Annotated in this window: 50 protein-coding genes, 1 tRNA gene and 7 pseudogenes (1 of these 58 cut by a window edge); 29 read left to right on the forward strand and 29 right to left on the reverse strand. The window is 62.7% G+C overall.

What is annotated here, in order from left to right:
* Nucleotides 1-144 precede the first annotated feature (144 nt).
* Genes V1273_RS14290 through V1273_RS14300 form a run of 3 tightly spaced genes read left to right on the forward strand, consistent with a single transcriptional unit; the run spans nt 145 to nt 2,713 of the window.
* Nucleotides 145-423, forward strand: coding sequence for a rhodanese-like domain-containing protein (locus V1273_RS14290; protein ID WP_051379298.1), 279 nt, complete (start codon nt 145-147; stop codon nt 421-423).
* A 7-nt stretch (nt 424-430) separates the two neighbouring features.
* Entirely contained in the window at nt 431-1,603 is a 1,173-nt protein-coding gene (locus V1273_RS14295) for an aminotransferase (protein WP_334410013.1), read from the forward strand.
* Nucleotides 1,604-1,648: 45 nt separating this feature from the next.
* Nucleotides 1,649-2,713, forward strand: coding sequence for a polyamine ABC transporter substrate-binding protein (locus V1273_RS14300; RefSeq protein WP_334369255.1), 1,065 nt, complete (start codon nt 1,649-1,651; stop codon nt 2,711-2,713).
* A 482-nt stretch (nt 2,714-3,195) separates the two neighbouring features.
* Here V1273_RS14300 and V1273_RS14305 read toward each other — a convergent pair whose 3' ends face one another.
* The 6 genes from V1273_RS14305 to V1273_RS14330 form a co-directional block, all read right to left on the reverse strand.
* Nucleotides 3,196-4,131 (reverse strand): lipid A biosynthesis lauroyl acyltransferase, encoded by a 936-nt coding sequence (locus V1273_RS14305; protein WP_334368250.1) that lies wholly within the window; start codon nt 4,129-4,131, stop codon nt 3,196-3,198.
* 19 nt (nt 4,132-4,150) lie between these two features.
* Entirely contained in the window at nt 4,151-5,428 is a 1,278-nt protein-coding gene (locus V1273_RS14310; RefSeq protein ID WP_334368251.1) for a beta-ketoacyl-ACP synthase, read from the reverse strand.
* Nucleotides 5,429-5,516: 88 nt separating this feature from the next.
* The gene (locus tag V1273_RS14315; RefSeq protein ID WP_334368252.1) at nt 5,517-6,716 is read right to left on the reverse strand and encodes a beta-ketoacyl-ACP synthase; all 1,200 of its coding nucleotides are present in this window, start codon (nt 6,714-6,716) and stop codon (nt 5,517-5,519) included.
* Complete coding sequence (locus V1273_RS14320) at nt 6,709-7,182, reverse strand: 3-hydroxyacyl-ACP dehydratase FabZ family protein (protein WP_334368253.1); 474 nt, start codon at nt 7,180-7,182, stop codon at nt 6,709-6,711. Before V1273_RS14320 ends, V1273_RS14315 begins: the two co-directional genes overlap by 8 nt.
* Nucleotides 7,183-7,191: 9 nt before the next feature.
* Nucleotides 7,192-7,485 (reverse strand): acyl carrier protein, encoded by a 294-nt coding sequence (locus V1273_RS14325; RefSeq protein ID WP_028346689.1) that lies wholly within the window; start codon nt 7,483-7,485, stop codon nt 7,192-7,194.
* 204 nt (nt 7,486-7,689) lie between these two features.
* Nucleotides 7,690-9,615 (reverse strand): FAD-binding monooxygenase, encoded by a 1,926-nt coding sequence (locus V1273_RS14330; RefSeq protein WP_334410015.1) that lies wholly within the window; start codon nt 9,613-9,615, stop codon nt 7,690-7,692.
* 195 nt (nt 9,616-9,810) lie between these two features.
* Here V1273_RS14330 and V1273_RS14335 point away from each other — a divergent pair, with 195 nt between their 5' ends.
* From V1273_RS14335 to V1273_RS14345, 3 genes and pseudogenes are all read left to right on the forward strand, one after another.
* Nucleotides 9,811-10,278 (forward strand): MarR family winged helix-turn-helix transcriptional regulator, encoded by a 468-nt coding sequence (locus tag V1273_RS14335; protein ID WP_334368255.1) that lies wholly within the window; start codon nt 9,811-9,813, stop codon nt 10,276-10,278.
* A 236-nt stretch (nt 10,279-10,514) separates the two neighbouring features.
* Nucleotides 10,515-10,610, forward strand: a pseudogene (locus V1273_RS34030) (glyoxalase superfamily protein); the annotation flags it as partial.
* A 63-nt stretch (nt 10,611-10,673) separates the two neighbouring features.
* Nucleotides 10,674-10,817 (forward strand): annotated as a pseudogene (locus tag V1273_RS14345) (ClpX C4-type zinc finger protein); the annotation flags it as partial.
* A gap of 438 nt (nt 10,818-11,255) precedes the next feature.
* Here V1273_RS14345 and V1273_RS14350 read toward each other — a convergent pair.
* The gene (locus tag V1273_RS14350; protein WP_334368256.1) at nt 11,256-11,723 is read right to left on the reverse strand and encodes a MerR family transcriptional regulator; all 468 of its coding nucleotides are present in this window, start codon (nt 11,721-11,723) and stop codon (nt 11,256-11,258) included.
* Between the two features lie 103 nt (nt 11,724-11,826).
* Between V1273_RS14350 and V1273_RS14355 the strand changes: the two genes are divergently transcribed.
* The 3 genes and pseudogenes from V1273_RS14355 (at nt 11,827) to V1273_RS14365 (ending at nt 14,156) form a co-directional block, all read left to right on the forward strand.
* A complete protein-coding gene (locus tag V1273_RS14355) occupies nt 11,827-12,543 on the forward strand; it encodes a hypothetical protein (protein WP_334368257.1) in 717 nt (238 codons plus the stop codon).
* Between the two features lie 60 nt (nt 12,544-12,603).
* Nucleotides 12,604-12,985, forward strand: a pseudogene (locus V1273_RS14360) (YnfA family protein).
* A 193-nt stretch (nt 12,986-13,178) separates the two neighbouring features.
* Nucleotides 13,179-14,156 carry an IS110 family transposase gene (locus tag V1273_RS14365; RefSeq protein WP_334408422.1) on the forward strand — a complete coding sequence of 326 codons (978 nt, stop codon included), beginning with the start codon at nt 13,179-13,181 and terminating at the stop codon, nt 14,154-14,156.
* Between the two features lie 386 nt (nt 14,157-14,542).
* On the opposite strand, the gene V1273_RS14370 is transcribed toward V1273_RS14365, so the two are convergent.
* The 3 genes and pseudogenes from V1273_RS14370 to V1273_RS14380 all read right to left on the reverse strand — a co-directional run bounded on the left by V1273_RS14370 (nt 14,543) and on the right by V1273_RS14380 (nt 17,451).
* Nucleotides 14,543-14,878, reverse strand: coding sequence for a hypothetical protein (locus V1273_RS14370; RefSeq protein ID WP_334368259.1), 336 nt, complete (start codon nt 14,876-14,878; stop codon nt 14,543-14,545).
* 129 nt (nt 14,879-15,007) lie between these two features.
* A pseudogene (locus V1273_RS14375) lies at nt 15,008-15,576 on the reverse strand (peroxidase-related enzyme).
* Nucleotides 15,577-15,687: 111 nt separating this feature from the next.
* Nucleotides 15,688-17,451: an ATP-binding protein gene (locus V1273_RS14380; RefSeq protein WP_334410017.1), complete on the reverse strand. Its 1,764-nt coding sequence runs from the start codon at nt 17,449-17,451 to the stop codon at nt 15,688-15,690.
* A gap of 539 nt (nt 17,452-17,990) precedes the next feature.
* Here V1273_RS14380 and V1273_RS14385 point away from each other — a divergent pair.
* Both V1273_RS14385 and V1273_RS14390 read left to right on the forward strand, forming a co-directional pair.
* Nucleotides 17,991-19,811 (forward strand): annotated as a pseudogene (locus V1273_RS14385) (putative bifunctional diguanylate cyclase/phosphodiesterase); the annotation flags it as partial.
* Between the two features lie 113 nt (nt 19,812-19,924).
* Nucleotides 19,925-21,184 (forward strand): MFS transporter, encoded by a 1,260-nt coding sequence (locus V1273_RS14390; RefSeq protein WP_334382654.1) that lies wholly within the window; start codon nt 19,925-19,927, stop codon nt 21,182-21,184.
* Nucleotides 21,185-21,212: 28 nt separating this feature from the next.
* Here the strand turns inward: V1273_RS14390 and V1273_RS14395 are convergent, their stop codons facing one another.
* Entirely contained in the window at nt 21,213-22,190 is a 978-nt protein-coding gene (locus tag V1273_RS14395; protein WP_334382653.1) for a tripartite tricarboxylate transporter substrate binding protein, read from the reverse strand.
* Nucleotides 22,191-22,281: 91 nt separating this feature from the next.
* Between V1273_RS14395 and V1273_RS14400 the strand changes: the two genes are divergently transcribed.
* The 8 genes and pseudogenes from V1273_RS14400 (at nt 22,282) to V1273_RS14435 (ending at nt 29,650) form a co-directional block, all read left to right on the forward strand.
* Nucleotides 22,282-23,007 (forward strand): TetR/AcrR family transcriptional regulator, encoded by a 726-nt coding sequence (locus V1273_RS14400; RefSeq protein WP_334410018.1) that lies wholly within the window; start codon nt 22,282-22,284, stop codon nt 23,005-23,007.
* Between the two features lie 34 nt (nt 23,008-23,041).
* Nucleotides 23,042-23,911: an amidohydrolase family protein gene (locus V1273_RS14405; protein WP_334410019.1), complete on the forward strand. Its 870-nt coding sequence runs from the start codon at nt 23,042-23,044 to the stop codon at nt 23,909-23,911.
* A 13-nt stretch (nt 23,912-23,924) separates the two neighbouring features.
* Nucleotides 23,925-24,929 carry a Bug family tripartite tricarboxylate transporter substrate binding protein gene (locus V1273_RS14410; protein ID WP_334410021.1) on the forward strand — a complete coding sequence of 335 codons (1,005 nt, stop codon included), beginning with the start codon at nt 23,925-23,927 and terminating at the stop codon, nt 24,927-24,929.
* Nucleotides 24,930-24,984: 55 nt separating this feature from the next.
* Nucleotides 24,985-25,711 (forward strand): annotated as a pseudogene (locus tag V1273_RS14415) (PIG-L deacetylase family protein).
* Nucleotides 25,708-26,400 (forward strand): 4-carboxy-4-hydroxy-2-oxoadipate aldolase/oxaloacetate decarboxylase, encoded by a 693-nt coding sequence (locus V1273_RS14420; protein WP_334368268.1) that lies wholly within the window; start codon nt 25,708-25,710, stop codon nt 26,398-26,400. The pseudogene V1273_RS14415 and the gene V1273_RS14420 overlap by 4 nt, the downstream one beginning before the upstream one ends.
* 7 nt (nt 26,401-26,407) lie before the next feature.
* Nucleotides 26,408-27,253, forward strand: a complete 846-nt coding sequence (locus tag V1273_RS14425) for an ABC transporter substrate-binding protein (protein WP_334369256.1) — start codon at nt 26,408-26,410, stop codon at nt 27,251-27,253.
* Between the two features lie 136 nt (nt 27,254-27,389).
* A complete protein-coding gene (locus tag V1273_RS14430; protein WP_334368269.1) occupies nt 27,390-28,340 on the forward strand; it encodes a catechol 2,3-dioxygenase in 951 nt (316 codons plus the stop codon).
* Between the two features lie 236 nt (nt 28,341-28,576).
* Nucleotides 28,577-29,650: a DUF3616 domain-containing protein gene (locus V1273_RS14435; protein ID WP_334410022.1), complete on the forward strand. Its 1,074-nt coding sequence runs from the start codon at nt 28,577-28,579 to the stop codon at nt 29,648-29,650.
* A 122-nt stretch (nt 29,651-29,772) separates the two neighbouring features.
* Here the strand turns inward: V1273_RS14435 and V1273_RS14440 are convergent, their stop codons facing one another.
* Nucleotides 29,773-30,999, reverse strand: coding sequence for a peptidase S8/S53 subtilisin kexin sedolisin (locus V1273_RS14440; protein ID WP_334410023.1), 1,227 nt, complete (start codon nt 30,997-30,999; stop codon nt 29,773-29,775).
* A 609-nt stretch (nt 31,000-31,608) separates the two neighbouring features.
* On the opposite strand from V1273_RS14440, the gene V1273_RS14445 reads away from it, so the two are divergent.
* From V1273_RS14445 to V1273_RS14465, 5 genes are all read left to right on the forward strand, one after another.
* On the forward strand, nt 31,609-33,213 hold the full coding sequence (locus V1273_RS14445; RefSeq protein WP_334410024.1) for a caspase family protein: 1,605 nt from the start codon (nt 31,609-31,611) through the stop codon (nt 33,211-33,213).
* 63 nt (nt 33,214-33,276) lie between these two features.
* A complete protein-coding gene (locus V1273_RS14450) occupies nt 33,277-33,945 on the forward strand; it encodes a caspase family protein (protein WP_334410025.1) in 669 nt (222 codons plus the stop codon).
* Between the two features lie 334 nt (nt 33,946-34,279).
* Nucleotides 34,280-35,488: a cytochrome P450 gene (locus V1273_RS14455; protein ID WP_334410026.1), complete on the forward strand. Its 1,209-nt coding sequence runs from the start codon at nt 34,280-34,282 to the stop codon at nt 35,486-35,488.
* A 547-nt stretch (nt 35,489-36,035) separates the two neighbouring features.
* The gene (locus V1273_RS14460) at nt 36,036-36,731 is read left to right on the forward strand and encodes a transporter substrate-binding domain-containing protein (protein WP_334410027.1); all 696 of its coding nucleotides are present in this window, start codon (nt 36,036-36,038) and stop codon (nt 36,729-36,731) included.
* Entirely contained in the window at nt 36,728-37,252 is a 525-nt protein-coding gene (locus V1273_RS14465) for a transporter substrate-binding domain-containing protein (protein ID WP_334410028.1), read from the forward strand. The genes V1273_RS14460 and V1273_RS14465 overlap by 4 nt, the downstream gene beginning before the upstream one ends.
* Nucleotides 37,253-37,469: 217 nt before the next feature.
* On the opposite strand, the gene V1273_RS14470 is transcribed toward V1273_RS14465, so the two are convergent.
* The 4 genes from V1273_RS14470 to V1273_RS14485 all read right to left on the reverse strand — a co-directional run bounded on the left by V1273_RS14470 (nt 37,470) and on the right by V1273_RS14485 (nt 42,800).
* Nucleotides 37,470-37,543: transfer RNA gene (locus tag V1273_RS14470), tRNA-Gln, on the reverse strand.
* A gap of 320 nt (nt 37,544-37,863) precedes the next feature.
* Nucleotides 37,864-38,430: an invasion associated locus B family protein gene (locus V1273_RS14475; protein ID WP_442894090.1), complete on the reverse strand. Its 567-nt coding sequence runs from the start codon at nt 38,428-38,430 to the stop codon at nt 37,864-37,866.
* Nucleotides 38,431-38,490: 60 nt separating this feature from the next.
* The gene (locus V1273_RS14480; protein WP_334368281.1) at nt 38,491-41,634 is read right to left on the reverse strand and encodes a multidrug efflux RND transporter permease subunit; all 3,144 of its coding nucleotides are present in this window, start codon (nt 41,632-41,634) and stop codon (nt 38,491-38,493) included.
* Nucleotides 41,631-42,800: an efflux RND transporter periplasmic adaptor subunit gene (locus tag V1273_RS14485; RefSeq protein WP_334410029.1), complete on the reverse strand. Its 1,170-nt coding sequence runs from the start codon at nt 42,798-42,800 to the stop codon at nt 41,631-41,633. The genes V1273_RS14480 and V1273_RS14485 overlap by 4 nt, the downstream gene beginning before the upstream one ends.
* Before the next feature lie 362 nt (nt 42,801-43,162).
* Here V1273_RS14485 and V1273_RS14490 point away from each other — a divergent pair.
* The 4 genes and pseudogenes from V1273_RS14490 to V1273_RS14505 form a co-directional block, all read left to right on the forward strand.
* Nucleotides 43,163-43,464 (forward strand): annotated as a pseudogene (locus V1273_RS14490) (PKHD-type hydroxylase); the annotation flags it as partial.
* A 2-nt stretch (nt 43,465-43,466) separates the two neighbouring features.
* Nucleotides 43,467-44,465: a tonB-system energizer ExbB gene (gene exbB / locus V1273_RS14495; RefSeq protein ID WP_334368283.1), complete on the forward strand. Its 999-nt coding sequence runs from the start codon at nt 43,467-43,469 to the stop codon at nt 44,463-44,465.
* A 3-nt stretch (nt 44,466-44,468) separates the two neighbouring features.
* Nucleotides 44,469-44,936 carry a TonB system transport protein ExbD gene (exbD, locus tag V1273_RS14500; protein ID WP_334382588.1) on the forward strand — a complete coding sequence of 156 codons (468 nt, stop codon included), beginning with the start codon at nt 44,469-44,471 and terminating at the stop codon, nt 44,934-44,936.
* Nucleotides 44,933-45,724, forward strand: a complete 792-nt coding sequence (locus V1273_RS14505) for an energy transducer TonB (RefSeq protein ID WP_334382587.1) — start codon at nt 44,933-44,935, stop codon at nt 45,722-45,724. The genes exbD and V1273_RS14505 overlap by 4 nt, the downstream gene beginning before the upstream one ends.
* A 22-nt stretch (nt 45,725-45,746) precedes the next feature.
* On the opposite strand, the gene V1273_RS14510 is transcribed toward V1273_RS14505, so the two are convergent.
* From V1273_RS14510 to V1273_RS14540, 7 genes are read right to left on the reverse strand one after another with little or no spacing between them, the layout of a single operon-like run.
* Entirely contained in the window at nt 45,747-47,198 is a 1,452-nt protein-coding gene (locus V1273_RS14510; protein WP_334368286.1) for an aldehyde dehydrogenase, read from the reverse strand.
* A gap of 23 nt (nt 47,199-47,221) precedes the next feature.
* Nucleotides 47,222-47,956: an ABC transporter ATP-binding protein gene (locus V1273_RS14515; protein ID WP_334382586.1), complete on the reverse strand. Its 735-nt coding sequence runs from the start codon at nt 47,954-47,956 to the stop codon at nt 47,222-47,224.
* Entirely contained in the window at nt 47,949-48,698 is a 750-nt protein-coding gene (locus tag V1273_RS14520; protein ID WP_334382585.1) for an ABC transporter ATP-binding protein, read from the reverse strand. The genes V1273_RS14515 and V1273_RS14520 overlap by 8 nt, the downstream gene beginning before the upstream one ends.
* Nucleotides 48,695-48,922: a hypothetical protein gene (locus V1273_RS14525; protein ID WP_334410030.1), complete on the reverse strand. Its 228-nt coding sequence runs from the start codon at nt 48,920-48,922 to the stop codon at nt 48,695-48,697. Before V1273_RS14525 ends, V1273_RS14520 begins: the two co-directional genes overlap by 4 nt.
* A gap of 2 nt (nt 48,923-48,924) precedes the next feature.
* Complete coding sequence (locus V1273_RS14530) at nt 48,925-49,641, reverse strand: branched-chain amino acid ABC transporter permease (RefSeq protein ID WP_334410032.1); 717 nt, start codon at nt 49,639-49,641, stop codon at nt 48,925-48,927.
* Nucleotides 49,638-50,507, reverse strand: coding sequence for a branched-chain amino acid ABC transporter permease (locus tag V1273_RS14535; protein WP_334410033.1), 870 nt, complete (start codon nt 50,505-50,507; stop codon nt 49,638-49,640). Before V1273_RS14535 ends, V1273_RS14530 begins: the two co-directional genes overlap by 4 nt.
* Nucleotides 50,508-50,537: 30 nt before the next feature.
* Complete coding sequence (locus V1273_RS14540; RefSeq protein ID WP_442894156.1) at nt 50,538-51,761, reverse strand: amino acid ABC transporter substrate-binding protein; 1,224 nt, start codon at nt 51,759-51,761, stop codon at nt 50,538-50,540.
* Between the two features lie 188 nt (nt 51,762-51,949).
* On the opposite strand from V1273_RS14540, the gene V1273_RS14545 reads away from it, so the two are divergent.
* Entirely contained in the window at nt 51,950-52,861 is a 912-nt protein-coding gene (locus V1273_RS14545) for a helix-turn-helix domain-containing protein (RefSeq protein ID WP_334368292.1), read from the forward strand.
* Between the two features lie 95 nt (nt 52,862-52,956).
* On the opposite strand, the gene V1273_RS14550 is transcribed toward V1273_RS14545, so the two are convergent.
* The 6 genes from V1273_RS14550 to V1273_RS14575 all read right to left on the reverse strand — a co-directional run.
* Nucleotides 52,957-53,394, reverse strand: coding sequence for a hypothetical protein (locus V1273_RS14550; RefSeq protein WP_334368293.1), 438 nt, complete (start codon nt 53,392-53,394; stop codon nt 52,957-52,959).
* Between the two features lie 45 nt (nt 53,395-53,439).
* Nucleotides 53,440-54,120, reverse strand: coding sequence for a site-2 protease family protein (locus tag V1273_RS14555; RefSeq protein WP_334368294.1), 681 nt, complete (start codon nt 54,118-54,120; stop codon nt 53,440-53,442).
* A gap of 110 nt (nt 54,121-54,230) precedes the next feature.
* A complete protein-coding gene (locus V1273_RS14560; RefSeq protein ID WP_334410036.1) occupies nt 54,231-54,620 on the reverse strand; it encodes a GFA family protein in 390 nt (129 codons plus the stop codon).
* Between the two features lie 8 nt (nt 54,621-54,628).
* Nucleotides 54,629-55,375 carry an SDR family NAD(P)-dependent oxidoreductase gene (locus V1273_RS14565; protein WP_334382580.1) on the reverse strand — a complete coding sequence of 249 codons (747 nt, stop codon included), beginning with the start codon at nt 55,373-55,375 and terminating at the stop codon, nt 54,629-54,631.
* A 26-nt stretch (nt 55,376-55,401) separates the two neighbouring features.
* Nucleotides 55,402-56,133: an SDR family oxidoreductase gene (locus V1273_RS14570; protein ID WP_334382579.1), complete on the reverse strand. Its 732-nt coding sequence runs from the start codon at nt 56,131-56,133 to the stop codon at nt 55,402-55,404.
* 145 nt (nt 56,134-56,278) lie between these two features.
* On the reverse strand, nt 56,279-56,535 hold the 3' end of the coding sequence (locus V1273_RS14575) for an IlvD/Edd family dehydratase (protein ID WP_334382578.1). The gene runs 1,564 nt beyond the window's last position; 257 of the gene's 1,821 nt are visible here — the last part of the coding sequence; its start codon lies beyond the right edge, outside the window; it ends in the stop codon at nt 56,279-56,281.

The raw sequence follows: 56,535 nt of genomic DNA on the forward strand, positions 1-56,535 counted from the left end.
GGCGCTTGATTTTCACCGCGTGAGGGGCGACTTTGGCGCCCGCTTGGCCGGGCCCGTCGGAGCCCGCGCGGCAGGTTGTCAGGAGGATATTGCGTGGCGGACCATCAGGTGCACGATTTGACGCCGGAAGACGTTTCCAAGGGGATGGCGGAAGGGCGCTATCTTCTGGTCGATGTCCGCGAGCCCAATGAGGTGGCGGTGGAGGCCTATCCGGATGGGGTGGTCGTTCCGCTCCAGAGCTTCGATCCGGCGGCCATTCCGGAACCGCAGGGAAAGCAGGTGGTTTTCGCCTGCCGCTCGGGCAAGCGCTCGGTGACGGCTTCGCTCGCGGCGCAGGCGGCAGGGCTGCCTTACGACAAGCATTTGGCAGGGGGCATCATCGGCTGGAAGGCTGCGGGATTGCCGACCAAGACCGGCGGCTGATCTGCCAATGACCTCCATGAACAAGGTCTTTGCCGACCTTCCCGTCACCGTCTTCGAGGCGATGTCGCAGGCGGCGCGCGACAACAACGCCATCAATCTCGGCCAGGGCTTTCCCGACGATCCCGGGCCGGAAGACATTCGTCGCGCCGCGGCCGATGCGACCGTGAACGGCTATAACCAGTACCCGTCGATGATGGGCATTCCGGAACTCCGGCAGGCCATCGCGGCTCATTACGGCCGCTGGCACAAGCTCTCGCTTGATCCGATGACGGAAGTGATGGTGACCTCGGGCGGCACCGAGGCGCTGACCGCGTCCATTCTCGCCGTGGTCGAACCCGGCGATGAGGTTGTCGTGTTCCAGCCGGTCTATGACAGCTATTTGCCGATCATCCGCCAGGCCGGCGGCATTCCGCGCCTGTTGCGGCTCGAGCCGCCGGGCTGGCGATTGACGGAAGAGATGCTGGCCAGCGTCTTCAATCCCAAGACCAAGGCGGTGCTGTTCAACAACCCGCTCAATCCGGCGGCTGTCGTCTATCCCCGCGAAGACCTCGAATTGCTGGCGCGGTTCTGCCAGAAGTTCGACACCATCGCGATCTGCGACGAGGTCTGGGAACACGTGATCTTCGACGGCCGCGAGCATATCCCGCTGATCACGATCCCGGGCATGCGCGAGCGCACCATCAAGGTCGGCAGTGCCGGCAAGATTTTTTCGCTGACGGGGTGGAAGGTCGGCTTCGTCTGCGCCGCGCCGCCGCTGTTGCGGGTGGCGGCCAAAGTGCACCAGTTCCTGACCTTCACCACCGCGCCAAACCTGCAGGCTGCGGTGGCCTATGGCCTCGGCAAACCCGATCACTATTTCTACGACATGCGCAAGGAACTGGCGCGGAGCAGGGACCGGTTGACGAAGGGACTGGAGGGCATCGGCTTTCCCGTGCTGAAGTCGCAGGGCACGTATTTTCTCACCGTCGACCTGTCGCCGCTGGGCTTGAATGAGACCGATGTCGAGTTCTGCAGGCGCATTGTGAGCGACTACAAGGTCGCCGCGATCCCGGTGTCGGCTTTCTATGAACAGGATGCGGTGACGTCGGTGGTGCGGTTCTGTTTTTCCAAGAAGGACGAAACGCTGGATACCGCGCTGGAACGCCTGTCGGACGCGGTGCACGGCCGTCGCAAGAGGTAGAGGATGCGCCATCCAATCCGAAGCCCGCTTTGCCTGATCGGCGTGATGACGGTCGCGCTGTCGCTCTCGCCCGCCTGGGCACAGGAGCGCACCGTGAACTTCTACAACTGGTCGAACTACATGGCGCCGGGCGTCTTGGAGGATTTCACCAAGGAAACCGGCATCAAGGTGGTCTACGACACGTTCGATGCCAACGAGACGCTGGAGACGCGCCTCTTGGCGGGAAAGTCGGGCTATGACGTCGTGGTGCCGACCGGATATTTTCTGCAGCGCCAGATCACCGCAAAAGTCTTCCTCAAGCTCGACAAGTCGAAGCTGCCCAATCTCGCCAATGCCTGGCCGGTGGTGACCGGCCAGCTTGCGACCTATGATCCCGGCAACAACTATGCCGCCAACTACATGTGGGGCACCACGGGCATCGGCTACAACGTCAAGGCCGCGCAGAAAATCCTGGGTCCCGACGCCAAGATCGACAGTTGGGATATCGTCTTCAAGCCGGAGAACCTCGCAAAATTCAAAGACTGCGGCATCCATATGCTTGATTCCGCCGACGACATTCTGCCGGCGGCGCTGAGTTATCTCGGCATCGATCCGAACTCCACCAAGCAGGCCGATCTGGAAAAGGCCGCCGATCTCGTCAGCAAGATCAGGCCCAACGTCCGGAAGTTTCACTCTTCCGAATATCTGGGCGCGCTGGCGTCGGGCGAGATCTGCTTCGTGGTGGGCTGGTCGGGCGACATCATGCAGGCGCGCAGCCGCGCGGCGGAAGCCAAGAACGGCGTCGAGATCGGTTACACGATCCCGAAAGAGGGCGCGCAGATGTTCTTCGACAATCTCGCGATCCCTGCGGATGCCAAGAACGTCGCGGAAGCCTACGAGCTGATCAACTATCTCTACCGCCCCGAGGTCGCGGCGAAGAATTCCGACTTCCTGTCTTACGCCAACGGCAATCTCGCGAGCCAGAAGCTGATCGATCCGAAGATTTTGAACGACAGGAATATCTATCCGGACGAGGCGACGCAGAAAAAGCTGTTCGTCATCCGGGCCCGCGAGCCTGCGACGCAGCGGATCATCAACCGGCTGTGGACGCGGGTGAAGACGGGGAGGTGATGCGGCACTCCGGTGCCCCATCCGTCATTGCGAGGAGCAACGCGACGAAGCAATCCATGCATCAGCAAGCGGGAAGATGGATTGCTTCGCGGAGCCTGTCATCGGGCGCGCATTCGCGCGACCGTTGGCTCGCAATGACGTGGAGAGGTCTCCCGCGCACAATACCTCATCCGGCCAACAAACCTCCATTGCCGGAACGCGAAGGAAACTCTATAGCTCGCTTCCGGGAGCATCATATGACCAACATCCTCACCTTCTTCTCAACGCGCACGCTGCTGCAGATCATTGTCGTCCTGGCATCGACGGTTGCGATGAAGGCGTGGAGCCTCGGCCTGTTCGGCGGATAGGCCCCAACCGGGAGGTGAGGGAGCGTTGCTCCCGTCATTGCGAGGAGCGCAGCGACGAAGCAATCCATGCCTCAGCGAGTCGAGAGTGGATTGCTTCGCTCCGCTCGCAATGACGAGGAGAGACGGTTGCGGATTCTACCGCCACCGTCTGTGCAGCCACAGCCACTGGTCCGGATATTCCCGCACCCAGCCTTCGACCACGGATGTCACCGCCTGCATCGTGCCCTGGATGTCGATTTGCCCGGAGGCGTCGCGCACCGGTTTGACCTCTTCGGATAGTTCGGCGCGGAAGCGGTGGTTGGGCAGGCGGATGATGCGCACGCCGTGCACTGGGCATTCGACCTGCCGCAACAGCCGCGCCAGCGTCGGGTTGGCCTTGGTCTTGCGGCCGAAGAACGTCACCTCGACGCCGTTGCCCAGGTACTGATCGACCAGCATCGCGACGTGCTGGCCCCGCTGCAGGGCCTCCGCCAGCTTGAGCGGCGCTTCGCGGCCGGCCGGCACCAGCGTGCCCATCTTGACGGCGCGGATCCGTTCGATGGCGCGGTCGGCGGCCTCGATGTTCGGCCGGCGGAACAGGATGGCGCAATCGAGCCCGTGGGCGACGGCGCCGAGCGCCGGGATTTCCCAATTGCCGAGATGGCTCGCGAAGATGATCGCAGGCCTCCCGTCGTCGCGCAAAGAATCGAAGATTTCCTTGGTCCGCGGGGGGAACTCGATGCGGCTCGGCTTCTCCGGATGGTCGAGGTCGTAATCCCAGATGTGATCGAGATGGGCGAACTCGGCGCCGATGCGACCGAGATTGTCCCAGACGCCGGCCAGGATGGTTTCGATCTGTTCGGCCGATTTCTCCGGGAAGGCGGCCTTGAGATTCTCGCGGCCGATGCGGTCCTCGCGCAGCCTGCGCCCGATGAAGCGGGTGACGCGGCCGAAGAAATCGGCGGTCTTGTCCGGATCGAAATAGCGGGTGGTCCGCAACAGCGCGATCGTCAGCGCGCCGACGGCTATTTCCGCCATGGGCTTGGCGGCGTCGCGCAGGCGCGCCTTGGTGCGTAGGAGCAGGCGTTTCATTTAAGAAATAGCCAGCTCGCTACACCGGTTCGCGCGTCAGGATCAGCGAGGCGTTTTGCCCGCCGAAACCGAACGAGTTCGACATCACGGCGGTGACCTTGGCGTCGCGCGCCTTGTTGCCGACCACGTCGAACAGGATGGCCGGATCCGGAATCTCGTAATTGATGGTCGGCGGAATCCGCTGATGCTCCAGCGTCAGCAGCGAGAACACGGCTTCCACCGCGCCGGCCGCGGAAATCGTATGCCCGACCATCGACTTGTTCGAGGACACCGGAATCTTCGGCAGATGATCGCCGAACACGACCGCGGTCGTGTTGTACTCCATCTTGTCGTTTTCCGGTGTCGCGGTGCCGTGCGCGTTGATGTGGTCGATCTGCTCCGGCTCGAGGCCGGCATCGGCCAGTGTCTTGCGCATGCAGCCGATGATCGGCTTGCCGTCCGGGCTGGAGCGGGTGCGGTGGAACGAGTCGGTCAGCTCGCCGCAGCCGGCCACCACGCCGAGAATTTTGACGCCGCGCGCGATTGCGGACTCGTAGCTCTCCAGCACCATCGCGCCGGCGCCTTCCGCCATCACAAAACCGTCGCGGTTCTTGGAAAACGGCCTGGAGGCGGCCTGCGGCGGATCGTTTTGCGTCGATAGCGCCGACAACAGCGAGAATCGCACCATCGCTTCCGGGTTCACCGAGCCGTCGGTGCCGACGCACAGCGCGGCATCGGCTTCGCCGCGGCGGATCGCCTCGACGCCGAGCTGGATCGCGGTGGCGCCGGAGGCGCAGGCGGTGGAGAGCGAGATCGGCGATCCCTTGGTGCCGAACGTTTCGGCCAGGTGACTCGCTATCGAACCGAACATGAAGCGGCGATGGTAGGCTGTGAACCGGCCGCCGCCGCTGACGCGCAGCATATCCTCGTAGCCGAATTCGGTCCTGCCGACCGCGCGTCCGAGCTCGAGCCGCTGCGGCCATTCGACTTCGACCGGCGCAACTGCCAGAAACAGCGGTCCGGGAAAGTCGGCCTTGGCGCCGATCGCCGCCTGTTCGAGCGCTTCCCCGGTCGCCATCTCGGCGAGACGTTCGCTGAGGCCGGTCGACGAGAACGGATCGACGGTGACGAAATCGACGGTGCCGGCCATGGTCGTTTTCAAGCCGTCGATCGGAAAGCGCGTCACGGTGCGGATGCCGGATTCACCCGCGGTCAACTTTGCCCAATTGTCCTGCTTGCCGGCGCCGAGCGACGTCACTACGCCCATGCCGGTGACGACGACGATCGGCCTGCCGAGTTTATCGCGTGGTGCTGACATGGTTCCCCCGATGTTGCGCCGTAACTGAAAGTGCGCTCGCGCTCACTGCTTGCTCTGGCGGTGCCGAAAGTGGTCTTTCGGCCACGCTCTACTTGATGGCCTCGACCAGGGCCATGCCTTCGCCCTGCCAATGACCGGCCCCCACCACGACAATCTGGTCCGGGCTGCCTGCCTTTTCAACCTCGAGGCCTGTCGGGTCGTTGGGCGGGAATAGCGCGCCACGGGAGATCGAGAGTGCGGCCAGCGCCAGCCCCAGCGGAAACTGCGTCTCCAGCGTGTGACCGAAGATCGTGCCGGTGGCGCGCACCGCAAAGCCGGGATGCTGGCGCAAAAAGGCCTTCTCGTCCGACGTCACCGGCTCGACGCCGGTTGCGCCCGTGATCAGGGTGCCGCTGTCGCCGACGCCGAGCTTCGGCCACAGCGCCTCCAGCGATTTGGTCACCGTGCCCGGCTGCTTGCGCTGCGCAAGGTCGGCAACGACCTTGGTCAGTTTGGCGTAAGGCTTGGCGCCGCGGGCTTCGGCGTGCTCGCGGGCTTCCAGCACCAGGAAACAGCCGGCGGAGCCGAGCGCGAACCCGCCTCTCTCCTCGCGTTGCCACACCGGCGAAAACTTTTCGGTCAGGTTGAAGTCGCCGAATTCATAGAGCACCAAAAGATCGGACCGTTCGCCATTATGGGCCGCGCCGACCAGCGCGATGTCGCTTTGGCCGGCTTCGATCCGCGCCAGCGCAATCCGTGCTGCGTCGATGCTGGCGGCTTCCTCGCCCATGAAGGTGCGCGACGTGCCGCAGACGCCATGGACGATGGCGATGTTGCCGGCGAGCAGGTTGGAGAGCTGGGCCAGGAACAGCGTCGGCCGCAGATCGTTCATCAGCCGTTCGTTGAGGAAACCCGGGCTCGAATTGCCCCTGGCGTCGGCGTTCAGGATTGCCGCGTCGACCGCGATGTCGCGCTCGCCACCGCCGGCGGCGACGATCATGTCCATCCGTCCGAGGATTTCCTTGTTGCCTTTGACGCCCGCTGAATCCAGCGCCAGCCCGGCGGCATAGGTGCCGATGCGCTGCCACGCTTCCATCTGGCGCTGGTCGCCCTTTTTCGGGATCTGCGCGTCGAAGGTAACAGGCGCCAGCGGATGCACGATGTAGGGCGCGAACCGCTTGTCGTCGATGTTGATCCTGCCGGCGTTGAGCGCATCCCAATGCGCGTCCAGCCCCTCGCCGAGCGAGGAGACGATGCCGATGCCGGTGATCCAGACTTCCTTGGCGCCTGCGGATTTTGGCTCAGTCATGCGTGATTGCCTGCAGTGGGAAGCCGATCTTGTTGGCCATCGCGTCCATGTGCACGCGCAAGGCCGGGTCGGGGAAGGGGGCAAGGCCGAAAGTTATTTCAGCGCTGCACTTCAACTCCTTGCCGACGCGGCCCTTGGCCTTGGTGACGGCAAAGCCGGAACCTTCGTGCTCGAGCTTCGCCTCGATCGTCAGCAACGAGCCGGGACTGACGAACCCGCGCATCTTGGCTTCCTTCACGATGGCCAGGAACGGCATGCGCTCGAATTTCAGGACGCCGAGTATCAGCCAGCCGGAGCTCTGCGCCATCGCTTCGGTCAAGAGCACGCCGGGCATGGTCGGAAAGCCCGGAAAGTGTCCCTCGAAGATGGTGTGCGCGGCCGGCACCTGCGCCTCGACCGTGATCCTCTTCTCGTCGAGGTTCAGGTCGACGACGCGGTCGATGAGCTGGAAGTAATCAAGGTCCATGGCGGGCGATTAGGCGCCCGGGGCTGCATTCTTGGCGGCGACCAGCTCGTCGATGCGATCGGCGAGATTTTGCAGCACGAAATACTGCTCGGTCGTGGCCTTGCCGTCGTTGACCTCCTGGGTCCATTTTTCGAGCGGCATCTTGATCCCGAACGCCTTGTCGATGGCAAAGGCGATGTCGAGGAAGTCCAGGCTGTCGATGCCCAGATCGTCGATGGCGTGGCTCTCCGGCTTGATCGTGTCGCGCGGGATGTCGCAGGTCTCCGCGATAATGTTGGCGATCTGATCGAATGTGGAAGACATCATTAAGCCTTTGATATACTGGAGAAAATCCGGAACGGCTTGGAGGAGGCGGGTGCACGGCCCCGGAAGGCCCATTCCCTCGGCCGGAGTCGAGTGCCCGTATATCGGAGCGGGGCGCTGAGTTCAATGGAGGGCGGCGAGGGGATCGCCGACCGATTCATGGGCAGGGACGGCCGGCTTTGGTTCCGTTACCCCATCTACGGTTCAACCGGCCCTTAGCATGAACGCATCGAAATACGCCGCAAGCGCCGCTTGGCCATCGAGCGGGAGTACATGCGCGACGTACTGGTCCGGCCGCACCACGACCATGCAGCCATTATCCCGGTCGATATCACGCATCGTGAAGATGTCGTGGCCGGCCTTGAGATCGGGGCAGAACATTTTTTCATAGTCGACGAGCCCGTAGCGTCCTTTGCGCGGCAGAAGGAGCGGGGGCATCGTCGCGATAGCGAGCTCGGTGTGCGCCTGCTGGAATATGGCGCGGACGTCGATCACGGAATCGATATCGGCGCCCGCGGGCGTGTATCTCCTGACCGGAGATTTGGGGCTCTCGCTCAGGAAATCGCACAGCGAGCGGAGAGGGGCGTTGGTGGCGGCGGGATCACCGGCGCCGGCAAAGATGAAAATCCGGAAGCGGCCGTCTGCCTTGGCGACGTGACCAAGGTGAACCGGCTTGGCGTCCGAAAGGCGGACGACAGGGGCGGAGTGAAAGCGGGTGCCGATCACAAAACCCTTGGCGAGATGCTGATGGTTTGGTTCGGCGGTGATGATGGACGGACGGTAGTGGGTCGCCGTTCCAGCGGTATAGCGGCCGTGCCGGACGAAATAGTCCTGGGTTTTCGCCGGATCCGCGCCCTTGTTGTCGCCCTTGGCGGACGCGAGGATCGTGGCCCATTCGCGGTCGAAGTCGATCAGCTCCTTCGCGACCGCCTGTCGCTCCGCCGAATAGCTGTGCAAGAGATGCGGCGCGCTGCGCTGGCGCAGAACGGAGGCGAGCTTCCATCCGAGATTGAAGGCGTCCTGCATCGAGACGTTCATGCCCTGGCCGGCTTTCGGGCTATGGGTGTGGCAGGCATCGCCGGCGATGAACACGCGGGGCAGGCGCGAGCCGACCTCGTCTTCCGGCACGTCATCGAATTTGTCGGTCAGGCGCTGGCCGATTTCGTAGACCGACCACCACGCGATCTCTTTCACGTCGAGCGTATGGGGATTGAGAATCCGCCGCGCCTTCGCGATCAGATCGTCCGGCGTGATGTTGCGGCTGGCGACCCGCTCGCCGGCGTCGAGATTGGCGAGTTCGACATAGAGCCGGACGAGATAGCCGCCTTCGCGCGGGATCACGATGATGCTGCCGTCACGGGCTGATTGGATGAGCACCTTAAAGCGGATGTCGGGAAAGTCGGTGACGGCAAGGACGTCCATCACGCCCCAGGCATGATTGGCGGAATCGCCGCGCAACTCGCGCCCGATCGATTTTCGCACCATGCTGCGCGCGCCGTCGCAGCCGACGAGATAACGGGCTTTGATGGTTTCGACCTCGCCCTCGTGCCCGGCATCGAGCCGTTCGAGGCGCACGGTCACCGCGTGGTCTTCAAATTGCGCCGACGGCGCGATCTGAAGGTCGAGCAGCCGCCGCGAATAATACGGTTCGAGCTTCGCGGGCGATTTGCGCATGACATCGAGATAGCAATCATGCACGCGCGCCTGGTTCAGGATGAGGTGCGGCATCTCCGACAGCCCGTCCTCGACGTCCTGAACCCGGCCGCTGCGGACGATGTTTTCGGGCTTGCGATCGTCCGGCTTCCAGAACGTCGTTTCGGTGATCCAGCACGCTTCCTTCAGCACGCGCTCGCCGAAACCGAAGGCGTGAAACATTTCCATGGTGCGGCAGGCGACGCCGTCGGCCTGGCCGCGCAAGAGCCGGCTCGGTTTCTGCTCGACGATGCAGGTCTTGATGTCGGCAAACGCTGAAAGCTGCGCCGCCAGCGTCAAACCCGCCGGTCCGCAGCCGACGATCAGGACATCCACTTCCGCCGGAACCGGTCCAGATGTGCCGGACGGCAAAATCCGCTCGACGGGGTCGGCGATTTCGGGGTCGCCCGGCTCGAATCCATTCAGGTGAAACTGCATCAGACCTGCTCCTCCCGTCCTTGGCCGACCGGAGTTGATTTTGACCGATTGGATTACCCTTCATCTATGGCGTCGGTCACTTGACTGCCGGCAGATTCCGCGAGCAAAGCGCACGGACGATATTGATCAGCATGCTGATTATCAGTATGCTTGTCAACTCCAAAACCCGCCTTTGAGTTTACCTTGGAGAATTTGGTGAGAGACAACAATGAGATGCCCGGCCATCTGGCACGCCGCTTCCAGCAGATCGCGGTGGCCGTGTTCCTGGCCGAGGTCGAGGAGGCGGGCTTCGACCTTACGCCAGTTCAGTACGCTGCGTTGGCAGCCATCAGGATGAACCCGGGGATCGATCAGGTGACGTTGGCTGGCCTGATCGCCTATGACCGAACCACCATCACCGGCGTGGTCGACCGCCTGGTGCAGAAGGGCTTGCTGGTGCGTCACCCCAGTAGCCGCGACCGCCGCGCCCGCGAGCTGAAGATTACGGAAGCCGGAAAGCGAACGCTGCGCGCCATCACGCCGGCCGTCGAAGCCGCCCAGCGCCTCATGCTGCGCGGTCTCACTGAAAAGGAGGGCGCCGAGTTGATGCGGCTGTTGCGAAAAGCAATCGCCGCCGGCAACGAGCTGAGTCGCGCGCCGTTGCGGGCGGCGGAGTTGCGGTGAGAAAGTGCGGGCCGATGAAGGACGACAAGGCGCGTTCATCGTCGGGTTGACAATGACCGCGGCCGCGCCAACTATAATGACCGGTTGATACACCTGCCGCCTGCGCCCTCTGGGATGGTGAACGTATCTGATATCTCGGCCCTCGCTATTGGCGAACGGGTCGGCAAGGCAGGCACCGATCTCCTCCGTTCGCCGATACGGGTGCTCTCATGCGCGATTTCCGCGATGCGAAGGCCATGGCGCGTTCCCTGCGCGATGCCTTAAGTGCCAAGGCCGTGCAAACCACGCACAGCGAGTCCTTGGAGCTGATCGCGAAAGCGTTCGGCTACGACAATTGGAATATCCTGTCGGCCAAGATCGAGGAGACCCGGCCGCGCGCCGTCTCGGCGGGCGGCCTGCCGAATCCGGCTTCACAAGACAAACCCCTCTATTGCTCGTTCTGCGGCAAGAGCCAGCACGAGGTGGAAAAGCTGGTCGCCGGGCCCTTCGTGTTCATCTGCGACGAATGCATCGACCTCTGTTCTGACATCGTTGACGAGAGCCTGCTTCGGTTGATCGAAGGGGACGAGGAGGGCGCCCGCGCCATGTCCACCGACAGGCTGCAGCACTACGTCGTACACGCCGGCAATGGAGTGCAGCGCAATCGGCTCGCATTGCAGCGTATCGAGCGCGTGCTCGCGCATCGCGCGAACGCGTCGGGAGATAGTGATGACGTGTCGCTGTCGCCCAGCTTCGCCCAGTTGAAGAACAAGACGCCGGACGAACTGCGGTCTATGCAGGAATATTCGCAAGCTCAACTGAAGCGGTACGAGCAGGCGCTGCGAACAGCGACGGTCATCGTCAACGAGCGGACCCGGCAAACGCCCTCGTAGCGAGCGTAGCCCGGACGGAGCAAAGCGAAATCCGCGGTTGGTTCATTCCGCATATCGCTTCGTTCATCCGGGCTACTGGCTTGCTGACACTTCCTGCATTGCGCTCTACGAACACGCGCTGGTCTTCGAGCGCCGGCCTCCTGAAGTGTTGCGCGTTTGCGTGCGCCCCTTCGACAAATCATCGAGGATCACGCATTCGGGTCCCGCGCCGCCTGCGCAGGATGCATCGCAGTTGGCCACGAAAGCCGCGATGCTGCGCTCCAATGCCTTCAGTTCCGTAAGCTTCGCACGCACGGCGACCAGATGCTCCTGTGCAAGGTCGCGCGCATGGACGCAGGAGCTGGCAGGATCTTGCACCAGTGCCACAAGCGAACGCACCTGATCGATGGAGAACCCGAACTCGCGACAGCGCCGGATGAACGTCAGGCTCTTCACATCGGCGGCGCTGTAGACGCGCTGGTTGCCCGCCTGACGACCCGCTGAACGAAGCAGGCCGATTTCCTCGTAATACCGGATCGTCGGTGCATTCGTGCCAGTCTGCCTAGCGAGGGCGCCGATCTTGAGATCGCCCATCTATCTGATTTTCCGTCGCTTCTTGCTGCTTGAACCTCAAGTTACTTGAGGATGTAGGGTCCCGGCAAGCTCTGATCTGACCACCCGCACAAGGAGATTGCCGATGACGATGGTTGAAGCCCGGCCCATAGCCTGCACGCTTGCGTCCGGCGAGTTTGAAGACCGGCTTGCCTGGATTGCCGCCTTGAACAAGGACGCGCTCCGAAAATACGAGCGTCGCGATCTTGTACTGGAATTGAGCTATGCGCTCGATGCGCGCGAGCGCGTGCATGAGATGGTCCGCAATGAGCGGGCCTGCTGCGCATTCCTTGCCTTTGAGCTTTGCGAGACGGGAAGCGAAATCCGCCTCACGGTCACAGCGCCCGAAATGGACCGCGAGGCCGCAGACACTTTGTTTAAGCAGTTTGTGGCAAGCGCGCCCGCGCCATCGTCATGCGCGTGCGCCACTTCGGCATCCAGCGTGAAGGATGCCAAGGAGCCGCCGGGTTCGAAAGCCGCAGGCGTCACCGCGGTGACGCTTTCGACTGGCGCGGTTGCTTGTGGCGTATGTTGCGTCTTGCCGTTTGCGCTCCCGGCAGCGGTTCTCGCCAGTGCCGGACCTTTGCTGGCGTGGTTTGTCGGCATGCATGTGTGGGTCACCGTCCTTGCCATCCTCTCGGTCGTCGGCGCATGGGGCTGGATCGCGTGGCAGACGCGGCGCGCGGCTCGCAAGCCCGCCACATCAACGCTCGTCATGATGGGGACCGCGACAGCGTTATTGGCAGTCGCAGTGCTATGGCCACTACTTGAAAAGCCGCTTATTCGAATGCTGCGGGTCTGACTCCGCGACGATCTGATCCGCTGCCTTGAGCAGCAGCGGATGCCGTGAGAAGTTCGGCCTATGAAGAGTACTATCGTTTATGTTGGTGCCGCAGTCGCGGAAATCGCTGGGCTGCTTTGCCTTCTGGGGCTGGTTGCGCCTCGGCAAGCCCATCTGGTGGCTGCTTCCAGGCGTATTCTCCCTCATTGTATTTGCCTATCTGTTGACGCTGGTCCAAACGGAGGCGGCGGGACGCGCCTACGCCGCCTATGGCGGTATCTATATTGCCGCGTCCCTTGTCTGGCTCTGGACGGTCGAGAGCGTGCGTCCGAACGGCAATCGCGCCCACGGTGCGAACGATTTGCAAAAGCTCGGGCGCATCGTGTCGCGAGAACGCTACACACACATTCGCTGTCATCGCCCGGCTCGACCGGGCGACCCAGTATCCCAGAGACAGCGATGATTGAATCGATAGGCCGCAGCGTACTGGATTGCATGATGGCGTCGCCATCCTGTTGGATGGGGCGCCGGCGGCCCCTCGAGTACTGGTCAGGTCCTGCAAGACCGTGGGAATCTTAGGACCGCCGGCGTTACGGTCTGACACGCGCACGGTAGAGAGGGCCTGAGCCCGCATTGCAATCCGGCGTGCCGACCAGATGCATATTCTGTCGGAGAACAGCCACATGGACAAGATGGTGATCGGGGTGGACGTTGCCAAGGAGTGGATCGACATTGCGATCGCGGGTGACAGTCGGGTCAAGCGGATCGCGAACAGTGAGCGAGCGATTGACGCTTGGTTTATGCAGATCGGGGCCGGCTCGATCGGCCTGGTCGCGTTCGAGCCGACGGGCGGCTATGAGCGGCTTCTGCGACGGTGTCTCCGCCGCGCGAAGGTCGCCTTCAAGCAGGTGCACCCGAACGAAGTCGTCGCCTATCGCAGGCGGCGTGGCATCAAGGCCAAGACGGACCGCATCGACGCCAAATTGTTGGCCGACTTTGCCGCCGAGGAGCTCGCTCGCCGCGACATCGAGTCGGTTCCAGAGGCCGATGAGGTCTTACGTGAACTCGCATCGCGGCGCCGGCAGTTACAGGCTCTGCTGCATGCCGAGACCTGCCGCTGCGACGTGGCAGACAGCGCCATTGTGCGCAAGAGCCTGCGGGCGGTCATTGCCGCCCTTGAGCGTTCACTCGCTACGGTCGACAAGGCCATCGCCGAACGCATCGCAAGCTCCGCGCATGCCGAGACCAGCCGGCGGCTGCAAACCTTCTGCGGTGTCGGCCCCGCCATCGCGGAAACATTGATCGCGGACCTGCCGGAACTCGGACATCTGTCAGGCAAGAAAATCGCGGCCCTTTGCGGCCTTGCCCCGCACACGCGCGACAGCGGCAAGCAGCACGGGCATGCGTCCATTGGTCATGGCCGCTCCAGCGTGCGCAAAGTGCTCTTCAACGGCGCCCGCAGCGCGATCCAGCACAATCCGGTCATGAAGGCCTTCTACCGACATCTGGTCGATGACAATCATCGCCTGGGCAAGGTCGCGCTCACCGCCGTCATGCGCAAAATGCTGGTGACGCTCAACGCCATGATCCGTGACCGATCAGATTGGAGACACGCAGCCAGGCCTGCGGCATGAGCCTTCGATCATGGCAAGCCAACGCGGCAGCGAGCGCAGCCGGTCAAGGCCGGCATCGCCGCCGCGCAGCGGTCGCCTTGACCGGCGAGCACGATGCCGCACTCTCGCCCATGATCGACCTCTTGACGAACATCACGGTAGATCCCCCGCATGCGCGGGGGATGACGATGGTGTTTTGCGTCACTATCTCCATCTCCGCGTCATTGCGAGCGCAGCGAAGCAATCCATCTATCCCCGAGCCGAAATGTGGATTGCTTCGCTGCGCTCGCAATGACGTGGGTAGGCCGCGGCGTACTGGATACCCCGCCGGAGCCTGTCATCGGGCTCGCCAAGGGCGAGACCCGGTGGCGGGGTATGACGGCCTCTTGAACATTTGAAACAGGAGCTTACCCCTGCGGCGCCACCGAAATCCTTGCGCAGTCGCGGCGGCCCATCAGGACGCAATCCTGGGTCTTGCGGAGATCGGCGATGCTCACCGCAAGCCAGATGCCGATCGCGGTCAGGGCCACGGTGAAGGCGAGTGCTGCGATGTTGGCGAGCATGCGGTGACGGAAGTCGTCGCCCTCGTCGCGCGACCGTTCGTACGCGGTTTGCGGCCCCTTGACTTGACTGGCGGCCTGGCCAGGTTCTTCCCGCCCGCCAGGCGGGTGGGCCGAGGTACGCGGCCGGAACTTGAGCACGACGTGCTCATCGTCCGTGATGATGGGCCGCTGGGTTTTCACTGCGTTCGTCCGACGACAAATCCCGCTACCATTTTAGCACGGCGGCAGCGCGTCCAACATGAAATCTTGCCGACCGCAGGACAGCCATCCATCTCCGCAACGTCTGATGGAACCGTAACGACGCGGGGCTCATTCCTGTTTCGGCAACCGCCCCATCATATAGAACTCGTCGTTCGGGCGCATCGCGGTGACGTTGGCCAGCCGGTTCGACAGCGCGAAGAAGTGTCCCAGATGTCGTCCTCGGAAAAGCCGTGGCCGGCGACTTCGGCAAAATCGGCCTCGGAGACTTCATTGGCCGCCCGGCTCACCTTCATGGCGAAGTCGAGCATGGCGCGCTGCCGCGGCGTGATGTCGGCCTTGCGGTAGTTGACCGCGATCTGGTCGGCGATCACGGGGTTTTTCGCCCGGACGCGCAGGATCGCGCCGTGGGCAATCACGCAGTAATGGCACTGGTTGGCCGCCGACGTCGCCACCACGATCATCTCGCGCTCGGCCTTGGTCAGCCCGCTGTCCTTCTCCATCAACGCGTCGTGATAGGCAAAGAAGGCGCGAAACTCGTCAGGCCGGTAGGCCAGCGTCAGGAACACGTTCGGCACGAAGCCGGACTTCTCTTGCACCGCGAGAATTCGCGTGCGGATATCCTCCGGCAGCTTGTCGATGGCGGGCGGCTGAAATCGTTTGGCGGCGGGCTTGAACATGAAAGGGTTCCGGCTGATGGCCGCGGGATGCGGCGTTGCCGGAACCATATAGCGTTTTCGGGGGAAGTGGACACCGCCCCGCGCGGAGCAATCGCGCAAAACTGGAATGCCTCAGCGCAGCGGCTTTTTCAGCAGCGAGAAGCGGTCGGGATCGAGCCCCATCGAGGGCTGCAGCATCGGCGCTTCGACCGGCGTCATGACGCGGGCGGCAGGACGATCGTTGATCGAGGGATCGTTCGGCACGTCGCGGTGCGAGGTTGCGCCGCGCCAGCGATCCAGCACGGCCGAGACGAAATGCATGTCCTGGCCGGCGGAAACCGACGGCACGGTGGCGATCGTGGCTTCGCTGCGCGGCAACTGATGGACCGGAACCTCCTTGAAGCGCAGCCGCGTCGGCAGTGCCACGCCTTCGCCGAAGGCCAGGACTTCGCGGGTGCCGAGCGAGGGCACGAACGACAACAGGTTGGCGGCGGCGTCCGAGACCGCCGAGCGCAGCAGCGCCTGGTCGCGGTCGTTGGCAAGGCGCATCGCAAACAGCGTGTTGCACTGGGAAATGATGGTGGCGTCGAGTTCGGCCGGGCGCTGGGTGACGAGGCCGAGATAGACGCCGTATTTGCGCCCCTCCTTGGCGATGCGCGACACCGCCTTGCGTGTCGGCCCGAAGCCGATGTTGCGGTCGGCCGAGGCGTAGCGATGCGCCTCTTCGCAGACGAACAGCAGCGGCGAGACGCCGTCGCTCCACAGGCCGAAATCGAACGCCATGCGGCACAGCACCGACACCACGGAATCCACGACTTCGGCGGGGAAGCCGGCGAGCTGCATGATGGTCATCGGCCGGCCATTGGCAGGCAGCCGAAACAGATGGCTGATGACTTCCGCCATCGTGTCGCCGCCGACATTGGCGTTGTCGAACATGAAGGCGTAGCGCGGATCGTTGCGCACGGTCTCGATGCGCGAAATCAGCTTGTGATAGATGATGCGCGAGGAGCGGTTCTCCAGCTTGCCCATCCGCTCGTCGATCAGCGAGATCAGGTCGACAAGGCGATACGGCACTGGCGTATCGACGGTGTAGCCGACCGACTTGGAATCCATGCGCTTGAGCCCGAGCCGGTCGGAGTTCTGATACTGGGTATAGATGCCCTTCGCCATCGGAATGACTTCGGCGAGGACGTCGAGCTCTTCCGGCACGCCCGGGCGGCCGCCGAACAGCACGTCGACGATCTCTTCAAAATTGAACAGCCAGAACGGCAGTTTCAAATTGCGCGGGTTCATTACGACCGCGCGGTCGCCGAAGCAGCGGCCATATTCGTTGTGCACGTCGAGCAGGAAAACCCTCAGGTTCGGCCGCGCCTTCAGAATCTCGTTGAGCAGCAGCGACACGCTGGTCGATTTACCGACGCCGGTGGAGCCGAGGACCGCGAAGTGCTTGGAGAGCATCTCCTCGACGTCGACATAGGCGATCACCGAGCGGTCCTGCTGCAGGGTGCCGACATTGATCTGGTCCGACCCGCTCGGCGCATAGACGGTGCGAAGGTCCTGGGCGGTGACGAGGTCGACGGCGTCGCCGATCGTCGGATAATTGGTGACGCCGCGTTGGAATTTCGGGCGGTCGCCGCCGAAAATTTCGCCGAGCAGGTCGACCGATGCGGTCGCGATGTATTCATCAGAACTTGGCTGATTCTCGCACGACACCTCGGTAATCATGGCGATGATGGTGGTGGATGTCGCACAGCGAATACTGATGAAGCGGCCGACGGTGGCGCGCACTTCGGAAAGGGGCATCTGGCCTGTCGCCAGAAGTCCGACCCGGGCGAGGGAGCCGCGCACGGAAATCACACGTCCGAAGGATGTCACGGTGTTGAACCTGGATCTCATGAATTGGGGTCTGGCGTGCATTATGGGCGGCCCCGACTAGCGAAACGGTTAAACCGGCGTGGTTCCGTATCAGCTAAATCAGCGGCATCTCGGTCAGGATCCGTATTTGCAGCGGAGTCCGATCTCACGCTTCGATTGCGAGTTAGGCTTGGAAAATCAGGGTTTTCTCGCATTTGCTGGGTCGCGCGAGCTCTGCCGCAAATTAATCTCCCGTTTACCATTTCGAAGGAGAGGACCAGCCAAGGGTCACCTCTCGATAACCTGCTAGTGGCGATGGTGATTGGAGCCAGCCCGTGTATCGACGTAACCGATTGCTAACCGCAAGTTGTAACGCGCCTTCCATTTGTCCTTCGTACCAATATCGCTGGGCGGGAAAACTGGATTCCGGCTTGCGTCTGCATGACCGATCGCCAACCGCCCGCGGATTGGCGATTTCGCGCGGAGAAGCATCTCGGGTGAGCATCGAAAGCGACCAGAAATTGCCTGGCGATCCCGCCGATAAGGCCGGGCTATTTACGCTGCTTGCTGTCTGCGCCGTCGTCCTGCTCGCGGCGGCCATACTCGCGCAATTTGCTATCTCGACATGGAGCCTTCGCGAACGCGTCCTGCTGGCGCTCGTCGCCGCTCTGGCCGCAGTCGCCGGACACTTGCTGCGGCGCGACCGATTGACTGATCGGCGGCTGGCGGCCGAGCGGCGCCAGCTCTCGATCGCCGTGAACAACATCCCGCAAGGTCTTGTTCTGTATGATGCATCCGCGCGGATCATCATTTGCAACCAGCCCTATCTCGACATGTTCGGATTGTCGCCCGACGTGGCGAAGCCCGGCTGCACCATGCAGCGGCTGATCGCCCACCGGAAGGAAACCGGATCCTTCGATGGCGACGTCGATGCATTCTGCAACGCGATCATTCAGAAGGTGTCGCTCGGCAAGGCCACGCGCCAACTTACGGAAGCGCCGGGCGGCCGGGCGATCGAGATCATCAACCGGCCGCTGAAGGGCGGCGGGTGGGTGGCTACGATCGAAGACATCACCGAGCGCAAGCGCGCGGAAGAGAAGATCGCGCATCTGGCGCACTACGATGGTCTGACAGACCTGCCGAACCGGATCCTGTTCCGCGAGCGGCTGGAACGTTCGCTCACAGCGATCCGGCCGGGCGAGCAATTGGCGGTGCTCTATATCGACATCGACGAATTCAAGAGCGTCAACGACGCGCTCGGCCATCCGATCGGCGATGAATTGCTCAAAGGCGTCGCCGATCGCCTACGCGGTTGCTTGAGGGAAACCGACGTGGCGGCCCGGCTCGGCGGCGATGAGTTTGCCGTCATTCAAATGCCCATCAAGGATCGCTCGGAAACCACTCGGCTCGTTGATGCAATCCATTCGGCGATCAGGCAGCCCTTTGAATGTATGGGGCACCTGATCACCACCGATGCCAGCATCGGAATAGCGTTTGCTCCCAGCGACGGGGTGGACCTCGACCAGTTGTTGAGGAATGCGGACCTTGCGCTCTACGGCGCCAAGGGCGACGGACGGCGAACCTACCGCTTCTTCGAGATCGGCATGGATCAGCGCGCCAAAACGCGGCGAAGCCTGGAGCTCGAGCTGCGCCAGGCGATCAGCGACGGCAGCCTCGAGACCTATTACCAGCCGGTGGTCAATATCGAGGACGGCAAGATCTCATCCTGCGAGGCGCTGTTGCGGTGGCGGCACCCCGAACGCGGTATGATCTCGCCGGCGGAATTCATCCCGATCGCGGAAGACAGCGGCCTGATTAATCAGCTCGGCCTGTGGGTGCTCAATGCCGCCTGCGCCGAGGCCGCTACCTGGCCCGACCATGTCCGCGTCGCGGTCAACGTCTCGCCGGTGCAGTTCAGGAGCCAATCGCTGGCGCTGAACGTGGCCGCGGCGTTGGCCGCCTGCGGCCTTCCCGCGAGCAGGCTGGAGCTCGAAATCACCGAGGCCGTCCTCATTCGCGACGACGAGGCGGCGCTCGACATGCTGCATCAGTTGCGCAAGCTGGGTGTCCGAATCGCGCTGGACGACTTCGGCACCGGCTACTCCTCGCTCAGCTACCTCCAGCGTTTCCCGTTCGACAAGATCAAGATCGATCGTTCGTTCATCAGGGACATCGCAGGCCCCGGCGCATCCTCGTCCATCGTCCAGGCGGTGGTGAATATCGCAGCCGCCAGCGACATGACGACAACGGCGGAGGGTGTCGAAACCGAACAGCAGAGGAACTTGCTGTACATCCTCGGCTGCACCGAGATGCAGGGCTATCTGTTCAGCCCCGCGATATCGGCCGCCGAGGTGAGGCGGCTGTTGCTCTCGCACCGCGCCAGGGCCATGTCGGCTGCCTAAGACGTCGTCTGCTTGAAACGCGGCTGCTTGAAACGAGGGGCCCGGCTTGCTATCCAGTTCTTCATAACAAGAAACAGGGCAGGGTGGACCGCGATGAATCGCGACAACGCATCTTGAGCGAGCCTGCGCGATCTTCCGCGCTCGCACCATTCCGCGTCAGGAACTATCGCTTTCAATGGCCGGCTGATCTGCTCACCTCGTGGGCGTTCGAGATGGAGACGCTCATTCTCGGCTGGTACGTGCTGGTCGAGACCGGATCGGTTCTGCTGCTTACCCTGTTCGCCTCGCTCGGCTATGTCGGTACGCTGGTAGCGCCGATGTTCGGCGTCGTCGGCGACCGCATCGGTCACCGCGATCTGCTGGCGATGATGCGCGCGACCTACGCGATGCTGGCCGCCGTGCTGATGACGCTGGCGCTGTCCGGCCATCTCGCGCCGATATTTGTTTTTGCCATCGCGGCCGTGATGGGCATTGTTCGTCCGTCGGATCTCGGCGTTCGCGGCGCTTTGGTTGCGACCATCATGCCGCATGGCCAGTTGATTGGGGCAATCAGCATCTCGCGCACCACGATGGATACCGCGCGCATTGCCGGCGCGCTGAGCGGCGCCGGCTTGTTTGCCTCGCTCGGCATGGGTCCGGCCTACGTGGCGATCGTCTGCCTTTACATTACCGCGACCGCGCTGACGCTGTGCATCGTGGCGCCGGCAAAGCCGCAACTCGCGGGCGAGGCGGCCAGCGAGGCGTTGCAGCGCTCGCCGCTGCGCGATCTCAAGGAAGGGGTCGCCTATGTCTGGACCACGCCGCGGATGCAGGCTGCGCTCTGGGTGGCATTTCTGGCCAACCTCACGGCCTATCCGCTCTCCAACGGCCTGCTGCCCTATATCGCCAAGGCGATCTACGGCACCAACCAGACCGGGCTTGGCTATCTGTCGGCGAGTTTTGCGATCGGCTCGCTGGCCGGTTCGATCGTATTGAGCCTGATCCGCGATATCCGGGTGGCGCGGCTGATGATCGGCGCGACCGTCGTCTGGTACGTGACCTTGCTGGTATTTGCGCAGATGCAGACCGTGCCGACCGCGATCGTGTGCCTGGTGGTGGCGGGCTTTTCGCAAAGCCTCGCCATGATCTCGATCGCCGTCATCCTGATGCGGACCGCGAGCGAGAATTTCCGCGGCCGGGTGATGGGCGTGCGCATGATGGTGATCTACGGCCTGCCGATCGGTCTGTTGGCCGCCGGCAGCCTGATCGACGAGATCGGATTTGCGGCGACCGGCACCGTCTACGCGGCGGCCGGTCTCGCGCTGATGCTGGCGATCGTGCTGCACTGGCGCGCCGATCTCTGGCACGTGCATGCGCCGGCGAATGCGCGATGATCTGACCGCGCAAGCCGGCTCGGCGATCTCACTGCACCTTGATATTCGCCTCCTTCAGCACCGGCTCCCACTTCGCGGCTTCGGCGCGCATGAAGGCATCGAAATCCTTGGGCGAATTGCCGACCGGCGTGGCGCCCATCTTTTCCAGCGCGGTCAGAACCACCGGATCCTTCAGGACGGCGGCAAGGTCGGCGTGGATCTTGGCGACCAGGTCAGGCGCCATGCCGGCCGGGCCGAGAAAACCCCACCAAACCGAGGCGTCATAGCCGGGCAGGCCGGCTTCCGCGACCGTTGGAACATCGGGCAATGCCTTCGAGCGCTGGGCTGTCGTCACGGCAAGGGCGCGCACGGCATTGCCTTCGAGCTGGCCGACCACCTCGGGCAGCGGGTTGACGCTCATGGGAATCTCGCCCGCGATCACGGCCGTGAGGGCAGGGGCACCGCCTTTGTAGGGGATCGCCTGGATCTTGACTTTGGCCATGTAGTTGAGGAGCTCACCGGCCAGATGCGCCGAGGTGCCGTTGCCGGACATGCCGTACGACAATGACTCAGGCTTTGCGCGCGCTGTCGACAGCAACTCCTGCAAATTCTTCACTGAGCTGGTTTTGGAAACCACGATTGCCAGCGGCGAATAGGCGATCTCGCTGATGGCGGTGAAGTCCTTGAAGGTGTCGTAGGGCAATTTTGGATAGAAGAACTGGTTCAACGGATGGCCGCTGGCGACCAGAATCAGCGTGTAGCCGTCCGGCGCCGATTGCGTGAGTGCTTGCGAAGCGATGATTCCACCGGCGCCCGGACGATTTTCGATGACGGGCTGCTGCCCCCAGGTCTTCGACAGCGATTGCCCGAGCGTGCGCGCCAGCACGTCGACGGCGCCGCCGGCGGCATAGGGCACCAGGATACGCACGGGCCGGGTCGGGAACGGCTCCGAGTAGGCGTGTGTGGCCGCCAGCGAAAGCGTGGCGGCTGCGAATACGGTGCGCAGGATCTTGCTGAAAACGGGCATGCGGGGCGCCTTCCTGTGGAATAGGATTTTTGTTGACTAGACCTTATTATTTGTACAAACGTACAAAACTCGAGAACGGAAAGCAAATGCCATGACGCGAAACCCCAACATGCGGGAAGCCATCCTGAGCGCGGCCGAGCTGTTGTTCTCGACGCGCGGTTTCAATGCCGTGTCGATCCGCGACATTGCGCTGGAGGCGGGCGCCAATCCCGGCAGCATCACCTACCACTTCAAGAGCAAGGACGGGCTGCTGCTCGAAATCTACAAGCGCCATTGCGGTCCCATGAACAAGCGCCGCATCGAACTGCTGGTGGCGGCAAGGCGCGTGCGCGACATTCAGGACCGGCTGGAAGCGATCGTGCGCGCCTATGTGCAGCCGGCGTTTTCATCGAGCAGCGACCTTGCCGGCGGCGGGGCGCGATTCACGCGGCTGCGCGCGGTGATGTCGGCCGAAGGCAACGCGGTGGTGGGCCGCATCATCGCGGAAATCTTCGACGACACCACCAATGCATTCATTGACGCCATCGCGGAAAGCCTGCCGCATCTGCCGCGCACGACGATCGTCTGGCGGTCGCAGTTCCTGCTCGGCGCGCTGTATTACACCCTCGTCAATCCGGAGCGGGTGACGCGGCTCTCCCGCGGCGAAGCCGATGGCGCCGACATGGCGGAAGCGATCGAGCAGATCGTCTCGGCGACGGTTGCCTCGCTGCAGGCATCCGACGTCGATAAAATCGACGGCGCGTCACGCCGGATCAAGCCAACACAACCGCACGCAGTGGGTGCCGTTCGAAAGCGGAAAGAAAATCCATCCGACTAGGTACCTGCCCGAACCGAGCACTGCAGAAGGCACTATGAACCAGCCCACAATTCCCGGACCCGATCCCGACACGCGAACGCCGAAGTTCAAGCTTCCGCTGCTGGCGTGTGACGCGCATACCCACATCTTCGGCCCCGGCGACAAATATCCTTACGCGCCCGGACGGCCCTATACGCCGCCGGACGCGCCGCTCGAGGATTTCCGGGCGTTGCACAGCAAGCTCGGGATCGGCCGCGCCGTCATCGTCAATGCCAGCGTGCACGGCACCGACAATCGCGTGGCGCTCGATGCCATTGCCGTCAGCAACGGGACCTTTCGCGCCGTCGCCAATATCGACGATACCATCACCGAGCGCGGCCTTCGCGAGCTGCACGAGGGAGGTTTCCGCGGCTGCCGCTTCAACTTCGTCCGTCATCTCGGCGGGGTGCCCGACATGGCGGCGTTCCATCGTATCGTCGCGATGGTCGCGCCGCTCGGCTGGCACATCGACCTGCATTTCGACGCGATCGATTTGCCTGAATATGCCGAGATGCTGGCAAAATTGCCGGTGCGCTACACCATCGATCACATGGGGCGCGTCAAGGTATCCGACGGTCTCGACCAGCTTCCGTTCCGGACGTTGATCGACCTGATGAAGCGTGACGAGAAATGCTGGGTGAAGGTGTGCGGTTGCGAGCGGGTTTCCTCCGGCGGGCCACCATTCCACGATGCGGTGCCGTTCGCGCGCCGCATCGTCGAGACGGCGCCGGAGCGCGTGATCTGGGGAACCGACTGGCCGCATCCCAATGTGAAGGTGATGCCCAACGATGGCGATCTGGTCGATCTCATTCCGCTGTTTGCACCGGAACCGGAACTGCAGCAGAAGATTCTGGTCGACAATCCGGCGCGGCTGTTCGAGTTTTGAAGGAGCGCGTGCGATGGTGAACAAACGAAAGCAGCATGGCTTGAGCCGGCGCCGCGCGTTGTTCGCCGGCATGGCGGCGCTGGCGGCAGCGCTGTTGCTGCCGCAATTCGCCCGCGCGCAAAGTTATCCGAACCGACCGGTGCGGCTGATCCTGCCGTTCGGCGCGGGCGGCGTCGCCGACGTCACGGCGCGGCTTGTTACCGAAAAACTCGGCGAAAAGCTCGGCCAGCGCTTCGTCATCGAGAACATGCCGGGCGCCGGGGGTATCAACGCAGCGCGCGCTGTGCTGTCCGCGCCCGCGGACGGCCATACGCTGGCGCTGTTCAGCAACGGCACCGCGATTTCCGTATCGCTGTTCAAAAACCTGACGTTCAATCCGGTGACCGATTTCGTGCCGGTTTCGAGCATGGGCTATTTCGACTTCATCTTCGTCTCCCAGGCTGGCTCGCCGTATCCGACGCTGGCTGACTTCATCAAGGCAGCGAAGCAAAGGCCCGGCACGCTCAATGTCGGCACCATCAATGTCGGATCGACCCAGAACCTCGCCGCGCAATTGTTCAAATCGACCGCCGGCGTCGATGTTACGATCGTGCCGTTCCGTAGTTCGCCCGAAGTGCTGATCGCGCTGTTGCGTGGCGATATCCAGATGGCGATCGAAAATTACAGCGCGGTGCGATCGCATATTGCCGACAAGGCGGCGATTGCCGTGTCGTCTTCGGGGCCCGTGCGCACCACGTTTCTGCCTGATGTGCCAACGGTGAAGGAAGCCGGCGGCGGGGATTTCGAGGCGCGGTCCTGGAACGCGATCTTTGCGCCGAAGGGCACACCGCCGGAGGTGATCAGGACGCTCAATGCCGCGCTGCGCGAAGTGCTCGAGATGCCCGACTTGAAGAAGCGCGCGCTCGATCTCGGCATCGAGGCCAAGGCCAGCTCGCCCGAGGAAATCCTCGATCGGCTGAAGGTCGATGTCGACAAATGGGCTGACGTGATCGGGCGGGCAGGAATTGCCAAACAGTAGTCATGCTGCCGGCGCGGCCGGCAACGTGCAACAATCGAAGGAGGAAATCCCGATCATGAGCAATGCTGGCAAAACGGGCCTTGTGGTTACCGCGCATCCCGGTGATTTCGTCTGGCGCGCGGGCGGCGCGATCGCGCTGCACGCCAAGAAGGGCTACCGCATCAAGATCGCCTGCCTCTCGTTCGGCGAGCGCGGCGAAAGCCAGTTCGCCTGGAAAGAGCCCGGCGCGACGATGGAGAAGGTGAAGGCCGGAAGGCGCGACGAGGCGCAGCGCGCGGCGGAGATGCTGGGCGCGGAAATCGAGTTCTTCGACGCGGGAGATTATCCGCTGCGGCTCACGGAGGCGCATTTCGACCGTATGGTCGATATCTACCGCGAGCTCAATCCGTCCTTCGTGCTGACCCATGCGCTGGAAGATCCCTATAATTTCGATCATCCGAACGCGGCGCACTTCGCGCAGGAAACCCGCGTGGTCGCGCAGGCGATGGGTCACAAAGCCCGGCGCCAAATACACCTATTCGGCGCCGCCGGTGTTCCTGTTCGAGCCGCATCAGCCGGAGATGTGCAATTTCAAGCCGCAGGTGATCCTCAACATCGACGAGGTCTGGGATATCAAGCGCAAGACGTTCGAAATTCTTGCGGCCCAGAAGCACCTGTGGGCCTATTACGAGCGGGTCGCGCTGCAGCGGGGCGTGCAGGGTGGCCGCAACACCGGCAAGCCAATGACCTATGGCGAGGCCTATCAGCGGCTGTTCCCGATGGCGATGGAGGAACTGGCATGAAGACGGTCGTCGTCCGCAATATCAAGCGCACAGAGCCCGAACTCGTGAAGCGGCTCGGCGCACTCGGCGTCGCCACCGCGCATGAGGCCTATGGCCGTTTCGGGCTGATGAAGCCCTATCTGCGCCCGGTGTGGAGCGGGGCCGAGACGGCAGGCACCGCCGTGACCGTGCTGGCGCAACCCGGCGACAACTGGATGATCCACGTCGCGGTGGAGCAGTGCCGGCCCGGCGATATTCTGGTGGTCGGCTGCACGACCGACAATACCGACGGCATGTTCGGCGATCTGCTGGCGACCTCATTGATGGCGCGCGGCGTAAGAGGCCTCGTCATCGATGCCGGCGTTCGCGACGCCAAATCGCTTCGCGAAATGGGCTTTCCAGTATGGTCGAAGGCGATCTCGGCCAAGGGGACAGTGAAGGCGACGCTCGGTGCGGTCAATGTGCCGGTGGTATGTGCCGGCATCAATGTGAAGCCGGGCGATGTGGTCGTTGCGGATGACGATGGCGTCGTGGTGATCGGACGCAAGGACGCCGCCGATGTCGTCGTCAAGGGCGAGAAGCGCGTCGCCGACGAAGACGGCAAGCGCAAGCAACTCGCCGCGGGCGTGCTCGGGCTTGATATGTACAAGATGCGCGAGCCGCTGGCGAAGGCCGGTCTCATCTATGTCGACGAGTTGGAGGAGGACTGAAGTGGCGATGCGCCTGTGCACCTTGCTCGGCGACCATCCCGGCACGACCTCGCTGAAGAGCGGATCGATCAGATCGGACCTGGTCGAGTTCGATTTCGCGCCGTATTCGCCGACCAACAAAGGCTTCAAGCCGATGGTCCGTGAGGGGGCGTTCGACGTCTCGGAGATGGCGATCGTCACGTATTTGATGGCAAAATCGTTCGGCAAGCCGATGGTGCTGCTGCCCGATGTCGTATTGGCCCGCTTTCAGCATGGGCATGCGCTTTACAATGCGAAGGCGGGAACGCTTACGCCGCGCGATCTCAGCGGCAAGCGGGTCGGCATCCGCTCCTTCACGACGACCACCGGCGCATGGCTGCGCGGCATCCTTGCCAACGACTATGGTGTCGATCTCGATTCGATCGAGTGGGTGACGTTCGAGGAGGCCCATGTCGCCGAATTCGTCGATACGACCAGGCGGGCGCCTGCGGGCAAGCAGATTGTCCAGATGCTGATCGACGGCGAACTCGATGCAGTGCTCGGGGAGAAATCGGATCATCCGGATTTGAAGCCGCTGTTTGCCGATGCCGCTGCTGAAGAGAAGGCTTGGTTTGGGGAGCACGGTGTGGTGCCGATCAACCATATGGTGGTGGTGAGCCGGAGATTGTCGGAGGAACATCCGGATGCTGTGCGGGAGGTGCATCGGCTGCTCGCCGAGTCCGCGACCGCTTCGCCAGCAGCGCCGCGCTTCAGCCGGGACGAGATGCAGCGTTCGCTGCAACTGATTATCGATTACTCCGCGCAGCAAAAACTCATTCCGGGTGCGCTTGCGGTGGAGGAGTTGTTCGACGATGTAACGCGGGCGCTCTGGTAGCCACCCGCACAGCTGTCATCATCCGCGAAAGCGGATGATCCAGTACGCCGCGTCGCTTCGGATTTGTTCGCGACAGCACGGCGTACTGGATACCCCGCCTTCGCGGGGTATGACGAACTCGATCAGGAGAACCGACATGACCCCCGAGCCGATCTTCGATCTCGCCCATCTCGGCCACATGGAATTGCTGACGCCGAAGCCGGACGAGAGCCTGAAATTCTTCGTCGACGTCATGGGCATGACCGTCAGCGGCCAGAAGGGCGATTCGGTCTACCTGCGCGGCTGGGACGATTACGAGCGCTATTCGCTGAAGCTGACGGCCTCGAAAACATCAGGCATGGAGCACATGGCGTTGCGCGCGCGCAGCCCGCAGGCGCTGGAGCGTCGCGTCGCCGCGCTGAGAGGCTCCGGCTTCGACATTGGCTGGATCGATGGCGATATGGGACAGGGGCCGACATTCCGCTGTCGCGACCCCGACGGCCATATCGTCGAGCTCTATTACGAAACCGAATGGTATCAGGCGCCGCCCGAACTCAAGCCGGCGTTAAAGAACCAGGCGCAACGCTTTCCTGCGCGCGGCGTCAATGTCCGCCGGCTCGATCACCTCAATTGCCTGGCCGTCGACATCAAGGCGAACCGGCTCTTCTTCGAAAACTATCTGGGCTTGCGCACCACCGAACAGATCGTGCTGAACGACGGCACGGAAGCCGCGATGTGGATGACGATGTCGAACAAGAGCTACGACTTCGCCTATACCCGCGACCACTACGGCAAGGCCGGCCGCTTCCACCACGTCACTTACGCGCTCGACAGCCGCGAGGAGATTCTTCGCGCTGCCGATATTTTTTTGGAGAACGGCGTCCACATCGAGACCGGTCCGCACAAGCACGCGATCCAGCAGACCTTCTTTCTCTACGTCTACGAGCCCGGCGGCAACCGCGTCGAAGTCGCCAATGCTGGGGCCCGGCTCATTCTCGCGCCCGACTGGAAGCCGATCGTCTGGACCGAAGAGGAGCGCAAGAAGGGGCAGGCCTGGGGGCTGAAGACGATCGAGTCGTTTCACACCCACGGCACGCCGCCGGTGTAGGGGGCGATTGGGCAGGAAAATTTGGCTGAGCCTCGCCGATAGGGTGCGCCGAAGCCGCAACGCCTACGGCAATTTGTCTCTCAAACGGCACGCCCGTCTTCTCGGCCGCGCGATGTATCGAACCGTCACTGGCTGACGCGCCTCAAAGTGCATTTGTCGGTTGCATCTTTGGGTTTGACACGTTTGCGATGCAGGTGCATTGTGGTCGCTTTACAAGTTATTTTGGGAGATGACGCATGATCCAGTCCACTCCTATATTGCGCTTGCTGATCATCGTCGCCCTGTCCATGCTCACGAATTCCTTGGCGACAGCACAAGGTGCGGACCAGATCACGACATATGCAGGCGCCTGCGACGGCTCGGCTGCGGTGGCGCTCGATCAGAACTTTTTTGCCGTAGCGGATGATGACAACAATGTCCTCAATGTCTACCGCATAGGACAGGCCGCCGCCGTTCAGGAACTCAACCTGGATGCGTTCCTGGAAGCCCCGAAGAAAAAGAAACCCGGAGCGGATGGCAATCCGGTTTTCAAGGAAGCCGACATCGAGGGGGCGGCGCGTATTGGTGATCGCATCTACTGGATCGCTTCGCACGGCCGCGATTCCGGCGGCGAGTCCGAACCAGGCCGGTCGCGCTTGTTCGCGGCACGCATCGTGTCGCATGCGGAAGGTCCTCGCCTGGAGCCGATCGGATCCGGCGCCTACAAGAACTTGCGCGAGGACATGTTCAAGGATCCGACCCTGAAGGCTGCGAAACTTTCCAAGAAACTTGCCGAGGCCTATGCACCCGGCAAGGAGGAGGGACCGCCTCCGGAATCGAACACAGGCTTCAACATCGAGGGCCTCGCTGCCACGCCCGACGGCCGCCTCCTGATTGGATTTCGCAATCCGCGTCCCGACAGGAAGGCCTTGGTGATCCCACTCAATAATCCGGCCGACGTGGTGAAGGACGCCGGCAAGACGCCCGTTTTCGGCAATCCTTGGCGGCTCGACAATCTCGAAGGACGCGGCGTCCGCAGCATCGACTGGATCAACAATACCTACGTCATCGTCGCGGGGCCGCACGGCGACGCCGAGGATTCGGATATGAAGGCGCCATTCGCCCTGTTCACCTGGAGCGGTAGGGAAGGCGACACCGAACCGGTCGCGATGAAGGTCAAAATCCCGGCCGATTTCGCACCTGAGGCGGTATTCGCGATTCCCGGCAGTTCAAGCATGATGCTGCTGTCGGACGACGGAACCAAAAAGTGCAAGGCCGCAGGCAAGCCTCAGAAATCCTTCCGGGCATTGACCTTGCCGGTGTCGAAGTGAGGATGCCGGGAAGAATCTTGAAGCATCCGACCGATCGGCCGCATTGGTCCACGACGGGATTCTGAAAGACGTGCGACCTCCACAGGATGAGCACGCTGACCCGGACACACGCGTCTAAAAGGTCAGGGTCCGGTTACCTCCTCACAGTATTCCGTGAAGACCTTGACGTTTTGCATGTATCTCTCGGCGTTCGCGCCAGAGCCGTTGTAGGCCTTGATGGCTTTCCAGAGATTCCCGCCGTGGGCGGTCAGTTTGCTGTCGAGTTCCTGAACGACGCGGCTTAGGCAATTGTCGAAGCTGTACCATTCCTTGTTGGCGAAAAAACCCTCGGCAGTTTTCACATGCTGCAGATCGTATTGAAAGAGGCCGTAACCCTTGTAGACCCACGGCTTGTTGCCCCACCCCTGCAGGCGACGGGTCTTGTTCGCTTCTTCAATCAGCATGTCGGTGAACGCCTGGCCGTATTTGTCGCGGAACGCTCTGGTATTGACCGGGAATGCGCTGCGCGAGGTGCCGGGGTAGTCGCCGCTCGCGTCGAAGACGGCGCGTTCCACAATGGTTTGGGTCGAGTGGTGGCCGATCCACGGAATCCATTTGTATGCGGTTTCCTGGCACGCGATCGCGCAGAGGTGTTTCGGCTTGTAGGCCTTGCCGACGGTTGCGTTCTTGATCTTGTCGCCGAAATTGTCCATCAGCCACCTGGCGCAAATCAGCGCTGACGCCTTCGAGATCGGCAGCAACAGGGCGGTCGCCGCCGACATGACGGCGGTAGAGCGCGTCCGCGGCGCGGCAAGCCGTCTGGTTGGCTCTCCATCTACGACGATCGAGGCGTCCTTGATCCGGGATGAGACCTCGTGCGCGAAGGCCGTGGGTGCATATTCCCTCAGGCTCTCGAGCAGGGCGATTACGCGGCGGCGCGAATCCCAAAAGTCAATGAGGTCCCCGGGGCCGAGTGCGTTCGTCGGATTCAGGCAGCCGATGCTCGACAGGTAAAGATTCGGCGGATGCGCAGGATGAATCAGAATCCCGGTTCTTCTGCCCGTTCCCAACAGCAGGAGGGCCGGCATCGGGGGATCGCCTGCCACTTCCTGGCTCGTCGAGTAGCCGATAGATCTGTAGTGACCGAATTGAGTCCACAGCGGATAGGTTTTTGCCTCGATCCGTTTGCCGTTTCCCGCTGTCCTGTTGTCGCCGGGTCCCGATCTTTCGCAAATGAATCCTGCCAAAGACGGCACCGCAGTGCCGTCAATATAGACTTGATAACTGCCATAGGTTCGCTGCCGCGAGCCGCTCTTGTGCATTCCGAGGCGCTTGAGGTGAAGCTCCCATCCCCTTCCCAAGATCTGCATTCAACGCTCCCACTGAAATCCAAAACCTTCTGAAATTCATGTCTTCCGAAATCCAAGCCCTCGTCAGATAATTTTCCGTCACCTGCAGGCCGTTCGGCGTCGGCCTTGAGCCAATCTAGGATAGAGGCGCTATTTCCTACAACTAGAAAACACGAAGCGGCTTCGCGACCGTTTTCACGGCAACACGGCGGCCGCCGAGCTTCCTCTGCTGCGATGCAAGCGTGCGCGTCGGCAAATCCGTTTGATTTGTGAACATGCGGCTTGACTTGCGTCGCGGGTATGAAAACATGCTTGGATTGCATTCTTGATATTGCCATCCAAAGGTTGTTTCCATGAGCAAGCAGCTCACCATGCTTTGCGTCCATGGCGTAAGCCACTCGGAGATTGATCCGCAGTTTCAGTCCTCCTGGACCAAGGCCATCACCACCGCGGTGCACGCCTGCGACCCGGAATTGGAGCCCAAGATCGACTTTCTCGAATACGACGAACTGTTCGACGAGGCGGAGCTGAAGCTGGAGACCTACGCCGTCGCATTGAGCAAGCTGCTTGCCAGCAGCATCATCCACGGTATAGGCGATCTATTTCGCTCGCCCGCGCGGCATTGCGGACGTGCCGGATATCGTCAAATGGACGGCGGGTATGGTGGCCCAATGGTCCACCGACGCCGAGTTGCGCGGGAAATTGCGCGAGGTGGTGCTCGCGAAGATGGACTCCAGATCCTACGATGTCGTTCTTGCGCACAGCCTCGGCTCGTTGATCTGTTACGACACCTTCGTGCGCAACCCAAAAGAGATAAAAGACAGAGTCTTTGTCAGCTTCGGTTCTCAGATAGGAAATCCGGCGGTGCGGGATGTCTTCGCGGGCCGCATCGAAGCCGTGTCCGGTCGGAAATGGTACCACCTGTTCAATCCCGACGATCGCGTGATGACCTCTCCGCTCAAGATCGCCGCCGACAATTTCGTGCAGGTCATCGAGCAATTCGATATCCCCAACGATGTGCTGAATCACAACGCGACATGGTACCTCAGTCACGCAAATGCGCTTGCAAGCGTATGGCGAGAAATCGTCGGCGCCGAACCATCGCGGGCCTTCGCCGCCGTGTCGCGCGCCGTAGCCAAGACGGCCCGTCCGCCCGATCGTCGCGCGCTTCTGATCGGAATCAACAGTTATCCCAACCCCGAGGACGTCCTCGAGGGATGCGTGAATGACGTATTCCTGATGAGTTCAGTGTTGCAGGAGAGCGGGTTCGATGCGGAGGATATTCGCGTCGTGCTCGACGACCGTGCGACGGCCGCAGGAATCATGGATCGCCTGCATTGGTTACTGGACGGCGTTCGCGGCGAGGACGAGCGCTTGCTGTTCTATTCGGGGCACGGCGCCCAGATCCCCGGATATAACGTGAAGGGCGAGCCGGACCATGTCGACGAATGCCTCGTGCCGCACGACTTTGACTGGTCGCCGTCGCGCGCGATTCTCGACAAGCAGTTCTGCGAAATGTACTCGCAACTTCCCTACGGATGCTACTTCATCGCGATGTTCGATTGCTGCCATTCGGGTGGCCTGACGCGCGATGGCGGTCCGCGTATTCGCGGGCTCACGCCGCCGGATGACATCCGGCATCGTGCGTTGCGATGGGACAAAGACGAGAGGATGTGGGTGCCGCGGGATTTTCCGAAACTGAATCCGAGCCTCGCGGACAAGAAGATCGGCGCGGAGTATCTGGGTCGCAACGGCGCGACGCGAAGGTTGGGGCGGGCGATGACGCTTCGCACCAAGCCTAACGATGAATATGACAGGACGCGCAGGGAGCTTGAGCATTCCGGGCCCTATCTGCCGATTCTGCTCGAGGCCTGCCAGGAGCAGGAGTTTTCCTACGAGTACAGGGATGGCGCGACGTCTTACGGCGCGTACACCTATTGCATGGCGAAGGTGCTGCGCGAACACCGCGATCGAGGCGCCAATCTTTCCTTTCACGAGCTCAATGATCTCGTAACCAAGAAGCTGCATCGGCTGAAGTATAACCAGACGCCGAACCTAGTCGGACAGAAGGATATCCTCAAACACCCGTTGCCGTGGGGTGATCGGGGCAAGGCTGTTGCCGCGACAGGCGCCGGAGCCGAGACAGGAGCAGCACGGACCGGCAAAGCGAAAGCAGGCAAGATGGGGCGCCGGAGCGGGAAAAGGAAAAAGCGCGTAACCGGGTCACGTCGATAGTCGTTCATTCGAGGCGCCGGAGGTGCCAGCTCGGCGATCATCATTTCGCATGGAGGATTGGTTATGACCAAAGGGATTTCGCTACATATCGGGCTGAACTCGGTGGACCCGCAGCACTACGAGGGCTGGAGCGGCCCGCTCAACGCTTGTGAGGCCGACGCCAACGACATGGCAGACCTTGCCGGATCGCAAGGATTTGCCACTGAGAAACTGCTTACCAAGAAGGCGACGCGCAAGGCGGTGCTGGATGGCATCGCTGATGCAGCCAAGAGCCTCAAATCGGGCGATTTTTTCTTTCTGACATATTCCGGACATGGCGGGCAGACGCCGGACCTCAACGCCGACGAGCCGGACGGTCAGGATGAGACGTGGTGCCTGTACGACGGTCAGTTGATCGACGACGAACTCTACTCGGCGTGGGGGGCGTTCGCGTCAGGCGTACGGATATTGCTGCTCTCGGACAGTTGTCACAGCGGCAGCGTCAGCAAGGCCGTGCACTATGCCGCCATGGCGAGGTCGGGACCGCCACCCGTATACCGCGCCATGCCGAACGAAGTAGCGTTGCGCGTTTACCAAAACCACAAGGATTTTTACAATCCAATTCTCGAAAAACGCAATCTGGCGGAGACGCTCGGCGGCGTAAAGGCGTCGGTGCTGTTGATTTCAGGCTGTCAGGACAACCAGCTTTCGCTGGACGGTACGTTCAACGGCCCCTGTTTACCGGAACGTTGAAGATCGTATGGAACGGTGGGACGTTCAGCGGATCGTACCGACGTTTTCACACGGCGATCGGGTCGAAGATGCCGCCTGACCAGACGCCGAAATTATCGCTGGTGGGCAAGAGCAACCCGGAGTTCATCGCGCAGACACCGTTTGACCTGCACGTTGCCAGGAAGACGGCCAGCACACCCAAGAAGAAGCGAAAGAGATAATCGGGACTTCGTATCGGGAATCTTGCAGACGGCTTGCGCGTTCCGATCCCAAGAACGAGCCGCTCTCGACGGAGCCTTGCGCTCGCGGCGCCGCGCACCATGTTGGTGTCAGTGCAACAGCCCAGGATTCGCTGATGGCAGCGCGGTTCGATTTCACCAGCGAAGCGTTTTTTCGCGATCCCGGGGCAGGCGTGGCGTTGCTGCGATCTTCCGCTCCTGTCGTCTTCACGCGGTTCCCGATCATAGGCCGGGTCTGGGTCACCACGACCTACGAGGCGGCAGCGCATGTGCTGAAGGACAGCACCACGTTTACGCTGCGCAAGGAGGGCGGGGCGTTGGTCGGGCTACCCTGGTGGATGCCGAGAATGGTCGGCGCAGTCGCCAACAATATGCTGACGATGGATGAGCCGGACCACACGCGGCTGCGCGACATCGTCGACGAGGCGTTCCGCCGCCGCGCCGTGCTCGATATGGAACCTCACATCCGCGCTATCGCCGATCGCCTCGCCGACGAATTGTTTGCGGCCGGTAGCCCGGCCGACGTCGTGCAGCGTTATGCGCGGATGCTGCCGCTTGCGGTGATTTGTGAGCTGCTCGGCCTGCCGCCGGCGGACCGGCCGAAGTTCATCGCCTGGGCCAATTCGATGGCGCATCTCACCAATGCCTTCGGCTTTCTGCGGCTGATCGGCGGGCTCTTCAAGATGCGCCGCTACCTGCAGGAACGTCTTCAGGCGGCTCGCGAGGAAGGCGGCGAAGGATTGATCGCCGAGTTGCTACGCGTCGAAAAGGAGGGCGGGCGCATCACGCCGGACGAAATGGTCTCCATGATGTTTCTGCTGCTCGGCGCCGGCTCCGAGACGACGACACATCTGATCAGCGGATCGGTTTTCGAACTGCTGAAGGATCCGGCACGCAGCGATTGGCTGGCCGCCGACTGGAGCCGCGCAGGGCTCGCCGTCGAGGAATTCCTGCGCTTCGTCTCGCCGGTGCAATTTTCGAAGCCGCGCTATGTGCGCCATGACGTCGATCTCGAGGGCGTGAAATTGAAGAAGGGTGACCGGGTCATGGCGATGATCGTCGCGGCCAATCTGGACCCGCAGGCGAACGCGCACCCAGAACGCCTCGATCTCGAGCGGCGGCCGAACCGGCATCTCGCGTTCGGGACCGGAATTCATTTCTGCCTCGGCCACCAGCTCGCACGGATCGAAGGAATCTGCGCGCTGCAGGCACTGTTCACACGCTGGCCCGACCTGAAGCTGGCGGTTGACCCGTCACAAATTCATTGGCGGAGACGGCCGGGCATTCGCATGATTGCGGAGTTGCCGGTGGTGGCTGCCGGGTGAGCACTCGGTTGGAGATCCCGTCACTCAGGGGTATGCACGACTTCGCTTACTTCTTGAAGTTTGAGCAAGCCGTTCCAAGCCTTATCGGGAGCCTCTGACATCGTTCCGCAGCCTCCCTTCTCAAGTGTAACGAGATCGCGCAGAACTCGCAGGTAAATGGCGTTTCGTCGTGAAGCCATGGCATCGCTTTCTCATGCTCATGGCCGGAAGGAGGACGGGGAGGATTGGGGTTAGCATCGTGGCAAATTGCCATGATCAAACTCCACGGATTGCTGGACCGCATGCCTGAGGGAAGCGGATGACCTACCCTCAGTAACGAGTCGGTGCGCATGGGCCATCTCCTGAGCGATGGATGGCCTAACGGTAAACACAACAAACAAACTCGGCAATTTCGCTCCATGCCTTAGGGGCGAGCCCCTACGTAGAGTCCCGGAGGTGCCGCCGTGCAGGTTCCGCAATGGGCCAGCTGGTCGGCGCCCCGCCAGCAGACGAAATGCCGCCAAATAGCAATGCTTTCGTCGGTCGATCTCGATAATTGAGGTCCGCTATGAGTTCGTTCGAGGAATCTCCTGCAGTCTCGCACTACGACGCATCTGACCGGCTGGATATCGCTCAAGAATCCGTTAGACGTTTTGAGCAGCGAGATCGGGGCTCGCAAGGCGAACCAGCGATCTCGTCACTTCGACCGGTCCTGCTATGCCTTCTGTTGCTGGCGGCGCTTGCACTCGGCTGCGGCGCGGTTCGAGCCCAAGGCACAATCCCTGACAGAGAGTTGGTAGTGGCGACCAAGGAAGCGCCGCCCTTCGCGATGAAGCAGCCGGACGGGAATTGGAGCGGTATCAGCATCGAACTCTGGAGAAAGATCGCTGCTGGAGCGCATCTACGCTTTCGCCTGGTCGAGACCCAGAACGTGCAGGATCTGCTGGATGAAATCGCGAAGGGCACCCTCGACGCTGGTGTTGCAGCGGTAACTGTGACCGCTGCGCGCGCACGCAGCGTCGATTTTACCCAACCCTTCTACAACACCGGACTCGGGATTGCGGTGCCGATCCATGAAAGTGCCTGGGTGTCGATCGGGAGGGCGCTTCTTTCCTTCGGGTTCTTCCAGGCTGTCACGGTACTGCTTTGTTTTGCGATGGCGGTCGGCTTCCTTATTTGGCTGTTGGAACGGCGGAAAACGGAACATTTCGGCGGGGGAGCCAAGGGGCTCGGCTCCAGCTTTGGTGGTCGACCATTGCCATGACACAGGCAGGCGCCGCCCAGAATGCGCCAGCAACGCTTCCAGGGCGGATCGTCGCAACCGGGTGGATGATCGCTTCCGTTATCGCCATAGCCGTGTTCACCGCAGGCATCACCTCCACGCTCACGCGCCGAGGGCTCGAAGGCGCCGTTCACGGCTTCAACGACCTGCGATCCGTGCGCGTCGGCGCCGTCGCCAACTCTGCTACGACCGACTACCTCACTCGTCAGCAGCTTTCCTTTCGAGCGTTTCCAGACCTTCAAAGCGGCCTATCTGCATTGAGCCGTGGCACGATCGATGCCTTCGTCCATGACAAGCCGCTTCTGACCTGGGTCGCACGGAAAGACTTCTCGGCCTCGGTTCGTGTTGTCGACACCAGCTTCAGCAGCGAGAGCTATGCGATCGTGCTGCCGAAAGGCAGCACATTGCGGCCCATGCTCGATCTCGCCGTGCTCGATCAGATCGAAAGCGATTGGTGGCGACAAACGCTATTCCAAACCCTTGGAAATGCGCGATCTCCCTAAGGTGCCCAGTTGCGACCCGATCGGCTTTCTGTGGTCTCTCAACTTCCGCGGGGCTTTATCCGACCGGAACAGTCGCATGCATGAAGGGCCGTTGAGGCTGCCCAACCGGCGAGATAGGCGAGCGTGGTCCACGAATGTGGTTCACGACCAACTGGACGGTCCATCGCCTGCGGCGAAAAGCCCGTTCGGATCAAATCGTTGGTGGGATTGCCGAGTCTGGCTGGGGAACCTGGATTCGAACCAAGACAAACAGAGTCAGAGTCTGTTGTGCTACCGTTACACCATTCCCCAAGAATTGCTCAATAACATCAATGTCTTACAAGGATGTTCGGGCAATCGGCTGGAGCGGGATTTTGCAAATCGCCGCTCTCGCTGGTGCGTCGTTCTACTCGCTCGGTCCGGGCCTTGGCAAGCGTGGAAGGAGGGGCATTTTCCAACGAATTGCAGGGTGGCGCGGGCGGCGCTTGCCGCGGTTCGAATTCACCGGTCGGTTGCTGAAGGTGACGGTCGACATGCATGCCGACCAAAAGCTGGATGGCGAGGGCGTGGGTGCCGCGGAGATGGCGCGACAGTAGTTGCCGTCATTGCAATGACGAGTGGAACGAGGGGGCCTACTTGATCTTCTCATACGCCGCGGCGAAATCCGTCAGCGGCATCGGAATCGTAATCGTTTCCTTGGCCATATTCTGGAACGAGACCTTCAACTGCTTGCCGGATTGCAACGCGGCCAGCATGTCAGGCGAAATCTGGGTGTTGGCGTAGCAGCCGCGCGCCTCGCAGGTCTGAACCTGCAGGTCGGACGTCATGCCGTCGTCGACCTGAAGCTTGGCTCCGGCCGGCAGGTTGAGCCCGAGCGGCAATTGCACGATGCCGACTGGTGTGCGGGTTTCGGCCGATACGCGGATATTGATCAGCACGATCAACTGACCGGTCTTGGTCAGAACGGCGCTTTGCTCGATCGCGCATTCGAGTGGCGCGCCGCGGTTGGCGCTGCTGCACCGCGCAACCCAGCCGGGAGGCGCGGGCGTATTGGCGCCCTCGGCCGGGCCGGCGGCGGGAGCTGGCGGTGCCTGCGCCGCGGGCGCAGCATTCTTGGTCTTGAGCGCCTGGGCTTGGCCATGGCCGCACATGCCGAATAGCGCCGCGGCAACAACCACTAATTTGATTGGAATTTTCACTGAACCAGCTCCGAAGTGAAACACTACCTCCGGATGTGTCGGTTGCCGGGCAAAGTCAAGTCATTCGGCCGCTTGCTTGACCGGGCCGTGTGCGTCCGGATGCTCATGGTGCGAACCGGTCGAACGGCTCCAGCGGGCAAACGCGTTCGAAAGCCGGTCGAGATAGAGATAGACTACCGGCGTCGTGAACAGCGTCAGCGCCTGGCTGACGAGCAGGCCGCCGACCATGGCATAGCCGAGCGGCTGACGAATTTCCGATCCCGTGCCGGTACCGAGCATCAGCGGTACGCCGCCGAGCATCGCCGCCATGGTCGTCATCATAATGGGGCGGAATCGCAGTAGCGCCGCCTTGCGGATCGCGGCTTCCGGCTCCAGACGCTCGTCGCGTTCGGCCGTGATCGCAAAATCGACCATCATGATGCCGTTCTTCTTCACGATGCCGATGAGAAGCACGATCCCGATCAGGGCAATCAGGCTGAAATCGAATCCGAACAGCATCAGGATGGCGAGCGCACCGACGCCCGCGGACGGCAGCGTGGATAGAATCGTGAGCGGGTGGATGTAGCTTTCGTAGAGAATGCCGAGGATCAGGTACACCACCACGAGCGCTGCGAGAATCAACAGCGGCACCGTGCCGAGCGATTGCTGGAATGCCTGCGCCGTGCCCTGGAAGCTCGAATTGAGCGTCGTCGGCGCGCCGAGTTCGACCATCGCTTGTTGAATTGCGTTGGTCGCCTGGCCCAGTGCCACGCCCTGCGCGAGATTGAAGCTGATCGTGGTTGCCGGGAATTGGCCCTGATGGCTGATCGACAGCGGCCGCACCGGCACGCTGGTCCAGGTGGCAAAGGTCGAAAGTGGCACCTGGTCGCCGGTGATTGGCGATTTCAGGTAGATCTTGTTCAGGGTGTCGAGGCTGCCCTGCAATTCCGGCAGCACTTCGAGCACCACCTTGTAGGTGTTGAGCTGCGTAAAGTACTGCGTCACCTGGCGCTGGCCGAACGCGTCATACAGCGTGTCGTCGATCAGTTGCGGCTGGATGCCGTAACGCGCGGCTGTGTCGCGGTTGATTTTCAGCTCGAGCGTGGTGCCGTTGGTCTGCTGGTCGGTCGCAACATCGCGAAGCTGCGGCAGCGTCTGCATCTTGGCCAGGATTTTGGGCGCCCATTCGTTCAGCTCGGCCAAATTGGCGTCCTGCAGCGTGAATTCGAACTGGGTTCGGGTCGGCCGGCCGCCGAGGCGAACGTCCTGGGCCGCCTGCATATAGAGACGGGCGCCATCGACTTTCTCGAGCTGCGGACGCAGGCGCGCGATGATCTGCTGCGCGGATGCCTTGCGCTCGTCGCGCGGCTTCAGCGTGATGTAGAGATTGCCGTTATTGCCAGCACGTCCGGTGCCGCCGATCGCCATCGCGACCGAGGCCACATCAGGGTCGGCCTGCACGATCCTTCCGAGTTGCTCCTGACGACGCTTCATGTCGGCGAATGAGATGTCCTGGCTGGCTTCCGACGTGGCGGTGATCAGGCCATTGTCCTGCTGCGGGAAGAAGCCCTTCGGGATGATCACGAACAGATAGACCGACAGACCGAGCGTGGCGAAGAAGATCATCAGGGTCGTCAACTTCCAGCGCAGCGCGAGATCGAGGCCGCGCTCGTAGAAGTGCAGCATCGCATCGAAGGCGCGCTCGCTCCGTTGATAGAACCGGCCGTGTCTGACCTCGCCATGCGCGCGCAGGAAGCGCGAGGCCATCATCGGCGTCAGCGTCAGCGACACGATCATCGACACGAAGATGGTCATTGCGAGGACCACCGCGAATTCGCGGAACAGCCGGCCGATGATGCCGCCCATCAGCAGTAGCGGGATCAGCACCGCGATCAGCGAGATGCTGATCGACACGATCGTGAAGCCGATTTCGCTGGCGCCCTTGAAGGCAGCGGCCAGCGGTTTTTCGCCTTGCTCGATGTATCGCGTAATGTTCTCCAGCATCACGATGGCGTCGTCGACCACGAAGCCGACGGCAATGGTGAGCGCCATCAGCGAGAGATTGTCGAGCGAATAGCCGCACACCCACATCAGCGCGCAGGCGCCAAGCAGCGCCAATGGCACCGTCACCGCCGGGATTACCGTCGCCCAGAAATTGCGCAGGAAGATGAATATCACCATCACGACCAGCGCGATCGTGAGCAGCATGGTGAATTGGACGTCCTCGACCGCGGCACGGATCGTCGTGGTGCGATCACTCATCACCTCGACCTTGATAGCCGGTGGGAGCGCAGCGAGTAGCCGGGGCAGCGTCCCCTTGATCTGGTCGACGGTCTCGATGACGTTGGCGCCGGGCTGCTTGAATATCACCAGGAATACGCCGCGCTTGCCGTTGGCCCAAGCCGCCTGCTTGGCGTCCTCCGGGCCGGTGACGGCCTGGCCGATATCGCGGATCCGCAACGGACCGCCATTGCGATAGGCGATGATGACGTCGTTCCAGTCCTTGGAATCCGTTAGCTGATCATTGGCGTAAATGGTGTAAGCACGCCGCTCGCCGTCGATATTGCCCTTGGGGCTGTCAACGGTCGTGATCGCGATCTGGCTGCGCACGTCCTCCAGTGACAGGCCCTTGGCGACGAGTTTCGCCGGGTCGATCTGAATGCGGATCGCCGGCTTCTGCTGGCCTCCGATGATGACCTGGGCGACGCCTGAGATCTGGCTGATCTGCTGCGCGAGCTGGGCGTCCACGGAGTCGCTGACGGTCGTGAGCGGCAGCGTGTCCGAAGTCGCCGCCATGATCAGGATCGGCGAATCCGCCGGGTTGACCTTGCGATAGATCGGGGGCGAGGGGAGGTTTTTCGGCAACTGGCCGCTGGCCGCATTGATCGCGGCCTGCACGTCGTTGGCGGCCGCGTCGATCGAGCGGTTGAGATCGAACTGGATGTTGACTGCGGTCGTACCGAGATAGCTCGTAGACGTCATCTGCGCGACGCCCGGAATCTGCGCGAACTGGCGCTCAAGCGGTTGCGCCACCGACGAGGCCATGGTTTCCGGGCTGCCGCCCGGCAGGTTGGCGGTGACCTGGATGGTCGGGAAGTCGACTTGCGGCAGGGGGGCGACGGGCAACAGCGGGTAGGCGACGAGGCCGACGAACATGATGCCCGCCATCATCAGCGAGGTGCCGATCGGGTAGCGAATGAAGGGCGCGGAGATTCCGCCGCTCATTCCTGGGCAACCTTGGCTTGGGCCGGATCGGAACTGGCGATCGCCGTGGTCACGAGCGAGCCGGGCTGAACCTTGAATTGACCTGCCGTGATCACCTGCTCGCTGAGCGAAAGTCCCTCATCGACTACCGAGCGGCCGTCGATCGAGCGCGTCACCTTGATCTTGCGGAGCTCGGCCTTGTTGTCCTGGTTGACCGCGTAGGCGTAGAGACCGTCGGCGCCATGCTGAACAGCGTCATCCGGAATCACGGTGGCGTCTTTCAGTGTCGCAACGAGCAGCCGCGTCGAAACCGACTGGCCGGGCCACAACGCGTGATCCTTGTTGTCGAATACCGCCTTGAGCCTGATCGTCCCGCTCGAGGTGTCGACCTGGTTGTTGATCAGCGAGAGCGTGCCGGTGGACAGCTCCCGCTTGCCGTCGGTGGAAAGAGCGATCACTTTGGGAGAACCGGTGGCCAGCGCTGCCTTGATATCCGGCAACTGGTCCTCCGGCGCGGTAAAGATCACCGCGATCGGCTCGATCTGGGCAATGGTGACGATGCCGGTCTGGGTTGCGGCGTTGACGATATTGCCGACATCGACCTGGCGCAGCCCGGCGATACCGGAAATCGGTGCCTTGACGGTGGCGTAATCAAGCTGGGTTTGGGCGTTGGAGATCGCTGCCGTGTCGGCCTCAACCTGCGCCGTCAGTTGCGCGACGGTCGAGCGCTGCGTATCGGTCTGTTGCCGGGTCGCGAATTCGCCGAGCCTGGTAGAGCGCTGCAGGTCGAGACTGGCATTGGCAAGATTGGCTGCGTCCTGCGCCTTCTTGGCCTTGGCCTGATCGAGCACGGCCTGGAACGGCCGCGGATCGATCTCGGCCAGGGTATCGCCCTCCTTGACGAACTGGCCTTCCTGAAACGCAATTCGATTGATCTGGCCGTCGACGCGGCTGCGCACTACGACGGTGTTGAAACCTTGCACGGTGCCAAGCCCGGTCAGATAGACCGGAAAATCGGCCTTCTCGACCGGGGCGGTCTTGACGGGGACGGCGGTGCGGGCCGGCGCGCGCTTCCCGTCAGCCTGCGCCGGGTGTTCCTCGCCGTGGAATCGCTGCCAGCCCAAATAGCCCAGCCCGGCAATCGCTGCGACCAACAAGACCCAACGGATGGTGCGTGATCTCGACATGCCGACCTACGTGTTTCGGAAAACAGGCAATGGCACCCAGAACGGTTCCCTGCGGAGACAGATATTGTCTCGGCGCCCTCGGGGCGTACATGCACGAGCGCTTGAGAATCCTAAACAATTGGAAAGGTTGCGGCAGCGCACGCGTGAGGATCGGCGATGGCGACGGCGTGGCTCGCAATCTCATTCATGGCTGTCGAACGGACCGCAAATTAGAATCGTTTTGATCTGGATGGATTCAAGCGACGTCTTGCCCCAACCGCGTTGACCGCAAAATTTTCGCTGGGTACCTACGGCGCAGGATTGTCCGCCGCACGTCGGCTGCCGCGAACTGAATTTCGTCAGCGGCATGTCCTGTCGGACGGGAGGAATATGATGGCGGTGAGCTGGTGGCGGAGAACCCCTGAGGTTCCCACGAAATCAGCTCGCGGCCGGGGAGTTCGTGCGTTATCCTGCGTCTCGTTTGCATCTGGTCACGCCGGTCACACGAGGTATGCGGGGGCGCTTTTTTCTGGCTGCAGAGCATGATACGGGATGGCTACGCCCGCAGCCCGATCTTCGATCTCGATATTCGATCCCGGCCCTGGTGGAGCGGCCTGGGCGAGACGACCCTGAAACGGTCAAATTGACCGGTATCTATCATAACCTTATCCGCTACTGGGCCTAAGTATGAATATGTCTCTTTCTCGCGCGACGACATTGGCTGTGATCTCGGCGCTGGCCATGCTGTCGCTGGCGGCGCCATCCTGGGCCCAGCAGAATGTCGCACCCGCAGCGCCGCCTGCGTCCCCGGTTCAACAGGCGCCCGCGGTTTCGCAAGCCCCAGCGGCGCCGGTCCAGGCAACCCAGCCGGCTCAGCCGACGGCAGCCGCCGCGCCGGTTGCACCAACCGCAAGCTCAGACGCGACCGCCGCGCCGGCCGGGCGAGAAGGCACCTCGTTGAAGGCAACGACGGTTGCGCCGCGCGAATTGTCGCCGTGGTCCATGTACAAGGATGCCGACGTTGTGGTGAAGGCCGTGATGATCGGTCTCGCCTTTGCCTCGCTCGTGACCTGGACCGTCTTCATCGCGAAGATGTTCGAATTGGCGGTCGTTCAGCGCAAGCTGCGCAGGGCGCTCGCCAAGATCGCCGACGCGAGGTCGCTGGCGGAAGCGCAATTCGCGCTGGGCGCCAAGGGCAGCGTACTGTCGTCCTTCCTTGCGGCAGCGATGCGCGAGGCGCGGCTATCGGCGGGCATCTCGAGCGACGCCGGCATCAAGGAGCGCGCCGCGTCGAGCTTTTCGGAAATCGTGCGCGCCGAGGCGCGTCGGATCCGGCTCGGCATGGGGCTGTTGGCGACCATCGGCGCGACGTCGCCCTTTGTCGGCCTGTTCGGTACGGTCTGGGGCATCATGAACAGTTTTATCGGCATTTCGAAATCGCAGACCACGAACCTCGCCGTGGTGGCGCCCGGCATCGCCGAAGCGCTGCTTGCGACCGCGATCGGTCTCGTCGCTGCGATCCCGGCCGTCATCATCTACAATCACTTTTCGCGGGTGACCAAGGGCTACATGGAACTGGTCAGCCGAGCATCGGGCGCCGCGGGACGGCTGCTGTCGCGCGATCTCGACCGCACGCACATCAGCTCGCACGGTAGTTCGCATTCGCGCGCGGCGGCGGCGGAGTAGGCGATGGGCGCGTCAATTGCAGAACACGACCTCGATGACGACAGCGATTTCGCGGAATCGCACGAGATCAACGTCACGCCGTTCATCGACGTCATTCTCGTCCTCCTGATCATCTTCATGGTCGCAGCCCCCTTGTCGACCGTCGACCTGCCGGTCGATTTGCCGACGTCGACCGCAACCCCGCAGAAGAAGCCGGACAAGCCGACTTATGTGAGCATCAAGCCGGACCTCTCGGTTGCGATCGGTGAGAACATGGTCAAGCGCGTCGACCTGGTGCGCTCGCTCGATGCGATGCCGGACAGCAGCAAGGAGCGCCACGTCTTCCTGCGCGCTGACCGCGCCGTGCCCTATGGCGAATTGATGGACGTGCTCGAAATCCTGCGCGCCGGCGGCTATTCCAAAATCAAGCTGGTGGCGCTCGAAGGCGTTCCCGAAGCAGCGGCGGCGCAAGCGGCGCCGGCAAAGCCTTGACCGGCCTCGACGAGCAAAAGCCTTCGCGGCGGCTCTGGATTTCTGCCGCGGTGATTGCGCTCGCGCTCCACATTGGCGGCGCGGCGCTGGCGATCGCGCATTTGCAGACCGAAGAAGCCGATGACGCCCTCGGCGCGTCGGCAATCGAGATCGGGCTCGAAATGGCCTCCGTTCACCGCGAGGTGACCGATCTGCCGCCGGGTCCGGATACCGATGCTTCCGCGGCGTCGCCGCAGCTCGCCGAGCAGAAGGCCGAGGTCAAGGAAACCGAGCTGCCGCAGGACAAGCCGACGGAGCCTGAAGAGGCCGACCGGGTGGTGACGGAGAACGAGTCGAAGAAGCCGAAAGAGGACGATCCGAAGATCGCGGCGGTGCAGACGCAGGCGTCGACCGAGTCGGTTGCCTCCGAGGCGACCGCGACGCCGAGTTCAGAGGACATTCCGGAAGGGCAGCGTTCCATCGCACCGGTGATCGGCACCGGCGAGAGCGCACGACGCGTGCGCGCGACCTGGCAAAAGGAGCTGGTCGCGCATCTCGACAAGCACAAGCGCTACCCGAAGGAACGGCAGCAAAAGTCCGCCGAGATCCAGATTCGCTTCACGCTCGACCGCATGGGCCGCGTGCTCTCGACCGATATCGAGAAGGGGTCAGGCGATCCGGCCTTCGACGAGGCGGCGCTGGCAATGGTGCGCCGCTCGGATCCGGTGCCGATGCCGCCACCCATCATTGCCGACGAGGGCCTGACGTTCACGCTGCCGGTGATCTTCCGCGTCAAGAACAAGAGCTGACGTCTCGCATTCCTGCCATGCGTTAGATCGGATAGTGCTGCGGTCCGGTCTCGATCGTGATCCAGCGCAATTCGGTGAATTCGGCGATGCCGGCCTTGCCGCCGAAGCGGCCATAGCCCGACGCCTTGACGCCGCCGAATGGCATCTGCGCCTCGTCGTGAACGGTGGGCCCGTTGACGTGGCAGATGCCGGAATCGATGCGCTTGGCGACCTCGAACGCGCGCGCGATGTCGCGTCCGAATACCGCTGCCGATAGCCCGTATTCGGTGTCATTGGCGACGCGAACGGCTTCGTCCGCGCCGTTGACGCGCACGACGCAGACCACCGGGCCGAATGACTCCTCGCCGTAGATCCGCATCGACGAGTTGACGCCGTCGATCACGGTTGCCGACATCAGCGTGCCCTCGCTGCGCCCGCCTGCGACCACCTTGGCGCCTTTGCTGACGGCGTCGTTGATCAGGGCCTGAATGCGGGCCGCGGCATCGGTGCCGATCAGCGATCCCAGCGGCGCGTTCCCCTTGCGCGGATCGCCGGCGACGAGCGATCCGGCCTTCGCCGCGAGCTTCGTTACGAAGGCGTCGGCAATCTTCTCGTCGACGACGAGGCGCTCGGTCGACATGCAAATCTGGCCCTGGTTCATGAAGGCGCCGAACGCTGCGGCGGCTACGGCGGCGTCGATGTCGGCATCGTCGAGCACGATCATCGGCGCCTTGCCGCCGAGTTCGAGCAGGGCAGGCTTGAGGTACTTTGCCGCCACCTGCGCGATGATGCGGCCGACGCGCGTCGAGCCGGTAAAATTGACGCGCCGCACGGCTGGATGGCCGATCAGCATTTCGATCAGGGCAGGGGCATCTTCCGGCGCGTTGGTGATGACGTTGAGGACGCCCGGCGGCAGTCCGGCATCGCGCAGGCATTCGGCGATCAGCCGGTGGGTGCCCGGGCAGATTTCGGAGGCCTTCAGCACCACGGTGTTGCCGCAAGCGAGCGGCAGCGCGATGGCGCGAACGCCGAGAATAACCGGCGCGTTCCACGGCGCCATGCTCAACACCACGCCGGCGGGCTGGCGCACGGCCATCGCGATACAGCCCGGCTTGTCGGAGGGGATGACTTCGCCCGAAATCTGCGTGGTGATGGCCGCCGCTTCGCGCAGCATGCCGGCGGCCAAGTGAACATTGAAGCCGGCCCAGCCGGCTGTCGCGCCGGTCTCCGCCGCCATCAACTCGATGAACTGGGGTGCCTTCGATGCCAGAAGATCGGCAGCCTTCAACAGGATCGCGCGTCTCGCGTTCGGACCGGTAGCGGACCATGCGGGGAAAGCGGCGGCCGCAGTGTCGGCCGCGCGCTTCGCATCCGCGATCTGGGCTGCCGCGGCGCGGCTTGCGAGATCGCCGGTGACCGGGTTGAGGCGATCGAACGTCGCGCCGTTCGATGCCGGGACATCCTTGCTCTCGAGCAGCAGCGAAATTTCATACATGGCTTTCTCTCCTCACGCGTGCGTTACGATGATGATGCGGTGGCCGGCGGTACGCCGCCGAGATAGGCGCGCTGGACGGCGGGATCGGCTTTCAACTGGTCGGCAGTGCCGTGTCCAACGATGACGCCGTTCTCGAGCACATAACCGCGATCGGCGATCCGCAGGCTCTCCTGCGCGTTCTGTTCGACGAGCAAAAGCCCGACACCGGCCTCGCGCACCCGCAGCAAGGTGGCGAACAACTCCTGCACCATCGCGGGCGAGAGCCCGAGCGACGGCTCGTCCAGCAGCAGGATATCCGGATTGGACATCAGCGCGCGGCCGATGGCGAGCATCTGCTGTTCGCCGCCGCTCATGGTGCGCGCGATCTGGGCGGCGCGTTCGCGCAGGCGCGGAAACAGCGCAAGCACTTGCTCGCGCCGCGCCGCTTCGCCCTCGCGGGCGCGCTTCGGGTTGGCGCCGAGCAGAAGATTTTCCTTCACCGTGAGGTCGCCAAAGATGCCGCGGCCTTCCGGCACCAGCGCCAGCCCGCTTTCGACGATGTCGTGGGCGGCAAGCGCGGAGATGTCGCGGCCGCCGAGGCTCACCTGCTTGCCGGGAAGCGTACGCACGACGCCCGCGATGGCTTTCAGGAGCGAAGTCTTGCCGGCGCCATTGGCGCCCAGGATCGTTACGATCTCACGGTGGCCGACGCTGAGGGCGACGCCGTCGAGCGCCCGATGCAGGCCATAAGCGAGGCTGAGATTTTTGACCTCAAGCATCGGCGGCTACCCCGCCAAGATAGGCCTTCACAACGGCCGCATCGCTCAGCACGTCCACGGTGGCGCCTTCGGCGATCTTGCGTCCGCTGCTCATGACGATGCAGCGGTCGCACAGGGCGCGAACCGCGCTCATCACATGCTCGACCAGCACAATGGTGATTCCGTCAGCCCGCAATGATCGGATCAGGTCGATGCCGATCGCAAGCTCGGATGGATTAAGGCCGGCGAGCCACTCGTCGAGCAGCAATAGCCGCGGCTTTGCCGCGAGGGCGCGTGCGAGTTCCAGGCGCTTGCGGTCGATATAGGTGAGGTCCGCCGCGGGCCGCCGGTCGTGCCCGGCAAGACCGACGCGATCAAGCAGCGCGTCGATCCGCAGTTCTGCCTCGGAGGTGGGCAGATGCGGTCTCGGGAACGCCAATCCTGCCTTGATGTTCTCGCGGCAATCCATGCCGTCGAGCACGCGGACGAGCTGGAATGTCCGCGCCAATCCGAGCCGCGCGATCCGGTACGACGCAAGGCCCGCGATGTTCTGGCCCATCAGGCGGATGGTGCCGGCATCGGGGCGCAGCACGCCCGAGATCAGATTGAGCGCCGTGGTCTTGCCCGACCCGTTGGGGCCGAGCAGGCCCATGATTTCGCCTTGGGCGACCGTAAAGTCGAGATCGTTGACCGCGACGAGCCCGCCGAACGCGCGCCGCAACCCACTGATCGTCAGCACGGGTGTTCCGCTGCCCTGGCTCATGCGGTCGCCCGTTGCCTGGCTTTGCCGCCCGCCGTCGTCGACAGCTTCTCGAACAATCCCGCGACGCCCCTCGGCAGCATGTAGACGATCAGCAGGAAGATGCAGCCGAGGATGATGGTGAACGTGTTCGGAAAGCGCGCACTCAGCAGTTCGAACAGTAGCGTCAGCGGCACGGCGCCGAGTACCGGCCCCCACAGCCGGTGCGCGCCGCCGAGCAGCGCCATGATCACAGCACCTGAAACGAGATCATCGAATTGAAGGCGATCGACGGCTCGATATAGGTCCAGCGCGGCGCCATGATCGCGCCGACCAGTGTCATGACCGTGGCGCTGATCGTGAACAGGGCGACCTTGGCAAAAGTAGTATTGATCCCGCAATGTTCTGCGACGGTCTCGTCTTCGCCGATCACCCGCAGCGCAAAGCCGAGGCGCGAGCGCGCGATCAGCCAGCCCAGCAGGAATACCGCGGCGGTCAGCGCCAGCAATTGCCAGTAAATGTCGGCTTGGGTGATATTGACGAAGACATAGCGCCCGAGCACGCGCGACTTGTTGACCTCGAACCAGACCACGAGTTGGCGGATCAGTTCGGTCAGTCCAAAGGTGAAGATGACGAAGTAGACGCCACTCAAGCGCAGCGTCGAGAGCCCGACGATGCCAGCCACAATGGCGCCGAGCGCCGCTGCGGTCAGCAGCACGAGCGGCCATGGCAAGATCTCGCCGAGCACGGCAACGGTATAGGCGCCGACACCAAAGAAGGCGGTCGTTGCCAATGAGACGTAGCGGGTGGGCCCAGAGAACATGCCCCACGCCGTCGCCAGCACGGTGTATTGCAAAAGGCTGATGGCGAGCGCGAGGTAGTAGGCGTTGCCGAGGCGCGGAACGAGCGCCAGCAGCGCAAGCGCTGCGAGCGCTGTGGCACCGAAGCCGGCGATACGCGCGCTCATCGTGTCGCCCTGCCAAACAGACCGGCCGGCTTCACCAGCAGCACGGCGAGAAACAGCGCGAAATTGACTGCAAGCGTGAGCCCGGGATCGATATAGGAGGCAACCAGCGCCTCGCTGAGACCAAGCGCCAGGCCTGCGACCAGGCAGCCCAGCATGTTGCCGACGCCGCCCATCACGACCACGATCAAGGCCTTCATCGTGAAGACGACGCCGGATGACGCGCTGAAGGTAAGAAAGGTGCTGACCAGCACGCCGGCGGCGGCGACCAGCGCGCCACCCAATGCAAATGTCAGGGCGGAGGCCTGCGGCACATTGATGGCGACAAGCTGGGCGGCGAAAGGATCGACGGCTACGGCGCGTACCGCCGTGCCGGCGCGTGTCCGCGTCAGCGCGGCATACAGCGCCAGACCGAGCAGGATGGTGATGCCGAGCGCGGCGAGGCGGTTGGCTGCGACCGTCTCACCGAGAAACTGCACCGGGAAGGCCAGGAACGAATAGCTGTAGTAGGCGCCGCCGAACAGGGCGAGCATCAAGCCCTGAATGACGAAGGTGAGGCCAAAGGTTGCGAGAATGCTGTCGACCTCGAGCGCGTCTCGGTTGGGCGCGCGTCGCACCAACGGCGTCAGCAGCAATTTGTAGATTGCAAAGTTCAGCACGAAGGCGAGGGGAACGACCAGCGCCAGTCCGACAAACGGACTGATCGCCCAGCCCGTGAACAGCCAGTGCGATGCAAAGGCGGCGGCGATCAGGAACTCGCCGTAGGAGAGGTTCATGATGCGCGCAACGCCGTACTGGAGCGTGAGCCCCATGGCGATGAGCGCATACATGCCGCCCAGCATCAGGCCGGTCAGAATGGCGTTGGTCATTGGCGTGCTGGCCGCGTCTCTATCTTGACGTTACGGCGCCACCCACGCCGGCTTCGGAACGATCGCGGCGCGCGCGCCTTCGTTCTTCGCCGGTGCGATGCCATAGAACTCGCCGCCCTGCCACTGGCCGACCCACCAGTAACGGGTCGGCATGTTGTTCTCGAGCTTGACCTTGCCGATCACGGTGTCGAACGTGCCGGTCTGCAGATCCTTGATCACGGCGGCGCGGTCGATCTTGCCGACGCGCTCGATCGCCTGCTGCAGCATCTGCAGGCTGGCATAAGTGACTGCACTCGCCCAGCGGTCCGGCTCCGCCCCGTTGGCGGCGGCGGCCTTGTGGCGGGCGAGATAGTCCTTGATCGCCGGACTGTCGCCGCTCCAGCCGCCGATGCCCATCACGCCTTCGGTGTTCTTGCCGAATTTTTGCTTGTAGAGCGGGAAGGCGGTGCCGACGCCGGTATAGAAGACCTTCGGATTGAGGCCTGCGATGCGCGATTGCTCGGTCAGCGCCAACGTATCCGGAGGATAGCTGAAGGCAATGAAGACATCCGGGTTGAGCGCCTTGATCTCGTTCACGATCGGCGCCAGATCCTGCGTGCCGATCGGATAGCTCTTGTCGTAAGCGAGCTTGAACTTCGCGTTGGTGAGTGCCGGCCGCGCCGCCGACGACAGATCGATCCCGAAGCCGTCGGCAATGCTGACCATTGCCACGGTGTCACCGATCCTCTTTTCGTCGCGCAACTTGTTCAGCAATTCGACCAGCGATCTTGCGGCGTCCGCGCTGGTGCCGAGCAGCCAGAAACTGTTGGGCCAGCGCTTGGCGAGTTCGGGGGCGCGGTCGGTCACGGCTGTGGCGGCGAGGTGCGGATAGCCTTCGCGATTGAGCGTCGGACCAACCGCCAGATTGAGGCCGGTGCCCCATGGCGGCAGGATGAAATCGACCTTGTCCTGGTTGATCAGCCTCTCGAGCGCGCGCACCGCCTCTTCGGCGTTGGAGCGGTCGTCATATTGCACGACCTCGATCGGGACCCGCTTGTCGCCGAGCTTGATGCCGCCGGCGGCATTCACCTCCTTCACCCACAATTCGTAGTTGGGGATGGTGGTGACCGCAGCGCCTCCGGTGTTAGGGCCGGTGCGCGAAATCGCGTAGCCGATCTTGATCGAGGTTTGCGCCTCGGCGATGGCGGTCAGACCGAGCGTAGCGGCGCAGGTGGCGGCCGCCAGCAGGGCGGTGCGCCGCGTCAGGAATGTCATCATCTTGTCCTCCCAGGGTGCGTCGACCGGCGCCATTGAACTGGCGCTCATGATCGCCCTGACGTTAGGGGAGGTTGCCGGAAGCTTGGAATTGGACGAAACCGGGGAAAGATTGTACTTTTCTGGCAAACCTTCCGCTTCACTGGCGGCGGATTGTCTCAGGAGCGAATTACTTAAGAGATTTGGGCATGTCGGCATCACCAGGGCTGAACGGACTGCCGGTCGGCGTCGCACTGGCGGTACGTGCGGAGGCTTTTTCGGCCGCCCTGGCGGCTCGATCGTGGGTCATCCGCCAGAAGGCGGAGCGCCGGGCGCATCTATTGTTGCTGCAATCGGACCGCGGCCGGGCTTCATGGCACGGCACTGGAGTTGCGCTCGAAGCGCCGGCGCTGCTCTGGCTGCCGGGCAGCACCGATGCAACGCTGCACGTTGGTCCCGGCGCGCGTGGCTTCCTGTTGTCGGTGGACGATGCCTTCCTGATCAAGATTATCGCGGGCAGCGCCGAGGCGTTGCATCTGCGCAGAACCACTGAGCGCGCTGCGCTGGTTGCCGGCGAGACGCTTTCTCCACATATCGACACGATCGCCGAATCCTGCCGCGCGATCGCGGCGGAGTTGCGCGCGCCCGGCTTTGGCGGCGCGACGCTGATCGCCTCACATCTGCTGTTACTGTGTCTGCAATTCTGCCGGCTCAGCGCCTCGCATGATGAGCGTCACGAGGTTGCAGCGCGTGGCGGTGGTCCGGCGCTGGTCGGCAATTTCCTGCAAATGGTCGAACTGCATTACCGCGACGGCTGGCCGGTGGCGCGCTATGCGGACGCGCTCGGCGTCACGTCCGACAAGCTGCACGCCCATTGCCAGCGGGAGAAAAATTGCGGCCCGCGCGCGATCATCCACGAGCGCCTGGTCCGCGAAGCCTGCACGCGTCTGCAGCAGCTCGATCTTCCGGTCGAGCAGATCGGATATGGCCTGGGTTTCCGCGATCCCGCTTATTTCAATCGCTTCTTCCGCAAGTATTGCGGCGCATCACCGGGCAGCTATCGTCGGCAGATACGACTGGAGCACGCACGCAGCGGTCCGTCCTACGCGGCGTGGCCGTGAAGGCCGCGCCCTCTTTCCGAGCGGGAGAGGGTGGATTCGGCACCATGGTCGCCGCATCGATCCAGCGGGGCCGACGCAATCATTTTGTTCGAAGCTCAGCGCCAGAAGTAGCGGATGCTGACGTAGACGATGGCGAGGCAGATGAAAATCAGGGCCACCGGTAGCCGCGGCTTTGCCGCTTGGCCGGATGCGACCTGTTGTTTTGGCCGTGGGGCCGGACGGCGGAAGGCGGTGACGTTGCCGCTGTCAGTGGCCGGCTCGCTCGCGCGCGAAGGAATCTCGGGTGGCGTTCCGGAGCCGCCCATCTCCGCATAGTAGCTCTTGTACATGAGCTGGATGGTGGCCTCGGAAGCGTCCGCCTCGGTCATCCTCGCAAGGAGCAACTGCCTGTAGCCTTCAAGAAAGTTTTGCGCCTCGGCGGGCAGGGCGGTGAAGCCGTTGAGCTTGGCCAGCATTTTCCAGGTTGCAAAATCTGCCCTCGCGCGGGTATCGGCGCGTCGTGCGATCAACATATCGGCAGCTTTGGTCGCCATGGTCCGGGTCGGTTCTTCCCTTGTGGGTTCGTTTCTATTTGAAGCTTAAGCGTTGCCGGTGATGAAGAGAAGCGCGCTGATCACATAACCGGTCAGTGTCCGCAGTATCGCCGAAATAACATCAAGATTTAGGCCGAGCTGCGCGCCGATGATGGGAAGCAGGATCAGAAGGCCGATCAAAATCAGCATCCCATACGGTTCCAGCCGCGACAGCGGGTAAGCCAGCACCCGCGGCAAGAGTCCGACGGCGACCCGGCCACCGTCCAGCGGCGGGATCGGCATCATGTTGAAAATCGCCAGCACGATATTGATCAGGAAGGCGTTTTTGAGGTTGTCCGCCGTCCATTTGGCAGCTTCCGCCGGCACTAGAGGCAGGGCGTGGAAGGCCAAAGCCGTGACAAGCGCCAAGGCGATGTTGGTGGCGGGGCCGGCCAGCGCCACCCAGACCATGTCGAGCCGGGGATGGTTCAGGTTCCGGAAATTCACCGGGACCGGCTTGGCATAGCCAAACAGGAACGGCGAATGCGATAGCAGCAGAACGCCGGGGAGTATGACGGTCCCGAAGGGATCGATATGCTTGAAGGGGTTGAAGCTGACCCGGCCGAGCTCCCAAGCGGTCTTGTCCCCGAGCCGGTATGCCACGAAGGCGTGAGCGGCCTCGTGGAAGGTGATTGCGATCAGGAGCGGGAGAATCCAGACCGAAATGCCGTAGAGTGAGATGTTCAATCGATCTGCCTCGCTTTGCGTGGCATCGTAGCGCGGATCGAGCGAAGCGCAATCCGGGATCGGTCCATCCGCATGCGAACGATCCCGGATTGCGCTAGCGCTCCATCGGGCTACGGAACCGTCTCTTGATATTGCGGCAGGCCGTCGTCGAGGCAAACCCAGGCCATCTTTTCCGAGACCCAGATGTGCTCGGTCGGTGCAAAGGCGTTGCGGTCGTCAAACGCCGCCAGCGCGACGCCGACCACAATGCCGTTGGTTCGCCTAGAAAACAGCCTGGTGCCGCAAATCTTGCAGAACACCCGGTCGAGCGCCTCCGACGACGGGTAGCACGCCGTTTCGCCCTCGACCGAGAGTGCCCGCTGGTCGAACAGCGCACGGGCAAAGAACGGCGAGCCCATCGCCTTCTGGCAGTTTCGGCAATGGCAGATGCGGACGTTGAGCGGCTCGCCCTCGGTCTTGAACCGGACTGCGCCGCACAGGCATCCGCCTTCTCTGGTCATGGCCGCTCCTAGTACGTCGCCCGGCCGCCCGAGATATCGAACACCGCGCCCGTCGAGAACGCGCAATCCTCCGACGACAGCCACGCCACCATCGCCGCGAGTTCTTCCACCAGCACAAAGCGCCCCTTCGGAATCTTCGACAGCATGAAATCGATATGCTGCTGGGTGAGCTGGTCGAAGATCGCGGTTTTCGCCGCCGCCGGCGTCACCGCGTTGACGAGGATGTCGTGCTGCGCGAGTTCCTTGCCGAGCGACTTGGTCAGCGCGATCAGGCCGGCCTTCGAGGCCGAATAATGCGCCGCGTTGGGATTGCCTTCCTTGCCGGCGATGGAAGCGATGTTGACGATGCGGCCGTATTTTTGCTGCAGCATCGCAGGCACTACCGCCTTGCAGCAGATGAAGGGGCCGTCGAGATTGATGCGCAGCACCTTGCGCCATTCCTCAAGGTCGGTCTCCCAGACCGTCTTGTTGACGCCGGCGATGCCGGCATTGTTGACGAGGATGTCGATCCTGCCGAGCGCCGTCAGCGTTTCGTCGCGGGTCTTCTCGACAGCGGCGAAGTCAGAGACATCGACCTTGAAGGCGGATACGGCCGGGCCGATTTCCTTCGCGGTTCTTTCCGCGAGCGGCAGGTCAAAATCCCAGATCGCGACCTTCGCACCCGATGCGACGAAGCGTTCGGTGATCGCGCGCCCAAAACCCTGCGCCCCGCCGGTGACGACGGCGCAACGGCCGTTCAGATCGATCTTGTTCATGCTGGAACCCTTTGACAGCGTGGACGTCAGAGCATGTAGCCGCCATCGACGACGAGGTCGACACCAGTGGTGAACGCGGCTTCGTCGCTCGCAAGATAGATCGCCATGGCCGCGATTTCCTCTGCGGTGCCCAGCCGCCCCATCTTCTGGCGAGCGATGAACATCTCTTTGCCCTGCGGGCCGACGGCCGCGGCGCGATCGAGCATCGAGGGTGTCTCCACGGTGCCGGGGCAGATGCTGTTGCAGCGGATGCCCTGGGTGATGAAGTCGAGCGCAACCGCGCGCGTGAGCAACGAAACCGCCGCCTTGGACGCACTGTAGACATAACGGTTGGCCGGTGGCCTCAACGCCGCGCAAGACGAGATGTTGACGATGCTGCCGCCTCCGCCCGCCAGCATCGCCGGCAGAAATGCCTTGATGGTCCGGTGCATGGATTTGACGTTGAGGTCGAACGAGAAGTCCCAGTCCTCTTCCGAACAGTCCAGGATGGTTCCGTGGTGCACGAAGCCCGCCGCGTTGAGCAGGATGTCGATCTTTCCAATGCGCTTGGCGAAGGCGACGACCTCGGCGGTGCTGCGAACGTCAAGTCGTGCCGTCTCGGCGACGCCTTCCTTGTCCAGGGTGGCGATGCCGCTTTCATTGATGTCAGTGGCGATCACCGTGGCGCCTTCGCGCGCGAATGCTATTGCGCATGCCCGGCCGATGCCCGCCGCTGCGGCGGTGACAACAGCGCGCTTTCCCTTCAGTCGATCTGACATGTTTTTCTTTTCCTCTTGTTCTTCGTCATTGCGAGGAGCTCGCGACCAAATTGCAAAGCAATTTTGCGCTGAAGCGACGAAGCAATCCATTTTTTCCTGCGCGGAGGCATGGATTGCTTCGCTTCGCTCGCAATGACGGCGCTAACTAGTGATTGTCCCGCGCCACGCCGACCGTGCCGGCGATATTCTGATAACGCGTGGCGAGCTCCATGCAGGCGCCGGTGGCCTGCTGTCCGACGGTCGAGCGGTAGAGCTCCTGCCACGGCGTCTGGTGGGCCGGGTAGGGGAAGCCACCCTTGTCCTTCAGCTCGGCGCGGCGCTTCTTCAATTCATCGCTCGAGATCAGGATGTTGGCATCGCCCGTGTTGAGGTCGATGCGAACCTTGTCGCCGGTTCGCAAGA

Source organism: Bradyrhizobium sp. AZCC 1721 (genome assembly GCF_036924715.1).
Lineage (GTDB): Bacteria > Pseudomonadota > Alphaproteobacteria > Rhizobiales > Xanthobacteraceae > Bradyrhizobium.

What these genes read in the sequence shown, in the direction of transcription:
- V1273_RS14290 (WP_051379298.1), top strand. Translation starts at nt 145, where the DNA reads ATGGCGGAAGGGCGCTATCTTCTGGTCGATGTCCGCGAGCCCAATGAG.
- V1273_RS14295 (WP_334410013.1), top strand. Translation starts at nt 431, where the DNA reads ATGACCTCCATGAACAAGGTCTTTGCCGACCTTCCCGTCACCGTCTTC.
- V1273_RS14300 (WP_334369255.1), top strand. Translation starts at nt 1,649, where the DNA reads ATGACGGTCGCGCTGTCGCTCTCGCCCGCCTGGGCACAGGAGCGCACC.
- V1273_RS14305 (WP_334368250.1), bottom strand. Translation starts at nt 4,131, where the DNA reads ATGAAACGCCTGCTCCTACGCACCAAGGCGCGCCTGCGCGACGCCGCC.
- V1273_RS14310 (WP_334368251.1), bottom strand. Translation starts at nt 5,428, where the DNA reads ATGTCAGCACCACGCGATAAACTCGGCAGGCCGATCGTCGTCGTCACC.
- V1273_RS14315 (WP_334368252.1), bottom strand. Translation starts at nt 6,716, where the DNA reads ATGACTGAGCCAAAATCCGCAGGCGCCAAGGAAGTCTGGATCACCGGC.
- V1273_RS14320 (WP_334368253.1), bottom strand. Translation starts at nt 7,182, where the DNA reads ATGGACCTTGATTACTTCCAGCTCATCGACCGCGTCGTCGACCTGAAC.
- V1273_RS14325 (WP_028346689.1), bottom strand. Translation starts at nt 7,485, where the DNA reads ATGTCTTCCACATTCGATCAGATCGCCAACATTATCGCGGAGACCTGC.
- V1273_RS14330 (WP_334410015.1), bottom strand. Translation starts at nt 9,615, where the DNA reads ATGCAGTTTCACCTGAATGGATTCGAGCCGGGCGACCCCGAAATCGCC.
- V1273_RS14350 (WP_334368256.1), bottom strand. Translation starts at nt 11,723, where the DNA reads ATGGGCGATCTCAAGATCGGCGCCCTCGCTAGGCAGACTGGCACGAAT.
- V1273_RS14355 (WP_334368257.1), top strand. Translation starts at nt 11,827, where the DNA reads ATGACGATGGTTGAAGCCCGGCCCATAGCCTGCACGCTTGCGTCCGGC.
- V1273_RS14365 (WP_334408422.1), top strand. Translation starts at nt 13,179, where the DNA reads ATGCATATTCTGTCGGAGAACAGCCACATGGACAAGATGGTGATCGGG.
- V1273_RS14380 (WP_334410017.1), bottom strand. Translation starts at nt 17,451, where the DNA reads ATGAGATCCAGGTTCAACACCGTGACATCCTTCGGACGTGTGATTTCC.
- V1273_RS14395 (WP_334382653.1), bottom strand. Translation starts at nt 22,190, where the DNA reads ATGCCCGTTTTCAGCAAGATCCTGCGCACCGTATTCGCAGCCGCCACG.
- V1273_RS14400 (WP_334410018.1), top strand. Translation starts at nt 22,282, where the DNA reads ATGACGCGAAACCCCAACATGCGGGAAGCCATCCTGAGCGCGGCCGAG.
- V1273_RS14405 (WP_334410019.1), top strand. Translation starts at nt 23,042, where the DNA reads ATGAACCAGCCCACAATTCCCGGACCCGATCCCGACACGCGAACGCCG.
- V1273_RS14410 (WP_334410021.1), top strand. Translation starts at nt 23,925, where the DNA reads ATGGTGAACAAACGAAAGCAGCATGGCTTGAGCCGGCGCCGCGCGTTG.
- V1273_RS14420 (WP_334368268.1), top strand. Translation starts at nt 25,708, where the DNA reads ATGAAGACGGTCGTCGTCCGCAATATCAAGCGCACAGAGCCCGAACTC.
- V1273_RS14425 (WP_334369256.1), top strand. Translation starts at nt 26,408, where the DNA reads ATGCGCCTGTGCACCTTGCTCGGCGACCATCCCGGCACGACCTCGCTG.
- V1273_RS14430 (WP_334368269.1), top strand. Translation starts at nt 27,390, where the DNA reads ATGACCCCCGAGCCGATCTTCGATCTCGCCCATCTCGGCCACATGGAA.
- V1273_RS14435 (WP_334410022.1), top strand. Translation starts at nt 28,577, where the DNA reads ATGATCCAGTCCACTCCTATATTGCGCTTGCTGATCATCGTCGCCCTG.
- V1273_RS14440 (WP_334410023.1), bottom strand. Translation starts at nt 30,999, where the DNA reads ATGCAGATCTTGGGAAGGGGATGGGAGCTTCACCTCAAGCGCCTCGGA.
- V1273_RS14450 (WP_334410025.1), top strand. Translation starts at nt 33,277, where the DNA reads ATGACCAAAGGGATTTCGCTACATATCGGGCTGAACTCGGTGGACCCG.
- V1273_RS14455 (WP_334410026.1), top strand. Translation starts at nt 34,280, where the DNA reads ATGGCAGCGCGGTTCGATTTCACCAGCGAAGCGTTTTTTCGCGATCCC.
- V1273_RS14460 (WP_334410027.1), top strand. Translation starts at nt 36,036, where the DNA reads ATGAGTTCGTTCGAGGAATCTCCTGCAGTCTCGCACTACGACGCATCT.
- V1273_RS14465 (WP_334410028.1), top strand. Translation starts at nt 36,728, where the DNA reads ATGACACAGGCAGGCGCCGCCCAGAATGCGCCAGCAACGCTTCCAGGG.
- V1273_RS14480 (WP_334368281.1), bottom strand. Translation starts at nt 41,634, where the DNA reads ATGAGCGGCGGAATCTCCGCGCCCTTCATTCGCTACCCGATCGGCACC.
- V1273_RS14485 (WP_334410029.1), bottom strand. Translation starts at nt 42,800, where the DNA reads ATGTCGAGATCACGCACCATCCGTTGGGTCTTGTTGGTCGCAGCGATT.
- exbB (WP_334368283.1), top strand. Translation starts at nt 43,467, where the DNA reads ATGAATATGTCTCTTTCTCGCGCGACGACATTGGCTGTGATCTCGGCG.
- exbD (WP_334382588.1), top strand. Translation starts at nt 44,469, where the DNA reads ATGGGCGCGTCAATTGCAGAACACGACCTCGATGACGACAGCGATTTC.
- V1273_RS14510 (WP_334368286.1), bottom strand. Translation starts at nt 47,198, where the DNA reads ATGTATGAAATTTCGCTGCTGCTCGAGAGCAAGGATGTCCCGGCATCG.
- V1273_RS14515 (WP_334382586.1), bottom strand. Translation starts at nt 47,956, where the DNA reads ATGCTTGAGGTCAAAAATCTCAGCCTCGCTTATGGCCTGCATCGGGCG.
- V1273_RS14520 (WP_334382585.1), bottom strand. Translation starts at nt 48,698, where the DNA reads ATGAGCCAGGGCAGCGGAACACCCGTGCTGACGATCAGTGGGTTGCGG.
- V1273_RS14525 (WP_334410030.1), bottom strand. Translation starts at nt 48,922, where the DNA reads ATGGCGCTGCTCGGCGGCGCGCACCGGCTGTGGGGGCCGGTACTCGGC.
- V1273_RS14530 (WP_334410032.1), bottom strand. Translation starts at nt 49,641, where the DNA reads ATGAGCGCGCGTATCGCCGGCTTCGGTGCCACAGCGCTCGCAGCGCTT.
- V1273_RS14535 (WP_334410033.1), bottom strand. Translation starts at nt 50,507, where the DNA reads ATGACCAACGCCATTCTGACCGGCCTGATGCTGGGCGGCATGTATGCG.
- V1273_RS14540 (WP_442894156.1), bottom strand. Translation starts at nt 51,761, where the DNA reads ATGACATTCCTGACGCGGCGCACCGCCCTGCTGGCGGCCGCCACCTGC.
- V1273_RS14545 (WP_334368292.1), top strand. Translation starts at nt 51,950, where the DNA reads ATGTCGGCATCACCAGGGCTGAACGGACTGCCGGTCGGCGTCGCACTG.
- V1273_RS14550 (WP_334368293.1), bottom strand. Translation starts at nt 53,394, where the DNA reads ATGGCGACCAAAGCTGCCGATATGTTGATCGCACGACGCGCCGATACC.
- V1273_RS14560 (WP_334410036.1), bottom strand. Translation starts at nt 54,620, where the DNA reads ATGACCAGAGAAGGCGGATGCCTGTGCGGCGCAGTCCGGTTCAAGACC.
- V1273_RS14565 (WP_334382580.1), bottom strand. Translation starts at nt 55,375, where the DNA reads ATGAACAAGATCGATCTGAACGGCCGTTGCGCCGTCGTCACCGGCGGG.
- V1273_RS14570 (WP_334382579.1), bottom strand. Translation starts at nt 56,133, where the DNA reads ATGTCAGATCGACTGAAGGGAAAGCGCGCTGTTGTCACCGCCGCAGCG.